Annotated in this window: 53 protein-coding genes and 1 pseudogene (1 of these 54 running past the window's edge); 26 read left to right on the top strand and 28 right to left on the bottom strand. The window is 71.9% G+C overall.

The features are described from left to right. Both GRC12_RS03290 and GRC12_RS03285 read right to left on the bottom strand, forming a co-directional pair. Nucleotides 1–441, bottom strand: partial view of a carbohydrate ABC transporter permease gene (locus tag GRC12_RS03290; protein WP_208777186.1) — the beginning only. Its footprint begins 477 nt before the window's first position; only the first 441 of its 918 coding nucleotides appear in the window; it begins with the start codon at nt 439–441; the stop codon falls past the left edge of the window. Nucleotides 442–461: 20 nt separating this feature from the next. Beyond that, on the bottom strand, nt 462–1730 hold the full coding sequence (locus GRC12_RS03285) for an ABC transporter substrate-binding protein (protein WP_208777208.1): 1269 nt from the start codon (nt 1728–1730) through the stop codon (nt 462–464). A gap of 268 nt (nt 1731–1998) precedes the next feature. On the opposite strand from GRC12_RS03285, the gene GRC12_RS03280 reads away from it, so the two are divergent. After that, entirely contained in the window at nt 1999–4020 is a 2022-nt protein-coding gene (locus GRC12_RS03280; protein WP_208777184.1) for an NPCBM/NEW2 domain-containing protein, read from the top strand. A gap of 159 nt (nt 4021–4179) precedes the next feature. Here the strand turns inward: GRC12_RS03280 and GRC12_RS03275 are convergent, their stop codons facing one another. Then, the gene (locus tag GRC12_RS03275; RefSeq protein WP_208777182.1) at nt 4180–5127 is read right to left on the bottom strand and encodes an ROK family protein; all 948 of its coding nucleotides are present in this window, start codon (nt 5125–5127) and stop codon (nt 4180–4182) included. Nucleotides 5128–5361: 234 nt separating this feature from the next. Here GRC12_RS03275 and GRC12_RS03270 point away from each other — a divergent pair, with 234 nt between their 5' ends. Beyond that, nucleotides 5362–6411 carry a LacI family DNA-binding transcriptional regulator gene (locus tag GRC12_RS03270; protein ID WP_208777179.1) on the top strand — a complete coding sequence of 350 codons (1050 nt, stop codon included), beginning with the start codon at nt 5362–5364 and terminating at the stop codon, nt 6409–6411. Between the two features lie 7 nt (nt 6412–6418). Continuing rightward, nucleotides 6419–7192 (top strand): hypothetical protein, encoded by a 774-nt coding sequence (locus tag GRC12_RS03265; RefSeq protein WP_208777177.1) that lies wholly within the window; start codon nt 6419–6421, stop codon nt 7190–7192. A gap of 113 nt (nt 7193–7305) precedes the next feature. On the opposite strand, the gene GRC12_RS03260 is transcribed toward GRC12_RS03265, so the two are convergent. Continuing rightward, nucleotides 7306–8610: a DUF6986 family protein gene (locus tag GRC12_RS03260; protein ID WP_208777175.1), complete on the bottom strand. Its 1305-nt coding sequence runs from the start codon at nt 8608–8610 to the stop codon at nt 7306–7308. Nucleotides 8611–8819: 209 nt separating this feature from the next. Here GRC12_RS03260 and GRC12_RS03255 point away from each other — a divergent pair, with 209 nt between their 5' ends. Continuing rightward, nucleotides 8820–9761: an endonuclease/exonuclease/phosphatase family protein gene (locus tag GRC12_RS03255; RefSeq protein WP_208777172.1), complete on the top strand. Its 942-nt coding sequence runs from the start codon at nt 8820–8822 to the stop codon at nt 9759–9761. 58 nt (nt 9762–9819) lie between these two features. Here GRC12_RS03255 and GRC12_RS03250 read toward each other — a convergent pair whose 3' ends face one another. The 4 genes from GRC12_RS03250 to GRC12_RS03235 all read right to left on the bottom strand — a co-directional run bounded on the left by GRC12_RS03250 (nt 9820) and on the right by GRC12_RS03235 (nt 12986). Then, nucleotides 9820–10782, bottom strand: coding sequence for an electron transfer flavoprotein subunit alpha/FixB family protein (locus tag GRC12_RS03250; protein WP_208777170.1), 963 nt, complete (start codon nt 10780–10782; stop codon nt 9820–9822). Nucleotides 10783–10846: 64 nt separating this feature from the next. Next, a complete protein-coding gene (locus tag GRC12_RS03245) occupies nt 10847–11635 on the bottom strand; it encodes an electron transfer flavoprotein subunit beta/FixA family protein (RefSeq protein ID WP_208777168.1) in 789 nt (262 codons plus the stop codon). Nucleotides 11636–11854: 219 nt separating this feature from the next. Beyond that, complete coding sequence (locus tag GRC12_RS03240) at nt 11855–12364, bottom strand: flavin reductase family protein (RefSeq protein WP_208777166.1); 510 nt, start codon at nt 12362–12364, stop codon at nt 11855–11857. 208 nt (nt 12365–12572) lie between these two features. Then, nucleotides 12573–12986, bottom strand: coding sequence for a TlpA family protein disulfide reductase (locus GRC12_RS03235; RefSeq protein ID WP_208777164.1), 414 nt, complete (start codon nt 12984–12986; stop codon nt 12573–12575). Nucleotides 12987–13061: 75 nt separating this feature from the next. On the opposite strand from GRC12_RS03235, the gene GRC12_RS03230 reads away from it, so the two are divergent. The 3 genes from GRC12_RS03230 (at nt 13062) to GRC12_RS03220 (ending at nt 15342) form a co-directional block, all read left to right on the top strand. Beyond that, nucleotides 13062–13478 carry a DUF4395 domain-containing protein gene (locus GRC12_RS03230; RefSeq protein WP_208777162.1) on the top strand — a complete coding sequence of 139 codons (417 nt, stop codon included), beginning with the start codon at nt 13062–13064 and terminating at the stop codon, nt 13476–13478. Between the two features lie 188 nt (nt 13479–13666). Next, nucleotides 13667–14395 carry a lysophospholipid acyltransferase family protein gene (locus GRC12_RS03225; protein ID WP_208777160.1) on the top strand — a complete coding sequence of 243 codons (729 nt, stop codon included), beginning with the start codon at nt 13667–13669 and terminating at the stop codon, nt 14393–14395. A gap of 215 nt (nt 14396–14610) precedes the next feature. Then, nucleotides 14611–15342 (top strand): class I SAM-dependent methyltransferase, encoded by a 732-nt coding sequence (locus GRC12_RS03220; RefSeq protein ID WP_208777158.1) that lies wholly within the window; start codon nt 14611–14613, stop codon nt 15340–15342. 55 nt (nt 15343–15397) lie between these two features. Here the strand turns inward: GRC12_RS03220 and GRC12_RS03215 are convergent. From GRC12_RS03215 to GRC12_RS03195, 5 genes and pseudogenes are all read right to left on the bottom strand, one after another. After that, nucleotides 15398–15842, bottom strand: a pseudogene (locus GRC12_RS03215) (B3/B4 domain-containing protein); the annotation flags it as partial. Beyond that, nucleotides 15839–16411: a transglutaminase domain-containing protein gene (locus GRC12_RS03210; RefSeq protein ID WP_208777154.1), complete on the bottom strand. Its 573-nt coding sequence runs from the start codon at nt 16409–16411 to the stop codon at nt 15839–15841. The gene GRC12_RS03210 and the pseudogene GRC12_RS03215, both read right to left, overlap by 4 nt. A gap of 91 nt (nt 16412–16502) precedes the next feature. After that, nucleotides 16503–17573, bottom strand: coding sequence for a threonine aldolase family protein (locus tag GRC12_RS03205; RefSeq protein WP_208777152.1), 1071 nt, complete (start codon nt 17571–17573; stop codon nt 16503–16505). Beyond that, entirely contained in the window at nt 17570–18319 is a 750-nt protein-coding gene (locus GRC12_RS03200; RefSeq protein ID WP_208777150.1) for an SDR family oxidoreductase, read from the bottom strand. Before GRC12_RS03200 ends, GRC12_RS03205 begins: the two co-directional genes overlap by 4 nt. 50 nt (nt 18320–18369) lie before the next feature. Next, the gene (locus tag GRC12_RS03195; protein WP_208777147.1) at nt 18370–19767 is read right to left on the bottom strand and encodes a DUF6421 family protein; all 1398 of its coding nucleotides are present in this window, start codon (nt 19765–19767) and stop codon (nt 18370–18372) included. Between the two features lie 384 nt (nt 19768–20151). Here GRC12_RS03195 and GRC12_RS03190 point away from each other — a divergent pair, with 384 nt between their 5' ends. Continuing rightward, nucleotides 20152–20835, top strand: coding sequence for a glycerophosphodiester phosphodiesterase (locus GRC12_RS03190; protein WP_208777145.1), 684 nt, complete (start codon nt 20152–20154; stop codon nt 20833–20835). Between the two features lie 3 nt (nt 20836–20838). Here GRC12_RS03190 and GRC12_RS03185 read toward each other — a convergent pair whose 3' ends face one another. Then, nucleotides 20839–21378: a GNAT family N-acetyltransferase gene (locus GRC12_RS03185; RefSeq protein WP_244371962.1), complete on the bottom strand. Its 540-nt coding sequence runs from the start codon at nt 21376–21378 to the stop codon at nt 20839–20841. A gap of 67 nt (nt 21379–21445) precedes the next feature. Here GRC12_RS03185 and GRC12_RS03180 point away from each other — a divergent pair, with 67 nt between their 5' ends. Beyond that, on the top strand, nt 21446–21838 hold the full coding sequence (locus GRC12_RS03180; protein ID WP_208777142.1) for a VOC family protein: 393 nt from the start codon (nt 21446–21448) through the stop codon (nt 21836–21838). Here the strand turns inward: GRC12_RS03180 and GRC12_RS03175 are convergent. Continuing rightward, the gene (locus GRC12_RS03175) at nt 21820–22773 is read right to left on the bottom strand and encodes an N-acetyltransferase (protein WP_208777138.1); all 954 of its coding nucleotides are present in this window, start codon (nt 22771–22773) and stop codon (nt 21820–21822) included. The genes GRC12_RS03180 and GRC12_RS03175 overlap by 19 nt on opposite strands. A 174-nt stretch (nt 22774–22947) precedes the next feature. Between GRC12_RS03175 and GRC12_RS03170 the strand changes: the two genes are divergently transcribed. Next, nucleotides 22948–23703 carry a VOC family protein gene (locus GRC12_RS03170; RefSeq protein WP_208777135.1) on the top strand — a complete coding sequence of 252 codons (756 nt, stop codon included), beginning with the start codon at nt 22948–22950 and terminating at the stop codon, nt 23701–23703. A 13-nt stretch (nt 23704–23716) separates the two neighbouring features. Here the strand turns inward: GRC12_RS03170 and GRC12_RS03165 are convergent, their stop codons facing one another. From GRC12_RS03165 to GRC12_RS03155, 3 genes are all read right to left on the bottom strand, one after another. Then, nucleotides 23717–26275 (bottom strand): cellulosome protein, encoded by a 2559-nt coding sequence (locus GRC12_RS03165; protein WP_208777205.1) that lies wholly within the window; start codon nt 26273–26275, stop codon nt 23717–23719. 121 nt (nt 26276–26396) lie between these two features. After that, the gene (locus GRC12_RS03160) at nt 26397–26936 is read right to left on the bottom strand and encodes a MarR family winged helix-turn-helix transcriptional regulator (RefSeq protein ID WP_208777133.1); all 540 of its coding nucleotides are present in this window, start codon (nt 26934–26936) and stop codon (nt 26397–26399) included. Next, entirely contained in the window at nt 26933–28627 is a 1695-nt protein-coding gene (locus GRC12_RS03155; RefSeq protein WP_244371961.1) for an FUSC family protein, read from the bottom strand. The genes GRC12_RS03160 and GRC12_RS03155 overlap by 4 nt, the downstream gene beginning before the upstream one ends. A gap of 164 nt (nt 28628–28791) precedes the next feature. Here GRC12_RS03155 and GRC12_RS03150 point away from each other — a divergent pair, with 164 nt between their 5' ends. The 4 genes from GRC12_RS03150 (at nt 28792) to GRC12_RS03135 (ending at nt 31283) form a co-directional block, all read left to right on the top strand. Next, nucleotides 28792–29334, top strand: coding sequence for a DUF5134 domain-containing protein (locus tag GRC12_RS03150; protein WP_208777204.1), 543 nt, complete (start codon nt 28792–28794; stop codon nt 29332–29334). Between the two features lie 66 nt (nt 29335–29400). Then, nucleotides 29401–30078 (top strand): phosphatase PAP2 family protein, encoded by a 678-nt coding sequence (locus GRC12_RS03145; protein ID WP_208777129.1) that lies wholly within the window; start codon nt 29401–29403, stop codon nt 30076–30078. Next, nucleotides 30075–30584 carry a hypothetical protein gene (locus GRC12_RS03140; protein WP_244371960.1) on the top strand — a complete coding sequence of 170 codons (510 nt, stop codon included), beginning with the start codon at nt 30075–30077 and terminating at the stop codon, nt 30582–30584. Before GRC12_RS03145 ends, GRC12_RS03140 begins: the two co-directional genes overlap by 4 nt. A 9-nt stretch (nt 30585–30593) precedes the next feature. Then, on the top strand, nt 30594–31283 hold the full coding sequence (locus GRC12_RS03135) for an HAD family hydrolase (RefSeq protein ID WP_208777122.1): 690 nt from the start codon (nt 30594–30596) through the stop codon (nt 31281–31283). 17 nt (nt 31284–31300) lie between these two features. Here GRC12_RS03135 and GRC12_RS03130 read toward each other — a convergent pair whose 3' ends face one another. Further along, nucleotides 31301–31549, bottom strand: coding sequence for a DUF2630 family protein (locus GRC12_RS03130; protein WP_133046825.1), 249 nt, complete (start codon nt 31547–31549; stop codon nt 31301–31303). Nucleotides 31550–31791: 242 nt separating this feature from the next. On the opposite strand from GRC12_RS03130, the gene GRC12_RS03125 reads away from it, so the two are divergent. After that, nucleotides 31792–32484 (top strand): TetR/AcrR family transcriptional regulator, encoded by a 693-nt coding sequence (locus GRC12_RS03125; protein WP_208777119.1) that lies wholly within the window; start codon nt 31792–31794, stop codon nt 32482–32484. On the opposite strand, the gene GRC12_RS03120 is transcribed toward GRC12_RS03125, so the two are convergent. Continuing rightward, entirely contained in the window at nt 32472–33974 is a 1503-nt protein-coding gene (locus tag GRC12_RS03120) for an LVIVD repeat-containing protein (protein ID WP_208777117.1), read from the bottom strand. The genes GRC12_RS03125 and GRC12_RS03120 overlap by 13 nt on opposite strands. Before the next feature lie 98 nt (nt 33975–34072). Here GRC12_RS03120 and GRC12_RS03115 point away from each other — a divergent pair, with 98 nt between their 5' ends. Next, nucleotides 34073–34738 carry a DUF305 domain-containing protein gene (locus GRC12_RS03115; protein ID WP_208777203.1) on the top strand — a complete coding sequence of 222 codons (666 nt, stop codon included), beginning with the start codon at nt 34073–34075 and terminating at the stop codon, nt 34736–34738. Nucleotides 34739–34765: 27 nt separating this feature from the next. Here GRC12_RS03115 and GRC12_RS03110 read toward each other — a convergent pair whose 3' ends face one another. Further along, a complete protein-coding gene (locus tag GRC12_RS03110; protein WP_208777108.1) occupies nt 34766–35278 on the bottom strand; it encodes a DUF6214 family protein in 513 nt (170 codons plus the stop codon). 136 nt (nt 35279–35414) lie between these two features. On the opposite strand from GRC12_RS03110, the gene GRC12_RS03105 reads away from it, so the two are divergent. Together GRC12_RS03105 and GRC12_RS03100 are read left to right on the top strand one after the other, a co-directional pair. Further along, nucleotides 35415–36752 carry an FAD-dependent oxidoreductase gene (locus tag GRC12_RS03105; protein ID WP_208777106.1) on the top strand — a complete coding sequence of 446 codons (1338 nt, stop codon included), beginning with the start codon at nt 35415–35417 and terminating at the stop codon, nt 36750–36752. Nucleotides 36753–36876: 124 nt separating this feature from the next. After that, nucleotides 36877–38262: a nucleobase:cation symporter-2 family protein gene (locus GRC12_RS03100; RefSeq protein ID WP_208777104.1), complete on the top strand. Its 1386-nt coding sequence runs from the start codon at nt 36877–36879 to the stop codon at nt 38260–38262. Nucleotides 38263–38361: 99 nt separating this feature from the next. Here GRC12_RS03100 and GRC12_RS03095 read toward each other — a convergent pair whose 3' ends face one another. From GRC12_RS03095 to GRC12_RS03080, 4 genes are all read right to left on the bottom strand, one after another. Then, nucleotides 38362–38538 (bottom strand): hypothetical protein, encoded by a 177-nt coding sequence (locus GRC12_RS03095; protein ID WP_208777102.1) that lies wholly within the window; start codon nt 38536–38538, stop codon nt 38362–38364. A gap of 122 nt (nt 38539–38660) precedes the next feature. After that, nucleotides 38661–42917, bottom strand: a complete 4257-nt coding sequence (locus GRC12_RS03090) for a cation-translocating P-type ATPase (RefSeq protein ID WP_208777100.1) — start codon at nt 42915–42917, stop codon at nt 38661–38663. 9 nt (nt 42918–42926) lie between these two features. Next, nucleotides 42927–43565 (bottom strand): hypothetical protein, encoded by a 639-nt coding sequence (locus GRC12_RS45295; RefSeq protein WP_244371958.1) that lies wholly within the window; start codon nt 43563–43565, stop codon nt 42927–42929. Nucleotides 43566–43899: 334 nt separating this feature from the next. Next, nucleotides 43900–44646, bottom strand: a complete 747-nt coding sequence (locus GRC12_RS03080; protein WP_208777098.1) for a PaaX family transcriptional regulator C-terminal domain-containing protein — start codon at nt 44644–44646, stop codon at nt 43900–43902. Between the two features lie 71 nt (nt 44647–44717). Here GRC12_RS03080 and GRC12_RS03075 point away from each other — a divergent pair, with 71 nt between their 5' ends. Continuing rightward, nucleotides 44718–46370, top strand: coding sequence for a DNA alkylation response protein (locus GRC12_RS03075; RefSeq protein ID WP_208777096.1), 1653 nt, complete (start codon nt 44718–44720; stop codon nt 46368–46370). A gap of 221 nt (nt 46371–46591) precedes the next feature. On the opposite strand, the gene GRC12_RS03070 is transcribed toward GRC12_RS03075, so the two are convergent. Further along, nucleotides 46592–47176, bottom strand: a complete 585-nt coding sequence (locus tag GRC12_RS03070; RefSeq protein ID WP_208777094.1) for an Rv1733c family protein — start codon at nt 47174–47176, stop codon at nt 46592–46594. A gap of 269 nt (nt 47177–47445) precedes the next feature. Here GRC12_RS03070 and GRC12_RS03065 point away from each other — a divergent pair, with 269 nt between their 5' ends. From GRC12_RS03065 to GRC12_RS03050, 4 genes are all read left to right on the top strand, one after another. Continuing rightward, nucleotides 47446–48531, top strand: a complete 1086-nt coding sequence (locus tag GRC12_RS03065) for a WD40/YVTN/BNR-like repeat-containing protein (protein ID WP_208777092.1) — start codon at nt 47446–47448, stop codon at nt 48529–48531. A 73-nt stretch (nt 48532–48604) separates the two neighbouring features. Continuing rightward, a complete protein-coding gene (locus GRC12_RS03060; protein ID WP_208777089.1) occupies nt 48605–49282 on the top strand; it encodes a uracil-DNA glycosylase in 678 nt (225 codons plus the stop codon). Next, on the top strand, nt 49279–50280 hold the full coding sequence (locus GRC12_RS03055; RefSeq protein WP_208777087.1) for an N-acetylglucosamine kinase: 1002 nt from the start codon (nt 49279–49281) through the stop codon (nt 50278–50280). The genes GRC12_RS03060 and GRC12_RS03055 overlap by 4 nt, the downstream gene beginning before the upstream one ends. Nucleotides 50281–50465: 185 nt before the next feature. Next, complete coding sequence (locus GRC12_RS03050; RefSeq protein WP_208777085.1) at nt 50466–51389, top strand: sirohydrochlorin chelatase; 924 nt, start codon at nt 50466–50468, stop codon at nt 51387–51389. An 82-nt stretch (nt 51390–51471) separates the two neighbouring features. Here the strand turns inward: GRC12_RS03050 and GRC12_RS03045 are convergent, their stop codons facing one another. Then, entirely contained in the window at nt 51472–52506 is a 1035-nt protein-coding gene (locus GRC12_RS03045; protein WP_208777083.1) for a lactonase family protein, read from the bottom strand. A gap of 102 nt (nt 52507–52608) precedes the next feature. Further along, a complete protein-coding gene (locus GRC12_RS03040; protein WP_208777081.1) occupies nt 52609–54102 on the bottom strand; it encodes an FUSC family protein in 1494 nt (497 codons plus the stop codon). Nucleotides 54103–54327: 225 nt separating this feature from the next. Here GRC12_RS03040 and GRC12_RS03035 point away from each other — a divergent pair, with 225 nt between their 5' ends. The 3 genes from GRC12_RS03035 to GRC12_RS03025 all read left to right on the top strand — a co-directional run. Then, on the top strand, nt 54328–54804 hold the full coding sequence (locus GRC12_RS03035) for an Lrp/AsnC family transcriptional regulator (protein WP_208777078.1): 477 nt from the start codon (nt 54328–54330) through the stop codon (nt 54802–54804). 61 nt (nt 54805–54865) lie between these two features. Next, a complete protein-coding gene (locus tag GRC12_RS03030) occupies nt 54866–55555 on the top strand; it encodes an HAD family hydrolase (protein ID WP_208777076.1) in 690 nt (229 codons plus the stop codon). Nucleotides 55556–55620: 65 nt separating this feature from the next. Continuing rightward, the coding region (locus tag GRC12_RS03025; RefSeq protein ID WP_280117407.1) for a biotin carboxylase N-terminal domain-containing protein at nt 55621–56015 on the top strand (395 nt) is incomplete at its 3' end.

Genomic DNA, 56015 nt, shown 5'->3' with positions numbered 1-56015 from the left:
GCCCTGGTCGGTGCCGAGGATCAGCTGGGCGATGAAGCCGACGATCGCGAGCGAGAGCACCACCGGCAGGTAGATGACGGACTGGTAGAAGCGGCTGAAGCGGACGCCCCGGTCGATCAGCACGGCCAGGAAGAGGCCGAAGGGCGTGGCGATCAGGCCGAGGAAGAGCAGCCACATGACGTTGTGGCGGACGGCCGGCCAGAAGGGCGGGTAGTTGTCCGCCAGGTTCCGGTAGTTGTCCAGGCCGACCCAGTGGATGTCGCCGATGCCGTCCCAGGCGGTGAAGGACAGGCCGATCGAGGCGAGGGTCGGGCCCCAGACGATGGCGAGGTCGAGCAGGATCGGGATGCCGAGCAGCACGCCGAGGACGACGGCGTCGCGACGGGTGAACCGCCGCAGGCGCCGCCGTCGTCCGGCGCGTCGCGGGAAGGTGAGCGCCACGGAAACCTGTCCCCCAGTGATCAGCCGACGGGCTGCGAGAAGATGGACTTCTTCTGCCGCTCGATGCTGTTGCACAGCCCGTCGACGTCCTTCGGGTTGCCGATGAAGTCCTGGATCGACTGGATCATCACGGTCGACGCGAAGTCGGGGCGGGTGTCGCGGTCCAGGAACTGCGAGATCTGCTTCGCCTGCGAGACGAGTTGTGCGGACTTCTTCTGCAGGGCGCTGTAGTGGGAGGTGTCCGCGCCGGAGTTGACGGCCACGTTGTTGGGGTCGTAGGTGAGGTAGGTGTCCTCGGCCTCCGGCTTGCCCAGCCACTTGAGCAGGTCCTTCGCGCCGGTGAGGTTCTTGGACTTCTTCGCGACGAGGAACCCGTCGATGGGGGCCTCGACGGCGTCCTGGCCCCACTGCGGGTCGATCTCGGGGAAGGCGAAGAAGTCGATGTCGTCCCGCTCGTTCTCGGGGAACTGGGTGCCGGGGTGCGGCATGCCGAAGACGGCCATGCCGGTCTTGCGCTGCTGCAGGCTCTGCCCGGCCTCCTCCCAGGTCCGGCCGAGGGCGCCCTTCTGGTAGTACGGCATGAGTTCGCGCCAGGTGTCGAAGACGTTCTTCACCTTGGTGTCGGTCCACGATTCCTCGCCCGCCATCAGGGACTTGTGGAAGTCGTAGCCGTTCAGCCGCAGATTGATGTAGTCGAAGGTGCCCATCGCGGGCCAGCCGTCCTTGTCGCAGAAAGCGACCGGATTGCCGTCCTTCTGCATCTGTTTGGCCAGGGCGATGAAGTCGTCCCACTTGGCGGGCTGTTGATACCCCTTCTGCTGGAAGAGGCTCTTCCGGTGGAACACCGCCCACGGATAGTAGTAGTACGGCACGAAGTACTGCTTGCCGTCGTGCGTGGACTGCGCCTTCAACGCGTCCGAGAATCCCGAGAACGTCTTCCAGACATCGCTGATCTCGGTCAGCAGGCCTTTCTCCGCGAAGTACTGCATGCGGTATCCGGCGAACCACATGAAGACGTCGTCGGGGGTGCCCTGCAGATAGCGGTTGATGTTCTCCTGGAAGTCGTTGTGGTCCTTGGTGTTGACCTTCACCTTCTTCCCGGACTTCTTCTCGTAGGCCTGGAAGGCGGCGGCGTACGCCTTCTTCGGTACGGCGTCCGAGGCGTTGGAGCCGACGGAGACCTCCTTCTTGTCGCCGCCGGGTCCGCTCCCGCACGCCGACAGCAGGGCGGGCAGTGTCACCGCGCCGGCACCGAGGGCCGCACCGCGTAAGAGATTTCGCCGGGACATCCGATGACCTGCCTGGTCATTGGACTGGGCCAACCGGTCGAACGATGACTGCGCCATGTCCCCCTCCTCGGGTTGCCACCCCACACAACCGAACGCGTGGTTTGGATCTCACCTCCGTGTGGCCTTGGCGTCAAGGGTTCTGACGGGATACCGAACAACCGTTACCTCATCTCTTCCAACACAGTCCGACACGACTTACCGTAAACGCGCACCGATGACGAGGACATGATGTCCTCCTACCTTTCGCGTGTTCGGAGGAAACGTAACGATGCGTCACCTTCACCCCCGCACAACCCGCCGAAGAGTGGTCGGAGCGTTCGCCGCGGGCCTCCTGTGCGCGGCCGGACTCGCGGCGCCGGCCCTCGCGGCACCCCCCGCCGGACCCGCCGCACCCACCCTGGCGGACGGTCTCGCCCTCACCCCGCCGATGGGCTTCAACAACTGGAACTCCACGCACTGCCGTGCCGACTTCAACGAGTCCATGGTCAAGGGAATCGCGGACATCTTCGTCGAGAAGGGCCTCAAGGACGCCGGCTATCAGTACGTCAACCTCGACGACTGCTGGGCGCTGCCGAACCGGGACGACAACGGCAGGCTCGTCCCGGATCCGGTCCGCTTCCCCGACGGGATCAAGGCGGTCGCGGACTATGTGCACTCCAAGGGACTCAAGCTCGGGATCTACACCAGCGCGGGCACCAAGACCTGCAACAGCGCCGGTTTCCCGGGGGCGCTCGGCCATGAGTACAGCGACGCCCAGCAGTTCGCGGACTGGGGCGTCGACTACCTCAAGTACGACAACTGCAACAACCAGGGTGTGGACGCCAAGTTGCGCTACACGACCATGCGGGACGCCCTCAAGGCGACCGGCCGGCCCATCGTCTACAGCATTTGCGAATGGGGCCAGAACAAACCGTGGGAATGGGCCGCCGACGTGGGCCATTTGTGGCGCACCACCGGTGACATCAGTGACAACTGGGGCTCGATGCTGGGGATTCTGAAGAAGAACCTGCCGCTCGCGCCGTACGCCGGCCCCGGGCACTGGAACGACCCGGACATGCTGGAGGTCGGCAACGGCGGCATGACCGACACCGAGTACCGCACGCACTTCTCGATGTGGTCGATCATGGCCGCGCCGCTGCTCATCGGCTCCGACCTGCGCAAGGCCACTCCGGCGACCTTCGACATCCTCGACAACAAGGAGGTCGTCGCCGTCGACCAGGATCCGCTGGGCAAGCAGGGCACGGTCGTCTCCTCCGAGGGCGGGCGCTGGGTCGTCGCCAAGGAGATGAAGGACGGCAGCCGCACGGTGGCCCTCTTCAACGAGTCCGACTCCGCCCAGCACATCGCCACCACCGCCGCGGCCGTCGGCCTGCCCGAGGCTCCCGCCTACACCCTGCGCGACCTGTGGCAGCACCGCAGTTACAACACCGCGGGCACCATCTCCGCGACCGTCCCGGCGCACGGCACGGTCCTGGTACGGGTCTTCGCCGACCGCGCCTGGGCGCTGCACCCGCCCGCCGTCGAAACCGGCCTGGACGGCAGCCCGTTGCTCGAGGCGGGCGAACCGGCCGCGCTGACCACGGTCGTGACGGACCTGGGCCGCACCCCCGCAACCCTCGTGTCCGCCGGCCTCACGGGACCCGACGGCTGGACCGTCCGCGCGACCTCCCCGGCCAAGGCCCTCGTCCTGCCGACCGGCCGCTCCCTGCGCACCAAGTGGTCGGTCACCGCACCACCGGGGACGCCGACGGGGTCGTACGCGCTGAACCTCAAGGCGAGTTACCGCTCGCCGACCGGTGCCCGCGTCGACAGCGCGGTCCCGCTGACGGTGTCCGTCGTCGTGCCTCCGCCCGCGGGCACCTCGTCCCTCGGCGATCTGCCGTGGCTGTCGGCCACCAACGGCTACGGGCCGGTCGAGCGCAACACCAGCAACGGCGAGAGCAAGGCGGGCGACGGGCATCCGATCACCCTCGGCGGCGTGGTGTACGCCAAGGGGCTCGGTGTCCACGCGGACGGCGACGTCGAGTTCTACACCGGCAAGACGTGCGCCACGCTCACCGCGGACGTCGGCGTGGACGACGAGAAGGGCGCCAAGGGCACCGTCGCCTTCGAGGTGTGGGCCGACGGGACCAAGGTCGCCTCGACCGGCGTCCTGACCAACGCGATGCCGGCCCAGCCGCTCACCGCGGACGTGACCGGTGCCCAGGTGGTCCGTCTGGTCGTCACCGACGGCGGCGACGGCAACGACTCCGACCACGCGGACTGGGCGGACGCACGGCTGACCTGCTGATCCCTCGTGGGGCTCCTACGGCGGAGGGGTGAGCCGCTGCTGCCGCGGGCAGGGCCGCCCACAAGGCGTTCAGGCGGGCCGCTGAGCCCGCTCGGGGAGTTCACGGCCCCCGCCTGAACGTTCCTGCCCTCCGAGGCCCTGAGAGCGCCCCCTGGGCGCTCAGACCGCGGCCGCGTCCGCCCGCTTGGCGAGCGCGGCCGCGGCCGCTCCCACCAGTCCGGCGTCGGTGCCCATCTGGGCCGGTGTGATCTCCAGCCGCTGCACGAAGGAGAGGGTCGCGTAGCTGCGGAGGGCCTTGCGCAGCGGGGTGAACAGCACGTCGCCCGCCTTGCCCACGCCCCCGCCGATCACCGCGATGTCGATCTCGACGAGGGTCGCGGTGGCCGCGATCCCGGCGGCGAGCGCCTGCGCCGCCCGCTCGAAGGAGGCCAGGGCGACCGGGTCGCCGGCCCGGGCGGCGGCGGCCACGGCGGCCGCCGACGTGTCACCGTCCGGGCCGGGCACCCAGCCGTTCTCGATCGCACGGCGGGCGATGTTCGGTCCGCTGGCGATGCGCTCCACGCAGCCGCGCGAACCGCACGGGCACGGATCCCCGTCGAGGTCCACGCTGATGTGGCCGATGTGGCCCGCGTTGCCCGTGGGGCCGGGGTGGAGTTGACCGTTCAGGACGAGTCCGCCTCCGACGCCGGTGGAGACCACCATGCACAGCGCGTTGTCGTGGCCGCGGGCCGCGCCCTGCCAGTGCTCGGCCGCCGTGATGGCCACGCCGTCGCCGATCAGCTCGACCGGCAGACCGCCGGCCGCGTCCCGCACCCGCTGGACCAGCGGATACTCGCGCCAGCCCGGGACGTTGACCGGGCTGACGGTGCCCGCGGAGGCGTCCACCGGTCCGGCGCTGCCGATGCCGAGGGCCGTGGCGTGCCCCCACAGGGGCGAGGCGGTGAGTTCGCCCAGGACGTCCGCCACGGCGCCCATCACGGTCTCGCCGTCCTGCTGCGCGGGCGTCGCGCGCTGGGCGCGCACCACGATCTGGCCGTGGCCGTCCACCAGCGCCCCGGCGATCTTGGTGCCGCCGATGTCCAGCGCGGCCACGAGGTCGGTCTGCATCTGTGTCGGATCTCCCGGTCAACCAATCGGATCCCCGTCGGCGCGGGGGAGTTCCCCCTCCGCCACGGAGAAGTGCGGGCCGGTCTGGCGGTGGGGACGCAGGCCGGAGATTGCGTTGTACAGTGTCTCTCGCATATGACAACGTTGTCCAGGCTCTATGCTCGACGCCACATCCTCATACAAACTCATGGTCCGACGCATCCCCATGGACGAGACAGGACAGGACAGCGCATCGTGCCCGAGACCGCCCGCCGTACAGACCGCCTTTCCGGGAGCCGTTACGGCAACCGTCCGACCATGAAGGACGTTGCCGCGCGCGCCGGAGTCGGGCTGAAGACCGTCTCCCGCGTGGTCAACGGCGAGCCCGGCGTCACCCCCGAGACGGAGCGCCGGGTGCAGGAGGCCATCGACGCGCTGGGCTTCCGCCGCAACGACAGCGCGCGCGTGCTGCGCAAGGGCCGTACCGCCAGCATCGGACTGGTCCTGGAGGATCTCGCCGACCCGTTCTACGGCCCCCTCAGCCGCGCGGTCGAGGAGGTGGCCCGCGCGCACGGCGCCCTGCTGATCAACGGCTCCAGCGCGGAGGACCCCGACCGTGAGCAGGAGTTGGCGCTGGCGCTGTGCGCACGGCGGGTGGACGGGCTGGTGGTGATCCCGGCCGGGGACGACCACCGCTATCTGGAGCCGGAGATCAAGGCGGGCGTCGCGATGGTGTTCGTGGACCGTCCGGCCGGGAAGATCGACGCGGACGTCGTCCTGTCGGACAACTACGGGGGCGCCCGGGACGGCGTCGCCCATCTGATCGCCCACGGCCACCGCCGGATCGGGTTCATCGGTGACATGCCCCGCATCCACACCGCCGCCGAGCGCCTGCGCGGCTACCGGGCCGCCATGGAGGACGCGGACATCGAGGTGGCGGACGCCTGGATGTCCCTGGGCGTCACGGATCCGCAGCGGGTGCGGCGGGCGGCCGAGGAGATGCTGTCCGGGCCGGACCCGGTCACGGCGATCTTCACGGGCAACAACCGGGTCACCGTCACCGCGGTACGCGTCCTCGCCGAACACAAGCGCCCGGTCGCCCTCGTCGGCTTCGACGACTTCGAGCTCGCCGATCTGCTCCAGCCGGGCGTCACGGTCGTGGCGCAGGACGCGGCGGCACTCGGCCGTACCGCCGCGGAGCGGCTCTTCCGCCAGCTGGACGGCGACCTGATCACGCCGGAGCGCATCGAGCTGCCCACCCGGCTGATCACCCGCGGATCGGGCGAACTGCCGCCGGCGGACTGAGTCAGCCATGCGGGAGCGAACACTCGAAGCGCTGGGCCTGGCGAAGGCCCCGCGCGACCATCCCCTGCTCTACCCGGGCGCGTGGCCCACGGAGTCCGGACTGCTCTCCGGCGACCATCTGCTGCCGCTGGACCGGCTCGTGCACGACGAGGACCGCGTGCCGGTCCTGGCGGTGGGTTCCAACGGCTGCCCCGGCCAACTGCGCGCCAAGATGGCCGAGTCGGGGATCACCTCGCCCGTCCCGATGGTGAAGGCGTACGTCACCGGGATCGACGTCGGCGTCTCCGCGCACGTCAGCCGCCTCGGGTATGTCTCGGCGGCCCCGTTCCTGGCACCGGACACTGTGCGGGAGTTGTTCGTGACGTGGCTGGACGCCGAGCAGCTGGCGGTGATCGACGCGAGCGAGGGCGTACCGCTGCCGTACGGCAACTTCCGGCGGGCCTGGCTGCCGTCACCGGAGGTGGCGATCGAACTGGAGGACGGCACGCGGCTGCCCGGCGTGTACGTCTACGTCAACCGGCGCGGGGTCCTGCACAACGGCACCCCGGCGCCACGGACCCATCCCGGACAGCGGGAGCTGCTGACCGAACTCCTCGTGGGATCGGCCCGCTTGAGGGACCTGTTCGGTGTGACGCCCGAGGAGTTCTGTGCACGGGCCCGTGCGGATGTGCGGCTGTGCGAGCGGGGCACCCGGGTGTTCGCCGAGGAGAAGCTGGTCACGGCCTCGGGGCTGGAGCGGTACGTGCGCGATCAGCAGACCGGGAGCCCGGGGACCGGCTGATCGTTGTCGCCGCCCCGGATGTCGTGCACGGCGGCGACCCTGTGATGCCGCACCCGGGCCGCGGCGCGCGCCTCGCGCTGCATTCAGGCGACGGTGACGGCTGTGAGGGTCTGCTACGTGCCGGAGACGGTGAGGTCGCCGCGCCTCGGCGCCGCGAAGCCCTCCAGGTCGGCCCTGGTCAGACCGGTCAGCCGGGCCACTTCGGCGATGTCGAGGGCGCCGCAGTCCAGGCCGCGCAGCAGATAGCCGCTGAGGGCCTTGGCGGTGGCGGGCTCGTCCATGACGTCGCCGTCGACCCGGCCCGCGTACCGGGCGAGCCGGGCGGCGGCCTGCTCGAAGCCCTCGCGGTAGAAGGCGAACACGGCCGCGTACCGGGTGGGGATGTGGCCGGGGTGCATGTCCCAGCCCTGGTAGTAGGCGCGGGCGAGGGCGCGGCGGGTCAGGCCGTAGTGCAGGCGCCAGGCGTCGTGGACCTTCGCCGTCGGGCCGACGGGCAGCACGTTGGTCGAGCCGTCCGAGACACGGACCCCCGTGCCGGCCGCCGCGACCTGCATCACCGCCTTGGCGTGGTCGGCGGCCGGGTGGTCGCTCGCCTGGTGGGCGGCGGAGACGCCGAGACAGGCGCTGTAGTCGAAGGTGCCGTAGTGCAGTCCGGTGGCGCGCCCCTCGGCGGCCTGGATCATCCGGGCGACGGTGGCGGTGCCGTCGGTGGCCAGGACGGCCTGGCTGGTCTCGATCTGGATCTCGAAGCCGATCCGTCCGGCCTCCAGGCCGTGGGCCTTCTCGAACTCCTCCAGCAGCCGTGCGAACGCGGTGACCTGCTCGGCGTACGTCACCTTCGGCAGCGTCAGCACCAGCCCCTGGGGCAGTCCGCCCGCGCGCATCAGGCCGGTGAGGAAGACGTCGAGGGTACGGATGCCCCGCTCCCTTACCGCGGCCTCCATGCACTTCATGCGGATGCCCATGTACGGCGCGGCGGTCCCCTTCTCGTACGCCTCGGAGATCAGCCGGGCCGCGCGAGCCGCCGTCTCGTCCTCCTCGGCGTCCGGGCGGAGTCCGTAGCCGTCCTCGAAGTCCACGCGCAGGTCTTCCACGGGCTCGCGCTCCAACTTGGCGCGCACGCGTGCGTAGACGGGCTCGGCGAGCTCGTCGGACAGACCCAGGACCGCGGCGAAGGAGGGGGCGTCCGGGGCGTGTTCGTCGAGGGCGGCCAGCGCCCGGTCGCCCCAGGAGCGGATGGTGTCGGCGGCGAAGACGTCCCCGGGGACGTACACGGTGTGGACGGGCTGGCGGGTGCCGGGGTCGCCGGGGTAGCGGCGCTCCAACTCGGCGTCGACCGGGGCGAGGGAGGCACTGATCTCCTCGCTGACAGCGCCCGCGAGGCTCGTCGCCACCGTCTCCTGCTGGCCCTGGCCCATCCGATGCCCTCCTGTTTTCCGCTCTACGGAATCAACAATCCGTAGAACGAAGGTATCCGGGCACCTCGGGATGGTCAACACCATGTCCACACCCGGCCACGCCGTCACCTCGGCATGTTCACGCCCCACTCACACCCGGGTATCACACTGCTTGACACACAACTCGCCCCGACGGGCGTTCGTTTGGCCTCGCGACCGAAGGAGCCCCCGTGCCCAACCCGCACCGAGTCCCCCGCCGACTGGGCCTCAAGGCCTTGCTGGCGGCGGCGGTCACCCTCCCCCTGTCCAGCGCGGCCGCGGTCTCCGCCCCGTCCGCCTCGGCGGAGGCGCCCCGGGTCCGCCGCGCCCCGGTGACCGGGCACCGGGTCCCCGATCTGCGCGTGATGACGTTCAACCTGCGGTTCGCCAGCACGGAAGAACCCAACAGCTGGGCCGACCGCCGCCCCGCGATGAGGCGGCTGCTCCGCGCGGCCGCCCCCGATGTCTTCGGCACCCAGGAGGGCCTCTACCGGCAACTGCGCGACATCGAGTCCGATCTCGCCCCGCACTACGCCTGGATCGGCACCGGTCGCGAACGGATCAGCGGAGACGAGTCCACGGCCCTCTTCTACGACACCCGCCGCCTCTCGCCCGTCGAGCACGGCACGTTCGCGCTGTCGGACACCCCGGACGTGCTCGGTTCGGAGACCTGGGGCGGGGACACGCCCCGCACCGCCACCTGGGTGCGGTTCCGCGATCTCAGCGCCGTCGGCCGGGAGTTCATCGTCCTCAACACCCACCTCGACAACGCGAGCCAGCACGCGCGCGAACGGGCCGCCTCCCTCATCGTCCAGCGGATCGCCCGGCTCCGCGGCGCGCTGCCGGTCGTGGTGACGGGCGACTTCAACGCCTACGCGCATGCCAACCGCGCCTACGACACGATGGTCGGCACCGGACTCGTCGACGCCTGGGACGCGGCGGCCCGGCGCGGGCCGCTGTATGGGACGTTCCATCCCAGGTACCGGCCGCCGCAGCCGAACGGCGAGCGCATCGACTGGATCTTCGTCTCCCCCACCGTCAAGGTCGAACAGGCGTCGATCGACACGTCCTCGCTCAACGGCCAGTACCCCAGCGACCATTTCCCCGTCCAGGTCTCGCTGCGCCTGAAGTGAGACGAGGCCCCCGCGACCGTTCGTGCGGTCGCGGGGGCCTCGTACAGCCGTCCGGTGATCAGCCCTTGCGGGTGTTGATCTCCTCGGTGAGCTGGGGGACGACGTCGAAGAGGTCGCCGACCACGCCGTAGTCGACCAGGTCGAAGATCGGGGCCTCGGCGTCCTTGTTGACCGCCACGATCGTCTTCGAGGTCTGCATGCCCGCCCGGTGCTGGATGGCACCGGAGATGCCGTTGGCGATGTACAGCTGCGGCGAGACGGACTTGCCGGTCTGGCCGACCTGGTTGGTGTGCGGGTACCAGCCCGCGTCCACCGCCGCCCTAGAGGCGCCCACCGCGGCCCCCAGGCTGTCGGCGAGGGCCTCGATGACCGCGAAGTTGTCGGCGCCGTTGACGCCCCGGCCGCCGGAGACCACGATCGCGGCCTCGGTCAGCTCCGGACGCCCGGTCGACTCGCGCGGGGTCCGGCCGGTGACCTTCGTCCCCCTCGCCTGCTCCGAGAAGGTGACCGCGAGGGTCTCGACCGTACCGGCGGCCGCGGCCGGCTCCACCGCGGCGGAGTTGGGCTTGACCGTGATCACCGGGGTGCCCTTCGACACCCGGGAGGTGGTGGTGAAGGACGCCGCGAACACCGACTGGGTCGCCACCGGGCCCTCGTCACCGGCCTCCAGGTCGACGGCGTCGGTGATGATGCCCGAGCCGATGCGCAAAGCCAGACGGGCGGCGATCTCCTTGCCCTCGGCGGAGGAGGGCACCAGCACGGCGGCCGGGGACACGGCGGCCACGGCGGCCTGCAGCGCGTCCACCTTCGGCACCACCAGATAGTCGGCGTACTCCGGCGCCTCGTGCGTGAGCACCTTGACGGCGCCGTGCTCGGCCAGCACATCAGCCGTGTTTTCGGCACCGGCACCAAGGGCGACGGCGACCGGCTCGCCGATACGGCGGGCCAGCGTCAGCAGCTCCAGCGTGGGCTTGCGGACGGCACCGTCCACGTGATCGACGTAGACGAGAACTTCAGCCATGGGATTGCTCTCCTGCGAATTGCGAAGGCTTAAGGGGCGGTGAGGGAGATGAGGCGCGAGGCCCTCAGATGAACTTCTGGCTCGCGAGGAACTCAGCGAGCTGCTTGCCGCCCTCGCCCTCGTCCTTGACGATCGTCCCGGCGGTGCGGGCCGGACGCGCCGCGGCACCGTCCACGACCGTGTACGCCCCGCCCAGACCGACCGCGTCCGCGTCGATCTCCAGGTCCGACAGGTCCCAGGACTCCACCGGCTTCTTCTTCGCCGCCATGATGCCCTTGAAGGACGGGTAACGCGCCTCACCCGACTGGTCGGTCACCGACACCACCGCCGGCAGCGACGCCTCCAACTGCTCGGACGCGGCATCGCCGTCACGGCGGCCCTTGACGGTCCCGTCCGCCACGCTCACCTCCGACAGCAGCGTCACCTGCGGCACCCCCAGCCGCTCCGCGACCAGCGCCGGCACAACCCCCATCGTGCCGTCGGTGGAGGCCATACCGGAGACCACCAGGTCGAAGCCGGCCTTCTCGATCGCCTTCGCCAGCACCAGCGAGGTGCCGATCGCGTCCGTGCCGTGCAGGTCGTCGTCCTCGACGTGGATCGCCTTGTCCGCGCCCATCGACAGCGCCTTGCGCAGCGCGTCCTTGGCGTCCTCCGGACCGACGGTCAGGACCGTGACCTCCACGTCGTCATCGGAGTTCTCGGCAATCTGCAGCGCCTGCTCGACCGCGTACTCGTCCAGCTCGGAGAGCAGACCGTCCACGTCGTCCCGGTCGACGGTCAGGTCATCGGCGAAGTGCCGGTCGCCAGTGGCGTCGGGCACGTACTTCACAGTGACAACGATCCTCAAGCTCACGCCGGCTCTCCTACTGCATCGTCATTTCGGTGCTGCCTCTTTCAGGCAGCATAGGCGCCTCAAGCGGCCGATCCCGATCGGGGCGACCCCGCGCTCCGAGCGAAATATTACTCGCCAGTACACCGAGTTCGTTCCCGCTAAGCAAGCGCTTTGAACTGTGACCTGTGCAACGCAGCGTAATCGGAACTCGACCGCTTCGCAGAGGGAGCCGGCGCCGGATCAGTCCCGCAGGCCGTTGAAGCGCCCCTGGTGATAGAGGAGCGGGCGGCCGGGGCCGGTGGGGTCGCCGAGGGTGACCTCGGCCAGGACGATGCGGTGATCACCCGCGGGCACGCGCGCGACGATCCGGCACACCAGCCAGGCCAGGACGTCATCGAGGACGGGGACGCCCTCGGGCCCCTCGCGCCAGGCGGTGGGCGCCCCGAAGCGGTCGGCGCCGCTCTTCGCGAAGGTGGCGGCCAGCTCCTGCTGGTGGTCGCCGAGGATGTGGACGCCGATGTGGTCGGTCGTGGCTATCGCGGGCCAGGAGGAGGCGCCCAGGCTGATGCCGAAGGAGAGCATCGGGGGTTCGGCGGAGACGGAGGCGAGGGAGGTGGCGGTGAAGCCGACCGGGCCGGCGTCGCCACGCGCGGTGATCACGGCGACTCCCGCCGCGTGCCGGCGGAAGACGGAGCGCAGCAGGTCGGGCGAGGCGAGCTGAGGGGTACCGAGGCCGGACGTGGCCGTCATGGAGTTGTCCTTCTGCGAGAGGGGGCGAGCGGGGTCGTGGCTGCTCAACAGCCCGGACAGCGCGCGCTCGCGTTGCGGACGAGGTCGACGTGGACCCGCCCGTACAGAAGGAGTTCGGTCGGCATGGGGTCAGGCTGACGATAGGTGGTGCGCCCAGTCAAGTACGTTCCGGCATATGGGAGATGCCTCACCGTCCGCATCACAGCCGTCAAACCGCCTCCCCCAGTGCCGCGATGACGTCCGCCTTGCGCGGCTGCCCGGTCGCCCGCCGCACCACCCGGCCGTCGGCGTCCAGGACGAGCACGGTCGGCGTCTTGAGGATGTCGAGTTCGCGTACGAGGTCCAGGTGGTCCTCGGCGTCGATCTCCACATGGGTCACGCCCGGCACCATGCCGGCGACCTCGCCCAGGACGCGCCGGGTCGCCCGGCAGGGGGCGCAGAAGGCGCTGGAGAACTGCACGAGGGTGGCCCGCTCACCCAGTTCCTCGCCCAACTCGGCCACGCCGAGCCGCTTTCCGTCGTCGCGCCCACGCACGCGTACTCTCCCGCTCCGCTGCCGATGCAGCACTCCATAGGCGCCCGCCACCACGAGCACCACCACGCACACCACGAGTCCGGCCATCGACTGCTCCAGCGTTCACGAGACTGCAAAGATTCCCGGCCCCAGGAATCGTGTCCCATGCGGAATGCTTGATTCATGGACATCGATGTGAGGGGCCCTCGCTTCGGGGCGGCCCTGACGACCCTGGTACTGGCCATTGTGCTGATCACCGGGAATGTCTGGCTACTGGCCTGGCAGACGCTGGCGTTCGCGCTGGGCGCCGCGGGCGGGGTGGGCCGGTCGCCGTACGGCTGGCTGTTCCGCACGGTCGTACGGCCCCGGATCGGGCCGCCGACCGAGTTCGAGTCGCCGGAGCCGCCGCGGTTCGCGCAGGCGGTGGGGCTCGTCTTCGCGGGTGTGGGGCTCGTGGGCTTCGCGCTGGGTCCGGACTGGCTGGGGCTGGCCGCGACCGGGGCGGCGCTCGCGGCGGCCTTCCTGAACGCGGCGTTCGGGTACTGCCTGGGCTGCGAGATGTACCTGCTGGTGCGTCGGGTCGGGGTGCGCGCGGAGTAAAGGCGGCGTAAAAGCACGAGGTGGATCACCGGGCGACGTGACGAGGATCTCCGCTGCTGTCCGGAACTTGGACTGGCTCCCCGGCCGTTCTTCGGGCACGATCTGCGAGATGCCGTAAACCTACGGCTGCGTAACTTTCCCGCCGGGAGCGTCCTTCCCAGGCTGAGAAGGAAGGGTCCACCCCGTCCATGGCAGAGCTTGTCTACCGTCCCGTCATCGGTCTCGCACTGACACTGTTCAAGGCGTGGGACCTGAAGATCGACTGCAAGGGATCGGAGAACATTCCGCGCTCGGGCGGTGCCGTGCTGGTGAGCAATCACATCAGCTACCTGGACTTCATCTTCGACGGCCTCGCGGCGCTTCCGCAGAAGCGTCTCGTGCGCTTCATGGCCAAGGAGTCCGTCTTCCGGCACCGGATCTCCGGGCCGCTGATGCGGGGCATGAAGCACATCCCGGTGGACCGCGAGCAGGGCGACGCGGCGTACGCGCACGCGCTGGACTCCCTCAAGTCCGGTGAGGTCGTCGGGGTGTTCCCCGAGGCCACCATCTCGCAGTCGTTCACGCTGAAGTCCTTCAAGTCCGGTGCCGCGCGCCTGGCGCAGGAGGCGGGCGTCCCGCTGGTCCCGATGGCGGTCTGGGGCACCCAGCGGCTGTGGACCAAGGGCCACCCGCGCAACTTCAGGCGCAGCCACACGCCGATCACGATCCGTGTCGGCGAGGCCATCGAGGCCTCCAAGGACAAGTACGCGGGCGCGATCACCCGGCAACTCCGCGAGCGCGTCCAGGAACTGCTGGAGGCCGCCCAGCGCGCCTACCCGGTCCGCCCGAAGGACGCGAACGACACGTGGTGGATGCCGGCCCACCTGGGCGGCACGGCACCGACCCCGGAGGAAGTACGGGCGGCGGAGGCCCACTGAGGGCCCGCCGGAAAACCCACCCACGCCTCGGCGACAACGGCCCCTTGAGTACACCTGACGCCGCCGGGGACGGAGTTTGGCCGGGGCCCGGCCCGAGGCTTCCCGCGTCTGCCCGGCAGTCGGGCACACGGCCGTACACGCCCTCCGCGGCCGCCGCCTGACCTGGGCTTTCCCCTCCTACGGACTTAGGATCCCCGCTTCGGGAAGGGGATCCGATGGACCGACACATACGCACAGTCGAGGACGTACTCCAGCTTCTGGACGGCCTGTTCGCCGCCGGAGGCGACCGATGGACGCCGGACGCCGGCTCGTGGTGGGACGACTTCTACGCGGACCGCTCACGCCGCATTCCGTTCTTCGCCGCGAAGCCCGACGAGAACCTGGTCTCCCACGTCGAGGCCGGACTGCTCACCCCCGGACGCGCCCTCGACCTGGGATGCGGCCCCGGTCGCAACGCGCTGTACCTCGCCTCCCAGGGTTTCGAGGTCGATGGCGTCGACCTGTCGTCCGAGGCCGTCGCGTGGGCCGGGGAGCGGGCCGGCGGGGCGGGTGCCGGGGTCCGCTTTCTTGTGGGAGACGCCTTCGCCCTGGCCGGGACCCGGTTGCGGGGGCCGTACGACCTGGTCTACGACTCGGGGTGCTTCCACCACCTGCCGCCGCATCGCCGGATCAGCTACCTGGCGCTGCTCGATCAACTCCTCGCCCCCGGCGGTCTGTTCGGGCTCACCTGTTTCGCCGCCGGTGCCATGGGGTCCGAACTGCCGGACGCGGCGTTCTACCAACGCGGCCGGCTCGAGGGCGGACTGGCGTACACCCCCGAGGCGTTGCGCGGGCTGTTCGGTGGGATGACGGAGGTCGAGATACGGCGGATGCGCGACGAGCCGGCCGACTCCCCGTACTTCGGCGAACCCTTCCTCTGGACCGCCCTGTTCCGCCGGGCGTACTGACCCTCAGCTAGCGGGCTCCGCGGCCCGTCCGTCGATCCGCGCGCCCGGACCGGATCTCGGTGAGGCGGGTGCGCGTTCCCTGGCGCCAGTTCCAGCGGCGGCAGGTGACACCCTCCTCGTCACGCCAGACCACCTCGCCCGCGTCGGGGGGCTCGATGACCTCCTCGCCTCGCGCGACGGTCGCGAAGTCCTCGTCGCCGGCGGCCCGGACGAGCGTCATGCCGCCCGGAGGACGGCGCCCGCTTGGCCAGCGCCTCCGCGGAGTTGCGGGTGCGCGACGGCTTGGAGCCGAACGCCGTGCAGACCTCGCGCCGGGCCGCCATGTGCGGGTCCTGCTGCGGGGCGCGGCCGTCCAGACGTGCGGCGCGACGGCGGACCGCGTCGTCGAGCAGCTCCGAACAGGCCTCGGTGCTGGGCCCGTTGACCAGACCGTGCGCCTCGATCGCGACATGGGTGAAACCGGGCGCGAGAGCACGCACCTCCTCGGCGCCTTGCCTCAGAGTGCGGTGGGGAGGGTCTTCCAGAGGGACGGCCGGTCGGGCGCGGCCCGGAGGACTTTCAGCACGGCCGGATGAGGTTCGGCGTACAACACCGGGTAGTCCAGCTCATTGGAGTCAGGGTCGGGTGTGAAGGCCAGCCGCTCGCCGTCCAGGGAGAACCGGGCATCCACCCCCGGTTTGTTGCCGCGCGGGTCCTGCCGGTGCCAGGCGCCGTTGAAGCGGACGGCGACCAGACCGTGCACCACGTCGAACTTCTGGTAGCAGAACGCGGTCGGGATGTCCTCGGCCCGCAACAGGGCAGCGAGGGCGTGCGCCTTGGCGTAGCAGATACCGGTGCCCTGCTGCAGGACGTCGGAGGCGCGCCAGGTGACCCGCGTATCGCCGGAGTCCTGCGAGTGGGGGATCGCGTCACGGACGAACTCGAAGGCGAGCCGTGCATAGGCATACGAGTCTGCCGCGTCCCGAGCGAGACGCGCGGCCGTCTTCCGGACCAGGGGGTGGTGATGGTCGATGACCTCGTCGGCGGCCAGGTAAGCGGACAGGTCGGGGGTGTTCTGGATCAGCTCCATGCCCGCAGAGCATAGGAATACGGCCACCCGAGCGTCAATGAATTTCCAGATGACCGTATATCTATGCAGCAAGGGGTCTTGCCTGCGGCCCTTATCGGGCCATCTCCTCCTTCAGCGCCGCCAGGAACGCGTCCACGTCCTCCTCGGTCGTGTCGAACGCACACATCCAGCGCACGACGCCGGCCGCCTCGTCCCAGAAGTAGAACCGGAACCGCTGCTGCAGCCGCTCGCTGACGTCGTGCGGCAGCTTGGCGAAGACGCCGTTGGCCTGCACCGGGTGGAGGATCTCCACGCCGTGCACCGCGCGCACGCCCTCGGCCAGCCGCTGGGCCATCTCGTTGGCGTGCCGGGCGTTGCGCAGCCAGAGGTCCTTGGCGAGCAGTGCCTCCAGCTGCACCGACACGAAACGCATCTTGGAGGCGAGCTGCATGGACAGCTTGCGCAGGTGCTTCATGTGGCTCACGGCGTCCTGGTTGATCACCACGACCGCCTCGCCGAACAGCGCGCCGTTCTTCGTGCCGCCGAGGGAGAGGATGTCGACGCCGACCGCGTTGGTGAACGCCCGCATGGGCACGTCGAGGGATGCGGCCGCGTTGGCTATGCGGGAGCCGTCCAGGTGCACCTTCATGCCGTGAGCGTGGGCGTGCTCGCAGATCGCGCGGATCTCGTCCGGTGTGTAGAGGGTGCCGAGCTCCGTGCTCTGCGTGATGGACACCACCTGCGGCATGGCACGGTGCTCGTCGTCCCAGCCGTACGCCTGCCGGTCGATCAGCTCGGGGGTGAGCTTGCCGTCCGGGGTGGGGACGGTGAGCAGCTTCAGACCGCCCATGCGCTCCGGCGCGCCGCCCTCGTCGACGTGGATGTGCGCGCTCTCGGCGCAGATCACCGCTCCCCAGCGGTCGGTGACCGCCTGCAGCGCGACCACGTTGGCGCCGGTGCCGTTGAAGACCGGGAACGCCTCCGCCGTGGCGCCGAAGTGGCTGCGGATGATCCGCTGCAGGTTGTCCGTGTACGCGTCCTCGCCGTACGCGACCTGGTGCCCGCCGTTGGCCACGGCCAGCGCGGCGAGCACCTCGGGATGCGCCCCCGCGTAGTTGTCGCTGGCGAAGCCGCGGACGTCCGGGTCGTGATGGCGGCGGGCGTCGGTCTTGGGGGGGTTCACGGCTTCTCGGTCAGCCACAGACGCTTTCCGTTCACTTCGGCGGCGGGCTTGCTCCAGACGTCGGCGATGGCCTCCGCCAGGTCCTTGACATCGGTGAAGCCCGCGAACTTCGCGTTGGGGCGCTCGGCGCGCATCGCCTCGTGCACCAACGCCTTGACGACCAGGATCGCAGCCGCGGAGGTCGGCCCGTCGGGGCCCCCGGCCTTGCGGAAGTAGTCCGCCATGGCGAGCGTCCACGCCTCGGCCGCGGCCTTGGCGGCCGCGTACGCGGCGTTCCCGGCGGTCGGCTTGGAGGCGCCGGCCGCGCTGATCAGGACGTACCGGCCGCGGTCGCTGCGCTGGAGGGCCTCGGAGAAGGCCAGGGAGGTGTGCTGCACGGTGCGGATGAGCAGCAGCTCCAGGAAGTCCCAGTCGTCCAGGCTCGTCTTGATGAAGGCCTCACTGCCGCGCCAGCCGCCGACGAGGTGGACCAGGCCGTCGACTCGGCCGAAGTCCTTCTCGATGTGGGTGGCCCAGTCGCGGGTGGACTCCAGGTCCAGCAGGTCGACGGGTTCCCCGGTGACGGTGGCGCCTCCCGAGGCGTACCGGGCCGCGTCGACGGCCTCGGCGAGCCGCTCGGGGTCGTTGTCCGCGGCGACGACGGTCGCCCCGGACTCGGCCAGCCGCATCAGGGTGGCCCGGCCCGCGGGCCCGCCCGCACCCGCGACCGCGATCACCGCACCGCTGAGAGCTCCGTTCCCCGCCATGTTCTTCGCCTCCTGAGCAGTGTTCCCGGGCTTGCGCGCGACGGCGCCGCTCACGCGGCGACTCGCTCGGCGCTCTCCGCGGTGATGCCCTTGGTGGAGGCGATCACGTTCTTGAGCTTCTTGGAGAGGGCCTCATAGAACATGCTCAGCGGAAACTCGTCCGGAAGCACGTCATCGACGAGTTTCCGCGGCGGCTGGCTCAGGTCGAGGGCGTCGGGACCCTTGGCCCACTTGGAGCCGGGGTGCGGGGCGAGGTAGGTGGAGACCAGCTCGTACCCGGCGAACCAGTGGACGAGCTTGGGGCGGTCGATGCCGTCGCGGTAGAGCTTCTCGATCTCGGCGCACAGCCCGTTCGTCACCTGCGGGGCGCGCTGCCAGTCGATGTGGAGCTTGTTGTCGGTCCACCGGACGACGTCGTGCTTGTGCAGGTAGGCGAAGAGCAGCTGGCCGCCGAGGCCGTCGTAGTTGCGTACGCGCTCACCGGTGACCGGGAAGCGGAACATGCGGTCGAACAGGACCGCGTACTGCACGTCACGGGCCTGCGGGACGCCGTCGGCCTCGAGCTTCACGGCCTCCTTGAAGGCGGTGAGGTCGCAGCGCAGCTCCTCCAGGCCGTACATCCAGAACGGCTGCCGCTGCTTGATCATGAACGGGTCGAAGGGCAGGTCGCCGTGGCTGTGGGTGCGGTCGTGGACCATGTCCCACAGGACGAAGGCCTCCTCGCAGCGCTTCTGGTCGTGGACCATCGCCGCGATGTCCTCGGGCAGCTCCAGGCCCAGGATGTCGACGGCGGCGTCGGTGACGCGGCGGAAGCGGGCGGCCTCGCGGTCGCAGAAGATGCCACCCCAGGAGAACCGTTCCGGCGCCTCGCGCACGGCGATGGTCTCCGGGAAGAGGACGGCGGAGTTGGTGTCGTACCCGGCCGTGAAGTCCTCGAACTTGATGCCGCAGAACAGCGGGTTGTCGTAGCGGGTGCGCTCCAGCTCGGCCAGCCAGTCGGGCCAGACCATGCGCAGCACGACCGCCTCCAGGTTGCGGTCCGGGTTGCCGTTCTGCGTGTACATCGGGAAGACGACCAGGTGCTGCAGGCCGTCCGCGCGGCCCGCGGCGGGCTGGAAGGCCAGTAGCGAGTCCAGGAAGTCCGGCACCTCGAAGCCGCCCTCGGCCCACCGGCGCAGGTCCTTGACCAGGGCCTCGTGGTAGGCGCCGTCGTGCGGCAGCAGCGGGGAGAGCTCCTCCACCGCTGCCACGACACGCCGGACGGCGGCTTCGGCGTCCGCCCGTCCGGGTGCCGTCGCGGCCTCGAAGTCGATCGACCCGTCCTTGGACTGCCATGGCCGGATCTGCTCCACGGCATCCTTGAGCACCGGCCACGCCGGGTGCTCGACCACCCTGGTCGCGGGAGGAACCTGCTCCCCCGAAGCCGCCTGCACAAGAATTTCCGTCATGTCCCATCCTCCACGGGAGAAGCTTGCGTAAGGAGACCGTATACATATGGCCTTTCTCTCAGCAAGGGGAGCCTCGGGAAATTATCCTGCGCACCTGTATCGTCACAGAAATTTTTCCCGCCGGATGCCGTGGATGCGGTGGAGCGGGGTATACATGCGCCTCCGGCGGATACCGGCCACCGGTCAATACCCGCGCAACTCGCCCACGCCCGGGTGACCGGCCCCGCCCGTACCGGCCAGGTCCGCCCCGTACGTCACCCCAATCCCCCGTGTACGAGCGGGTTCATCGGCAGGCCGGGCCGTTAGGCTGCGGCTCTGCCCACGTGAACCGTCCGCTCCGGTCCGCGCGGGTCCGAGCCGCCGTCGACGGAAGCGAGTTGAACCTTGAACTTCCTTACCATCGGTCACCGCGGAGTCATGGGTGTCGAACCCGAGAACACCCTCCGTTCCTTCGTCGCCGCCCAGCAGGCGGGCCTCGACGTCATCGAACTCGATCTCCACCTGAGCAAGGACGGCGCCCTCGTCGTCATGCACGACAGCGACGTGGACCGCACGACCGACGGCACCGGCGCGATCGCCGACAAGACCCTCGAGGAGCTGCGCGCCCTGGACGCGGGCCGCGGCGAACGGGTCCCCGTCTTCGAGGAGGTCCTGGACGCCGTGCAGGCTCCCCTGCAGGCCGAGATCAAGGACGTGCAGGCGGCCAGGGCACTGGCCGAGGTGATGCTGGACCGGGACCTGGTCCCCCGCGTCGAGGTGTCCTCCTTCCACGACGAGGCCGTCGCCGAGATCGCCCGGCTGGTGCCGGGCGTACGGACCGCGCTGGTCGGCAGCCGGTTCGGCACCGACATCGTCGAGCGTGCGGTGGAGGTGGGCGCGGCAACGGTCTGCCTCAACATCCGCCGGCTCACGCTGGAGATCGTCGAGCAGGCCCGCAAGGCGGACCTGAGGGTCATCGGCTGGGTGGTCAACACCCAGGACCACCTGCGGCTCGTTCGGGCGCTGCAGCTGGACGGCGCGACCACCGACTACCCGGAGATCAAGCGCACGGCCCGCTTCACCGCGTGAGCGTCACACCAGTTCCTTGACCAGCAGCTCGAACTGCAGGTCGTCGCGCTGCGGAATGCCGAAGCGCTCGTCGCCGTACGGGAAGGGCGTCATCCGTCCCGTACGGCGGTAGCCGCGCCGCTCGTACCAGGCGATGAGGTCCTCGCGTACGGAGATCACGGTCATGTGCATCTCGCGCACGCCCCAGCTCTCCCGGGCCGCGCGCTCCGCCTCGGCGATGATCACCTTGCCGAGGCCGCCGCCCTGGAGTGCCGGGCTGACCGCGAACATCCCGAAGTAGGCGTGGTCGCCGCGGTGTTCGAGCTGGCAGCAGGCGATGACCCTGCCGTCCCGCTCGACCGTCAGCAGTCGGCTGTCCGGCGACCTGACGACCGCGAGCACGCCCTCCGGGTCGGTGCGCTGCCCCTCCAGGATGTCCGCCTCCGTCGTCCAGCCGACGCGGCTGGAGTCACCGCGGTAGGCCGACTCGATCAGCTCGACCAGGGCGTCCACGTCGGCGTCCGTGGCATCGCGGAAGGTCAGTCCGGCGGTGGCGGTGTCCATGGGGCGGCTCTCCTGTCTGCGGCGCGACGCGGGCAAGGACGAGGGTAACGCCCTAGCCTGGGGGCGCATGGTGCACGTTCTCAGCAGCCGGGTCCTTCTCCGGCCCGCCGATCCCGAGCGCTCCCGCCGCTTCTACGGCGAGCAGCTGGGCCTCCCCGTCTACCGCGAGTTCGGCACGGGACCGGATCGCGGCACGGTCTACTTCCTCGGCGGCGGCTTCCTGGAAGTCTCGGGCCGCTCGGATGCGGCGCGCTCCCCCGCGGTACGGCTGTGGCTCCAGGTCGAGGACGCGGGCGCGGCCCACGAGGAACTGCGCGCCAAGGGCGTCGAGATCGACCGGCCCCCGGTGAAGGAGCCGTGGGGCCTGGTCGAACTGTGGATCAGGGACCCGGACGGGACGCGGATCGTGCTGGTGGAGGTGCCACCGGACCATCCCATCCGCTACCGCCCGGGGCTCTGAACCGGACCCGGGCCGCGGGAGCCCGGTCGGTGCTCCCACTGGCGGTCGGTGCGGGTCAGTTCGCGGAAGCCGGCGTCCAGGAGCACGGCGATCGACGCTTCGTCCTCGGACGGCTCGTAGGCGAGGAGACGGTCGACGTCGCAGAGGCGGAGCCAGGCGGCGGCTTGGGCGAGGAGCTGGAGCTCCAGGGCCGCGCCCCTCGCCGCCGGGGCGATGTGGAGGTTGCCGATGTCGGCGAGGCCCGGGGCTCGGGTGTGCCGTTCCGGGCGGGCCAGGGACGTGTCGACCTCGATGAAGCCGAGGGCGCCTCCGGTGTCGTCGTACGCCGTGAAACGGGTGCCGCACTCCCCCAGCGTGCGCTCGAAGCGGAGGTCGGCCCGCGGTTCCGGCGCCGGCAGGTCGGCGACCCGCGCGATGAAGATCACCTCGGTGTTCCCGGTGTTGCGGAAGCCGGAGCGTTCGTACAGGGCGCGGATGTGCGGCCAGGTGCGGGGCAGGCCGTAGACGACGGGAGCGGGCAGTGCGCCGCCCGCGTAGCGGACGCGGACCTTCCAGCGGGCGAGCTGGGCCAGGCAGGCGGCCATCAGCTGGTCGGCGGCCGCTTCGGAGTCCGGCCAGAAGGACGCCGGCGGCCGGTACACGAACCAGTCGATCTCACCGGCGTCCCGGTACGTCTCGCCGACCTCGGCGTCGGCGCGGTAGCGCAGCAGATGCGCGGCGGCGACCACGTACCGGCGCTGCTCGGCGACGAGTGTCGTGCGTTCGGCGACCCAGGGGTCGGTGATGAACTCGTCGGGCTGCCGTTCCAGGTCGCTGAGGACGGTGTTCACCGAGACGGAGACGCCGGGGACGACGGCGGCGACATGCGCGTTGATCAGTTCGGTGAGCTGGTCTCGGTCGTCGCGGCGGAAGGGGCGCACCAGGGGCGCGGACATGCGGGACCTCCGGGCAGGGGTGGTGGACTGGAGGCCGCCATGCGGTGCGGTACGGGGCTGAGCGTACGGCGGCGGTGGCGCCGGGCGCGAGGGGTTTGTCCGGATGGCCGGGGACCGGGCCCGGCACTAGCGTGCTGGAGAGGACCGGACGTGGATCCACTGCGGAGGAACGCCATGAAGCTCGACAAGCCGGTGACCGGTGGCCCCTGCTGGACCGAGCTGGGGACCAGCGATCTGGAGGGCGCGAAGCGGTTCTACGCGGAGTTGTTCGGCTGGCGTGCCGAGACGGATCCGCGGCAGGAGGCGGGCGGCTACTCGGTAGCGCATCTCGGGGACGTGGCGGTGGCCGCGCTGTCCCCGCTGTACCAGGAGTCGCAGCCCGTCGCCTGGAACGTGTCCTTCGCGGTGCGCGACGCGGACGAGTCGGCCGGCAAGGTCACGGCGGCGGGCGGGACGGTGCTGCTCGGGCCGATGGACGTGTTCGACGTGGGCCGGTTCACGGTGGCGATCGATCCGACGGGCGCGGTCTTCCAGATGTGGCAGGCGCGGTCCTTCCCGGGCGCCGGGCTGTTCAACGCGCCCGGCTCGCTGGGCTGGGTCGAGTTGCTGACCCGGGCCCCGGAGCGGGCGGTGAACTTCTACACGACGGTCTTCGGCTGGAGCGTCAACGCCTCGGAGCACTACACCCAGTGGGGCGTCGACGGCGCCGACTTCGGCGGCATGATGGCGATGGACGACACGTTCCCGCACGAGGTGCCGCCGCACTGGCTGCCGTACTTCGCGGTGGCCGACGTGGACGGCGCCGCGGCCACGGCGACCGCGGCCGGCGGCAGCGTTCTGATGGAGCCGAGGTCCCTGGGGGACGTCCGGCGGATCGGAGTGCTGCGGGATCCGCAGGGGGCGATGTTCGGGGTGTACGCGGAGGCCTGAGCCGCCGGCACGCTCAGGCCAGCGGTGTCACGGTGATCCGGTCGACGACCGGGGCGTGGGCGGAGCGCTGACCGTGGGCGTTCTTGGTACGGCCGTCGAAGTCGGGCAGTTCGTCGGCGGTGAAGGTGACGGTGTTGGGCCCCCGGTCCAGGGTCACGGGCACGGAGAGGTTCCAGAAGTTGCCGAAGTGGAAGGTGGTCGGGAACAGGACGCGCCGCGGGGCGGCTCCGTTGACCGAGATGTCGGCGTGACGGCAGACCGGGTCCGGGTTGTAGTGGGTGGCCGGTGCCTGCTCGCCGTTGGAGTAGCGGATCGTGAGGGCGTGGCGGCCGGGGCGGTCGGCGGTGACGGTGAGCGTGAGGGCGTTCGCGGCGCCCGCTCCGATGCCGTCGACCGCCTTCCCGCCCGTCGCGTACGGGTACGCGGCCACCTTCGCGGTGCCGGTCAGGGTGCCTTCCGCAGCGGGGACCCGCGTGCTGGGCAGCAGGCCGCGCGACGGCTCCACCAGCAGCCGGTCCACGACCAGGCGCTCCGAGGTACCGGTCACCGTGACCTTGTTGATGCCGCCGGCCAGGAAGAGGGCGACGGGGCCGTGCGCCACGGGACCGACGTCCTCGCCGTTCACCGCGAGCAGGCCCTCTCCGGGGCCGAGCAGACCGACCGTCACCGTCGCCTCGCCGTCGTCCTCGGCGTGCACCCAGAAGGTCACGGTGCCGCTGTGCGGGAGGACGGCGGCACCGGGGCCCGAGGCGCCCGGCTCGTCGTAACTCACCCGCGCCCCGCCACCGAGTGCCGCGAACTCTGCTTCGTACACGTCCAGTTGGCGGTCTTCGCGCAGGGTGAGATCCAGCTTGTCGACGACCGCGTCGCCCTTGGTCACGCCGAGGTCGGGGTCCTGGGCGGCGAGGGTGATGCGGTGGGGGCCGGCCGTCAGCTCGATCCGGGTGTCGGTGTGGCCCCAGACGGCCCACTTGTAGCCGAGCGGCAGCCGGAGTTCGCGGGCCTGCTCACCGTCGACGCGCAGGAAGACGTTGGTGGGACCCTGTTCCCTCACCAGGTCGGCCAGGTTGTGTGAGTTGGCGAACACGCGGAGGTCGTACGTCCCGTCCTGAGGGACCTCGACGTCGAAGGCGAGGACGAGGTCGGAGCCGGTGCGCAGGCCGCCGACGTGATAGCCGCCGGAGGTGGCGAACTTGTCGACGTCGGACGGGGAGCCCTCGGGACCGTTGACCGAGTGGCCGCCGCCCGTGTGGGCCGCGTCCTCGGCCTCGTAGGTGCGCCGCCAACCCGCCGACGGGGGAAGGAGGGTGGCTCCGTGGCCGCCGGGTGCGAGGGTCAGCTGGTAGGCGGACATCTCGTCCAGGTCGGTCAGGGGCAGCCGCACCCGGCCGTCCACGACGGGCAGTTCGACGTCCCGCAGCCGCAACGGCTGTGCGCTGGAGCCGACTTGGCCGGTCCAGGGGATCTCCTGCAACCGCAGATGGACGCGGCTGCCGAAGACCTCGGCGTCGACGCCCTCGAAGACCAGTTCCGCGGCGCCGCTCGCACCGCCGAACAGCAGCCGCGCCTGCCGCTTGTCGCGGTCGAGCGCGGCGACGCCCTGCAGCGTGTACTGCGCGTTGGGATGTGGCGCCCTGACCTGGACGGTGTTCCCGGTCAGCTGTCCGTAGGCGTTGAACAGCCACCACTGCCCGTTGCCCTTGTTCGCCTCCACCGCGGAGTCGTTGAGGTTTCCGGCGATGTTCCAGTACGCCATGTCGGCGTCGACCTTGCACTCCTCCAGCGCGGCGATCCACTGGATCATCTGCCCGGGAACGGACAGGTGGTAGTTGTGCGCGTACTCGTTGAGGTTGAGGGGCAGCGGGCCGATGCCCAACTCCCGCTCCATCTGCCGGTACTTGGCCACGTTCGTGCGGACCTCGTCCGGCGAGGACAGCTCGTGCCAGGTGATCACGTCGGGCAGTACGTCGTGGTCGCGCGCGAACTCGAGGAAGCCCCGCACCTCCGGGTAGAGGATGCAGGTGTTGGGACCGGCGATCCGTGCCTCGGGGTCGATGCCCTTGACGAGGTGGTACGCCCGCTGCCAGGCGTCGAAGTAGGGGCCCGGCTCGGTGTGCCAGGAGACCTGGTCGTAGCTCCACTCGCCGGTGCCGAACATGTTGCCCTCGGGCTCGTTGAACGGCACCCACACCAGATGGGACCTGAGCGCGCCCAGGCTCATGGCCTGTTCGACCTGGCGGCGGAGGATCTCCAGATGGGTGGCGAGCTTCTCCTCGCCGGTGTCACCCGGCCATTCGTAGGGGAATCCGCGGTGGAAGTCGGTGACATAGACGTACACGTCCTTGCCTCCGGCCGCGACGAAGGAGGGAAGGATCTCCAGGGCGTCGGCGCCGGGATGCTGGATGCCGTCCTGGGCCTTGGTGGCGACCGTGCGGACGTACATGCCCTCGACGACCGCGCGGCTGGGCACCCCGTCGCCGTACAGGCCGTAGAGCGTGCCGCTCGCGCCGCCGTGGAAGGGCCCCGTCTCCGTGCCCAGATCGACCGTGAGGGTCTCGGCTGCCACGGCAATCCTCTTTCGTTCGACATCTCGTACGTCAGTCGATGATTCGAACCGACCGGATCGAACGTAGGGAGTGCACGGCGATCACGTCAACGGGTGTCCCGCCACCGAAAGTTCCGAAAGCCGCCGCTCAGGCGCGCAGCGCGCCGAGGCTTCCCTCCAGCCTGGCCAGCAACTCCCCGAGAAGGTCGGCGAGTTCGCCCTGTCCCTGTGGTGCGAGCACGGACAGCACGGCGGTCTCGTAGGCGAGTTGCTCCGGCAGGAGCCCGTCGACCAGGGCGCGCCCGGCATCCGTGAGGCGGACGTGGGCGACGCGGCGGTCACGGGTGTCACCGCGGCGCTCGACCAGGCCGCGCTCGGTGAGCTGCTTGAGGCGCTTGGTGACGGCGGCGCCGGACGAGAAGGTCTCCCGGGCCAGTTCGCCGGGGGTCAGCTCATGGCCGGTGCGGCGCAGGGCGCCCAGCAGGTCGAATTCGGGGCGGCTGAGGCCCGCGCGGCGCAGGGGGGCGTCCTCGGCCTGCTGGAGGAGGGCGGCACAGCGGTTGATCCGGCCGATCACCTCCATCGGGCCGGTGTCCAGGTCCGGGTGGACGGCCCGCCACTGCCGGACCACCGTGGAGACAGTGTCGCCCCTGGCCGCGCCCGACTGCCGTCCGTTCGGTGCCGTCATGGCCGTATGCCCTCCGCGCTCGTCGTCCCGTTCAGCCCCGGGTGCCGTACCGTCGCGGCGAGCGTACGGTGTCCGGTCCGCTCGGCGCGCACGACCCGCTCCTGGGGCAGGGCGCGCTGCCACCACTCACCGGCGGCGGCGTCGGCCGTGGCACGCAGCTCGGCCAGCGCGGCGGCGAGAGCGCGGCGGGCGGCCTCCAGGTCGGCGGGTGCGGGCGCGGGCTCGGCGAGCAGCCGGGCGGCATGCTCCCGGGCGCGCTCGGCGGCGGTCAGCGCGTGTTCGACGCGGTCGCCCGCGCGCCGGTTGGTGACGGCGACGCCGGCGAGGAAGCCGACCAGCGCGCCGACGACCGTGTCCACGACCCGCTCGGTGATCAGCCGCCCGGGCTGCTGGGTGTGGGCGAACTCGGTGATGAGCAGCGCCATCGGGGTCACACAGACGGTGCCGAGCCAGTAGTTGCGGCTCATCAGGGCCTCGGCACCGAAGTTGAAGGCCAGGCAGAACAGGACCAGGAAGACCTGACCGGCGTGGGCGAGCGGAGCCACGGCCGCGAAGAGGAGCACGCCGAGGAGGTTTCCGACGACGCGCTGGATGCCCCGGCTCCAGGTGAGGGCGAGGTTGGCCTGGTAGAGGGAGGCGGCGGTGACCAGCGCCCAGTAGGGGCGGCCGACGCCGAGGGCGAGGGAGACGTAACCGGCGAGGGCGCAGCCGAGGGCGGTACGGAGGGCGATGGGGGCCAACGCGCCGAGCCTCGCCCACAACGGGCGGGCGGGGACGGCCAGTTCGGCTTCCACGCCGAGGAGTTCGTCGGCGGCCTGCTGGTCGTCGAGTTCGGGGACGGGTCCGGTGCCGCACAGGTCGCGGGCCCACGCCCGCAGTCGCCGCGGGTCGGTGTCGTCGGGGGCGGCGAGGGCGACCTCCGCGCGGACGACAAGGCGTTCCAGAGCTCGCCGGGTGGGGGTGTCGCCGGTGGCGAGGAGGGTCTGCCAGGCGGCCTGGACGGCGGCGGCCGCGACGGCACGGGCGCGGGGGTCGGCCTCACCCGCGGCGTGCGCGGCGGTCGCATGGGCGGCAGTGGCGTGGACCGCGGCCGCATGGGCGGCGGCCGCGTTCAGGGCCTGGGCGGTGGCCCGGCGTTCCGGACCGTGCGGGCGCGGCAGTCCGGGCGCCATTCCGACGAGCCAGGCCCAGACGCCCGCCGCGAGGGCCAGGGCGAGATGGCCGGGGACCCGGGCGAGGGTCTGCGGGGCGAAGAGGGCGGCTGAGCTGATGAAGGTCAGTACGACATGGCCGGGCGGGCCGATCCGGGTCGCGTCGCACAGCGCCTTCTGCACGGCGGCCAGCAGCGCGCCGACGGTGACGAGCACGACGGCACTCGTGGTGAGGGAAGCGGTGACCAGGGCGACGGCCAGGCCGCCGACCATGCCGAGGACGACCCAGGCCAGGGCGCGGGCCCGGGCGGCGTAGGGGCGGTTGTGGGCGTAGAGGGCGCACAGGGACCCGGCCATGGTGTACATCGCCAGGTCGAGGCGGCCGAGGGCCAGGAGCGTGAGGTTGGGCGGAGCGACCGATGCGATCACGCTGAGGGCCGGCTTGAACCAGATGTCCGAAGGCCGGCCGAGACGCAGGACGCCAGCCAAGGGGAGGCGGCGGCGGGGGCGTGGGGTGGAGAAGGCGGTCGCGGATGGCATGTGACATAACATTAGCAGGTGTTTTACCCGTGAACGCATTTCAGCGCCGCCGCTCACCGACCGTGCTCCCTCGAATGCCCCCCGTGTACATCCTTGCGCTCGCGTGCGCGCCGGACGGTCCGGGCATCGACGGACTGTCGACACCGTCGAGCAGGGAGGTGCGCGTGCACGGACCGGCTTCGCCCGGCTGGCTGCTGGTCGCGCTGTGTGCGGCGACCGGGGCCTACTGTCTGCTGCGGATGCGCAGCACCGTCGAGGAGCAGCGCCGGGCCGCGGGCGGCGAGGCGCTGATGGGGTTCGGCATGGCCGCGATGGCGGTACCGGCGGCGGTGTTCAGCCCGCCGCCGTGGGCCTGGCCCGTCTACGCGGCCGTGTTCGGCGCCGCGGCGCTGCGCGCGCTCTGGGCGGCGCGGACGAGCGCGCACCATCTGCACCATCTGGTGGGCGCGTCGGCCATGGTCTACATGGCACTGGTCATGGCGGCCTCGCCCGCGCACCACTCCGGCCATGGAGGACCGTCCGGAGTGCCGCTGGTGACCGGTGTGCTGCTGCTCTACTTCATGGGATACGTCCTGCTCTCCGGCGTCCGACTCGTCCCGGCCGCCGCGGGGGGCGGCTCGGTGGGATGGGGTGACCGGCCGGAGGTCGCACGGGCGTGCCGGCTGTCGATGGGGATCGCGATGGTGGCGATGCTGATCACCATGTGAGCGGCGGGGCGGAGCCCGCACCACCGCAGCGGGTTTCAGGCACGATCCGGCGGCGAGGTTCGTCTTATGCACCATCCGCCCGCCGATGCCCCACCCCGCGCGCCAACCCAACGCGTGACCCCGCGCGCCGCACTCCTGCTCACCCTGGCCCTGTCCTCGGCCCTCCTGCTCGTCTCGGTGGCGCGGAGATGGCGCCCCCTGACCGACGCCGACGCCGGCATCGCCCGCACCACGCACCGCTGGGCCGTCGACGAACCCGGCCTCACCCACGCCTTCCGCGTCCTCACGGACTGGGTCTGGGACCCGTGGACGATGCGCCTGGTCACCGCGGTCGTCGTGGTGTGGCTGGTCCGGCGCCGCTCGGCGCGCTGGACGGCGCTGTGGCTGGCGGTCACGGTCGCGGTGGGTTCCCTGGTGCAGCAGTCCCTCAAGGCCGCGATCGACCGCCCGCGCCCGGTGTGGCCGGACCCCGTCGACTCGGCCCACTACGCGGCCTTCCCCTCGGGCCACGCGATGACGGCCACGGTCGTCTGCGGCCTCCTCCTGTGGCTCCTGCACCGCCACGGCACGGGCCGCACCCTGTGGCGTACCGCCCTGACGGTTGCCGTCGTCTCGGTGGCCGGCGTCGGCCTGACCCGCGTCTGGCTGGGCGTCCACTGGCCTTCGGACGTACTGGGAGGCTGGCTGCTGGGCGCACTGCTGGTGGCACTGGCCGCCCTGGCACACCGGCGATGGGCTCCATGAGCACGCGGGGCTACGGCTACATCGGGCCGGAAGAACTGCGGCCGCAGGCGGGAGGGGGCGCCGCGGGACGCGCGATCCGCACGTCCGCCGACCTCGACGTCTGGATGGCCGAGCGCGGCGCGCAGGAGGCCGCGGAACCCTTCACCTACGTCATCGGACTGGACGGTCTGCTGCGGCTGGCACCACGGCGCAGCGAGCATGTGGCCTGCGCCGGAGGCGGACGGGTCCTCGCCGCGGGTGAGCTGGGACTGACCCGGGGACCGGGCGGCTGGGCGGTCCAGGACGTCAGCAACCAGTCCACGGGCTACTGCCCGGACCTCGACTCCTGGCACTCCGTCCGCGCCGCCCTGGACGCCCTGGGCATCGAGCATCCCGGCGGGTTCACGCACGAGGTGGTGTTCCGGCGGTGTCCGGCGTGTGCGGAGGTCGGCATCGTCCGGGAAGGCGACTTCGTGTGTGTCTTCTGCGGTGCGGAGCTTCCCGCTCGCTGGAACATCGCCCCGTAAGATCCACTCATGCTTGCTGTTCTGTTCGACTTCTCCGGCACCCTCTTCCGTATCGAGTCCACCGAATCCTGGCTGCGGGCCACATTGGACGAGGTCGGAGTCGCCCTGCCGGAGGCGGAGTTGGCTCAGGCGGCGAAGGGGCTGGAGGTGGTGGGGGCGTTGCCGGGCGGGGCGGCTCCGCAGCGGCTGCCCGCTGAACTCGCCGAGCTGTGGCGGGTCCGGGACGAGAGCGCCGAGTCGCACCGGGCCGCGTACAGCGGGCTCGCCCGCCAAGTTCCGCTGCCCGACCCGGCGTTGTACGACGCGCTGTACGACCGGCACATGACGCCGGCGGCCTGGACGCCGTATCCCGATGCCGCCGAGGTGCTGTACGCGCTGTGCGAGCGCGGGCTGGGGATCGGCGTGGTCAGCAACATCGGGTGGGATCTGCGGCCGATCTTCGACGCGTACAACCTCGACCGGTTCGTGGACGCGTACGTGCTGTCCTACGAGCACGGCATCCAGAAACCCGACACCCGGCTGTTCGCGGTCGCCTGCGAGGCGCTGGAGGTCGAACCGCACGAGGCGCTGATGGTCGGCGACAACCGGGAGGCCGACGGCGGGGCCGCCGGCCTGGGCTGCCAGGTGCACTTCGTCGATCATCTGCCGGCGCACGAGCGCCCCGACGCACTGCGCCGGGTACTCGACCTGGTGGACTGACCGCCGCCCGTGCTCCCCTACTCGATGTAGCCCTCCACCTGCGAGGACGGCCGCACCTGCGCGTCGTCCGGGTTCTCCCCGAACTCCGCCTTGGCGCGCCGCTGTCGCAGCAGGTCCCAGCACCGGTCGAGCTCGACCTCGAGCTGGGCGAGCCGCTGGTGTTCCGTCGAGCTGTCGATCTCGCCGGCCGCGAGGGACTCACGGAGCTTGCGCTCGTCCTCGACCATTTCCGTGATCCTCGCCAGGATCCGCTGGTCCTGTTCCATCTCCGCACGCTCCTCTGGTCGACACTCGTGACCACTCTAGGGACGGTGCGGCGGCCGTGCGACGGATGCGCGAAAGGCCCAGTAAGTCGCCTGAGGTAACCATCGGGCCAAGAGACCGTCCGCCTGAGACGATCCCCCGCGTCGCCCCAGACGGACGGCAGCACTGACCAGGCCCGCGAAAGCGGCGGACCGGTCATGCTGAGTATAGTTGGCTGGCAGCCAGTCAACGCAGGAGTTACAGCATGTCCCCGCGCAGCGCCTCGGTCAATGAAGAGTTGCGGAGACGTTCCCGGGAGCGGCTCCTGCAGGCGGCTGTCGAGATGGTGGCCGAGCGCGGCTACGAGGCGACGACGCTCTCGGACATCGCTGACCGGGCCGGTTCCGCGCGCGGCCTGGTGTCGTACTACTTCCCGGGCAAGCGGCAGTTGGTGCAGTCCGCGGTGCACCGGCTGATGCACCGGACGCTGGAGGAGGGGCTGGAGCGGGAGCCGCGCACCGAGGACGGACGGGAGCGGATGGCGCGGGCCATCGACGCGATCCTGGGACTGGCCCAGGAGCGGCCGGTGCTGATGCGTCAGCACATGGCCGGGCTCCTGCAGGCGGAGGGCTTCGTGCAGTGCCCGGAGCAGCAGCGGCTGGCCGAACTGCTGCGTGACACCGTCGCCCGGCACGGCTCCGAGGACGCGGACTATCCGATGCTCCGCTCCCAACTGATGGGCGCCGTCTACGCGATGGTCCTGCCGAATGTGCCGATGCCGATCACCACCCTGCGGGCCGAGCTGTTCAAGCGCTATCGGCTCGACTGGGAGATGGGCGTCCCGCCGGACACTGGGGAAGCGTCCGGCGGGACCCACCAGACGGATCTGTCCCGCTACTTCGCGACCGGGGACGGGCCGGACGAGGAGCCCGGCCCGTCGCCCGCTCAGTCGAAGTAGTCCGGCTGCGACTGGACGTTGAGCTCACTCAGGCGTACCCGCTGGGCCGGGTCCGTGCGCCGGTCGGTGAGCTTCAGGACGTCGAGGCCCTTGGCGATGTCGTTCACGTAGATGTGGCCGTTGTAGTAGTACGCCGACCAGGCGCCGCCCACGGTGAGCGCGTCGGTGGTCAGCGGGCCGCGCTCGAAGTAGGCGATCTCCTTCGGCTTCGTCGAGTCCGTGAACTCCCAGACCGAGACACCGCCCTGGTACCAGGCCTGCACCATGATGTCCCGCCCCTTGACCGGGATCAGCGAGCCGTTGTGGGCGACGCAGTTCTCGGTGTCGGCCTGGTGGCGGGGGATCTTGTAGTAGCCGCGGAAGACCAACTTGCGCTTGTCGCCCTTGCCGACGATGTCGTAGATGCCGTCGGCGCCGCGGTTCGGGCCGACGGCCGCGTTGCAGGTGGCCGCTCCGCCGCCGCCCAACTCGTCGGTGAACACCACCTTGTTGGCCTTCTGGTTGAAGGTCGCGGAGTGCCAGAAGGCGAAGTTGACGTTGTCCTGGACCTGGTCGATGACCTTGGGGTGCTCGGGGTCCTTGATGGAGAACAGGATCCCGTCGCCCATGCAGGCGCCAGCCGCCAGGTCCTTCGAGGGCAGGACGGTGATGTCGTGGCAGCCGGTGGTCTTGGAGACGCCCGGATTGGTGGGCGCGCCCGGGTTGCCGCCGCCGTCGGGGCCGTCGCCCGGGAAGAGGACCGGGAAGCTGACGACCGCGGCCTTCTCGGGGTGGTCGCGCGGGACCTTGATGACCGAGATGCCGTCGTGCGGCGGCTGACAGTCGGGATAGGCCGTGCTGGGCGAGTACGAGGAGACGTAGACGTAGACGTCACGGCGCTGCGGCACCAGCGTGTGGGTGTGGGAGCCGCAGGCGGTCTCGACGGCGGCGACGTATCTGGGGTTGCGCTTGTCGCTGATGTCGAAGACCTTCATGCCCTCCCAGGAGGACTTCTCGGTCGCGGGCTGGGTGGTGCTGTTGCAACTGCTGTCGCTGCGCGAGGAGTCGGTGGACAGGAAGAGCAGGTCGCCGGAGACGGAGATGTCGTTCTGCGAGCCCGGGCACAGGACTTGCGCGACGGTCTTCGGCGCCTTCGGGTTGCCGATGTCGAAGATGCGGAAGCCGTCGTAGTTGCCGGCGAACGCGTATCTGCCCTGGAAGGCGAGGTCGGAGTTGGTGCCGGGCAGGGCGTCCTTGGGGATGTTGGCCAGGGGCTGGATGTTGGCGGAGTGGACGCTCTCGTCCTGGCCGGGTATCTCACCGCTCGCGATGGCCTCGGCGGCCTGTTCCCGTGCGGTCTTGGACACGGCCTTGCCGGTGGCCGGCGTGTCCCCCGGGTCGGGGGTCGCGGCGGCCGGGCCCGCGGTCAGCAAAGCGGCCAGGAGTCCGGCCGCGGTGGCGGCGACTCCCAGACGTCTGCGCCGCGTTCGGGACGCGTTGGACAGGATCAACTGTTTTCTCCCTTGTTCCATCCGTGTCGGAACGGTTCACGCATCCCCGAAGTATCGTCTTTGCCATGGGCAGATCAACAGAGGGCAACGAACTCGCAATGAAGGATTTCGACAGACCGGGCAGGAGGGCCGGCGCCAGGGCATCTCTGGCGCTCCTGAGTCTTCTGACCCTGCTCGCTCTGACGGCCTGTGAGTCGGGGTCCCAGGCCAAGTCACCCCCGGCCGACGGGCCTTCGGTGATCGTGCCGGGCGGTCCGGGTGAGCGGAACCGGACCATGTCCGCCGCGGACGCCGCCGCGCAGCGCGCCGAGGACGACTCACCCAACTCCGCGGACGTCTCGTACGCCCGCATGATGATCGCGCACCATCGCCAGGCACTGGAGATGACCGAACTGGCCCCGGACCGCGCGGAGTCGACATCGGTGAAGCGGCTGGCGGAACGCATCGCAGCAGCGCAGGGCCCCGAAATCGCCTCCATGCGGGGCTGGTTGACGACGCACGGGAAGGCGGAGAAGTCCGCCGGACACGCCCACGAGGCCATGCCCGGCATGGCGACAAAGGCCCAGCTGAGTCAACTGCGCGCGGCCCGGGGCAAGGCCTTCGACCAGCTCTTCCTCACCCTGATGATCACCCATCACGAGGGCGCGATCACCATGGCCACGGACGTGAAGGCCCAGGGCAACAACCTCCTCGTCGAGGAGATGGCGGACGACGTGGTGGCCCAGCAGACGACGGAGATCACCCGCATGCGCACGCTGCTGTGACGCCGGAGGACACCTCAGCCGTCGGACTCAGCGGCGGGCGTGGCCCGGTGTCAGGTAGCCCGCGTCGCGGGCCTGGGAGATCAGCCGGAGCGTCTTTCGGCGGCTGTGGCCGGTTGCGTGCATCACCGCGAGCACGGGGTCGTAGCCGTCTTCCTGGGCCGCGCGGTACTCCTCGGCGACGAGGCGGCGGCCTTCGAGGCCGCGGGGCCAGGCGGGGCGGGCCCGGCGGCCGGGTCCGGGGTCACCGGCCGGTTCCGGTGCGAGGCCGCACGCTTCGAAGATCGGCTCCTCGATCCAGTCCGCGAGGACCGCGAGGTCGTCCAGGGAGAGGGCCGGCAGGGCCCGTACGTCCTCCAGGGAGACGCATCCCTCGCTCACCACGGCGAGCGCGTCGACGCGGGCACCGTCGGGAAAGGCCAGCCGCACGGTGAACCAGGACGTGTTGCCCCTGTCTTCCCGCACTTCCCACGCGGGCCACACGGAGACGACGCCGTCCGTCGGACAACGATCAGAAAGATTAAGAAAGGATGCTTCTAGCACACACGCAACGTAACCGCATGATCACTTTGCATACGAACGGGACACGCACGGGTGTGGCGCGCCTGCACCCTGTCAGCCGAGCACGCGCGGTGCGATGCTGGGGCGTCAGCGATCTCCCGCCGTGAGGAGTTCCGCCGTGCTGCGTGTCGCCGTCGTCGGCTCCGGGCCGAGCGGGGTCTACACCGCCCAGAGCCTGACCCAGCTGGACCCCGAGGTCCTCGTGGACGTCCTGGACCGGCTCCCCTGTCCCTACGGCCTGGTGCGTTACGGGGTCGCACCGGACCACGAGAAGATCAAGTCGCTGCAGAACACCCTGCGTACGGTCCTGGAGCACGAGCGGGTGCGATTCCTCGGCGGCGTGCAGGTGGGCCCCGGCGGCGTGCCGACCGCGCGGCTACGGGAGCTGTACCACGCGGTGGTGTACTGCGTGGGCGCCGCGACCGACCGGCACCTGGGAATTCCGGGCGAGGACCTGCCCGGCAGCTGGTCGGCGACGCAGTTCGTGTCCTGGTACAGCGCCCATCCGGACGCCACCGACGACGGGTTCCTGCGGGGCGCGCGGTCGGCGGTCGTCATCGGCGTGGGCAATGTCGCGGTGGACGTCGCGCGCATGCTGGCCCGGGGCGCTGACGAGTTGAGCCCGACCGACATGCCGCAGGCCGCGCTCGGCGCGCTGGCTGCGAGCCGGGTGACCGACATCCACGTGGTGGGCCGGCGCGGCCCCTCCCAGGCCCGCTTCACCACCAAGGAGCTGCGCGAGCTGAGCGGGCTGCCCGGCGCCGAAGTCGTCGTCGATCCGGACGAGTTGGCGCTGGACCCGGCGTGCGCCGACCCGTCCGCGCTGCCCGCGGCCCAGCGGCGCAACGTGGAGGTCCTGCGCGGCTGGTCCCAGGTACCGCCCCAGGACGCCCCGCGCCGCATCCGGCTGCGCTTCTTCCTGCGCCCCGTCGAACTGCTCGCGCATGACGGCCGCGTGGGCGCCGTCCGCTTCGAGCGCACGGCTCCCGACGGGCACGGCACAGTGACGGGCACCGGCGCGTTCGAGGACGTCGAGGCGCAGTTGGTGCTGCGCTCGGTGGGCTATCGCGGAGTGCCGCTGGAGGGGCTGCCGTTCGACCCGGCCGACGGCACGGTGCCGCATCTCGCGGGACGTGTGCTGCGCGAGGGCGTCGTCGTGCCGGGCGAGTACGTGGCCGGCTGGATCAAGCGGGGCCCGACCGGGGTCATCGGCACCAACCGGCCGGACGCCAAGGAGACGGTGACCTCCCTGCTCGAGGACGCCGACGTGCTCGTACGCCAGGACGTGCCCGACGACCCGGTGGCCGCGCTGTCCGTGGCGGGCGTCGAGCCGGTGACCTGGGCCGGCTGGCAGGCCATCGAGCGGGCGGAGGCGGCGCTCGGGGCCTCTCTGGGGCGGGGCGTGGTCAAGCTGGCCGACTGGGACTCGCTGCTGGCGGCGGCGCGCACGTCGTAGCGGAGTCGGACGCGGACGGGTGGGCAGTACACAGAGCGGCAACACCCCGGCAATCAACAAACTGTTCAATCCGCTTACGGTCTCGTCCTGTTCGGATGTCCCCTCCGCCGCCCTGGAGTTCCCCATGACCACACCCGCGCCCGTCCATCCCGTCGACGAGGTCCCGCCCGTACGGCAGTTGGCCGCCTTCGGACTGCAGCACGTGCTCGCGATGTACGCGGGCGCGGTGGCGGTGCCGCTGATCGTGGGTGGGGCGATGAAGCTGTCGCCCGCGGATCTGGCGTACCTGATCACCGCGGACCTCCTGGTGTGCGGGATCGCGACGCTCATCCAGTGCGTGGGCTTCTGGCGGTTCGGGGTGCGCCTGCCGATCATGCAGGGCTGTACGTTCGCCGCGGTATCGCCGATGGTGCTGATCGGGACGACGGGTGGCGGACTGCCCGCGATCTACGGGTCGGTGATCGTGGCGGGGCTCGCGATCGTTCTGCTGGCGCCGGTGTTCGGGAGGCTGCTGCGCTTCTTCCCGCCGCTGGTGACCGGCACGGTGATCCTGATCATCGGCGTCTCGCTGCTGCCGGTCGCGGGCAACTGGGCGGCGGGCGGCGCCGGTTCGAAGGACTTCGGGGAGCCGAAGAACCTCGGCCTGGCCCTGTTCGTGCTGCTGGTGGTGCTGGGTGTGCAGCGGTTCGCGCCGGCGTTCCTCGCCCGGATCGCGGTGCTGATCGGTATCGCGGTGGGCCTGGCGGTGGCCGTCCCCTTCGGGTTCACGGACTTCGGCGGGGTCGGCGACGCGGACTGGCTGGGCATCAGCACGCCGTTCCACTTCGGTGCGCCGACGTTCCACCTCTCGGCGATCGTCTCGATGCTGGTGGTGGCGCTGGTGACGATGACCGAGACCACCGGTGACCTGATCGCGGTCGGGGAGATGACCGGGCGCGGGGTCGAGCCGCGTTCCCTCGCGGACGGTCTGCGGGCCGACGGTCTGTCGACCGTGCTGGGCGGCGTCTTCAACACCTTCCCCTACACGGCCTACGCGCAGAACGTCGGCCTCGTCGGCATGACCCGGGTGCGCAGCCGCTGGGTGGTGGCCGCGGCGGGCGGCATCCTCGTGCTGCTCGGTCTGCTGCCCAAGTTGGGCGCGGTGGTCGCGGCGATACCGGCGCCGGTGCTCGGCGGCGCCGGTCTGGTGATGTTCGGGACGGTGGCCGCGAGCGGTCTGCGCACGCTGGCCCAGGTGGACTTCAAGGACAACCACAACCTCACCGTGGTGGCGGTCTCGGTCGCGGTGGGCATGCTGCCAGTCGGGGTGCCGACGGTGTACGAGAAGTTCCCGGACTGGTTCCAGACGGTGATGGACAGCGGGATCAGCGCGGGCTGCCTGACGGCGATCGCCCTGAACCTGCTGTTCAACCACCTTCCCGCGAAGGCGACTTCCGTCCCCGAGCCGGACGGCCTGCCGAGTGGCGGCGGCGAACAGGGCGTCGAGGAGTCCCGGGAAGAGGTGGTCTAGCCAGTTCGTCGCAGCCCGGCCCGGCGGGGGCGCGGCACGTGGCCCCTGAGCTCGGTGCCGACGTGCGCGTGCCCATCCAGTGCCGCCGGTTCGTGCAGGTCAGGACGCCACGGCACCCTGGGGGTGACCGGGCGGCGGGTAGGCGTGCCCGCTGAGGGCCTCCCGCGCCTGGTGCTGCGCCCGCTCGGCCACCTCCCGGGTCTCCGTCACGACGTCTCCGCGCTCCCTCACCAGACTGTCGTACACCGGCAGACGGTCGTACTCACTCGAATTCATGCGTGCCCCAGACGTGCGGCGGTTCATGGCCGACGAGCAATAAACCAGAGCCGGTCAAACGTCTTCGGGGGGACGCGCGGGAGTTCTGCACTCATGGTGCGAACATCTTGTGACCACGGTCGTCACCCCTGCTCCTCCCGACGGCCGAGGACGCGCTGGCCCAGCAGCGCGAGCGCGATCGCCGTCATGACGCCCACCCAGGCGACCGGGCCGAGCGGGGTGCAGCCGAACAGGTTGCTGACGCCCGGGGTCTGGATCAGGGCCACCAGAACGACGGCCGAGCCCAGGGAGGTGAATCGCACCAGGGGGCTGTCCCGCCGGTCCAGCAGGGTCTGCGCCAGCTGCGTGCCGACCACACCGCACAGCGCCATGGTGCTGGAGCGGCGCGCCGTGCCCGGGGTGAAGCGGCCGAACAGCCAGGCGACGAGCGCGCCCAGGGTGGTCCCGACGGCCCGGTGCCGGATCTGCCGGATCAGCGGCGCGCCCAGAACGTCGGAGGTGTCCTCCGGCGAGTCCGCGGTCGCCCGTATCGCCTCCTCGTCCGGCGTGACCGCCACCGCCATCGCCGGGAACAGGTCGGTGAACAGGTTGACCAGCAGCATCTGCCGGGTCGACAGGGGTGCCCGGCCGCCCAGCAGGGTGCCGAGGATGCCGAAGCCCACCTCGCCCGCGTTGCCGCCGATCAGGATGGCGATGGCGTCGGCGACGCTGTGCCACAGGGCCCGCCCCTCGTGGACGGCGTCGATCAGCACCCTCAAGTCGTCCTCGGTCAGCACCAGGTCGGCGGCGTTGCGGGCGGCGGCCGAGCCACGGGCGCTGATGCCCACGCCGATGTCGGCGGCGCGGATCGCGGCGGCGTCGTTGGCACCGTCGCCGACCATCGCCACGACCCGGCCGGCGTCCCGGAACGCCTCGATGACCTGGAGTTTCTGCTCGGGCGCGACCCGGGCGACGACTCCCACGTCCCGCAGCATCGCCGCCCTGGCCGACCGGTCGGCCGCCGTCAGCTCGTCGCCGGTGACAACGGCCGTGTCCGCCGGCCAGCCCAGGTCCTCGGCGATGCTGCGGGCGGTCTGCGGATGGTCCCCGGTGAGCATGACCGGCCGTACGCCCGCCTCGCTCAGGCCGTGGATCAGCGCGGGCGAGGTCTCCCGGGGCGCGTCGGCGAGCGCCAGCAGACCGGTGAACTCCAGGTCCCCGAGCGGCGCGTCGAGTACGTCGGCGTCCTGAGCGCCGTCGTCGAGGCGCCGTTCGGCCACGGCCAGCACCCGCAGTCCGTCGGCGGCGAGGGAATGCGCCGTGTCCCAGGCGTGGGAGGGCAGTTCGGAGCAGGCGGGCAGGACCGTCTCCGGGGCGCCCTTGACCACGAACGTGCGCGGCCCGTCGCCGACCCGGCCGACCGCGGCGGCGTAACCGCGGGCGGCCTCGAACGACAGCGCTTCGAGCTGGGTCCACTCGGGGTCGGGCCCGGCGGCGTCGAGCACGGCCTCGTCGGTGGCGTGCACCGGGCGGTCCGAACCGCCGTTCAGCCGCGGACAGGCGCGGGCGGCGGCGCGCAGCGTGTGGGCGTCGGTCGCGTCGGCGGCGGAGAGGACCTCGCCGTCGGTCAAGGCGATACGGGCCAGCCGCAGCCGGTTCTCGGTGAGCGTGCCGGTCTTGTCGAAGCAGATGGTGTCCATCCGGCCCAGCGCCTCCAGCGTGCGCGGGGTGCGCACGAGGACACCGCGCCGGCTCAGCCGCCGGGCCGCAGCCAGCTGTGCCACGGTCGCCACCAGCGGCAGCCCCTCGGGCACGGCGGCCACCGCGACGGCCACTCCCCCGCTGACCGCCTCGCGGATGGGCGTACCGCGCAGCAGCGACAGCGTGGTGACCGCGGCCCCGCCGGCCAGCGTCAACGGCAGGGCGCGGCGGGTGAGTTCCTGCAGCCTGCCCTGCACGCCCGGCGCCGGAGGGGTGCGGGCGGCGAGGTGGACGGCGCGGGCGGCCTCGGTGCGCTCGCCGGTGTCCACCACGACGGCGCGGGCGTTGCCGGCCGCGACGGTGGTGCCCTCGAAGACCATGCAAGTGCGTTCGGCGACCGCCGCCTGCGGGGTGGGGTCGGTCTGCTTCTCCACCGGCAGGGACTCGCCGGTGAGCGCGGACTCGTCGACCTCCAGACCGTCCTGCCACAGCAGCCGGGCGTCGGCGGGCACCACGTCGTCGGTCTTGAGCTCGATGATGTCGCCGGGACGGAGCCTGGCCGCGTCGACGGTCCGGGGTTCGTCCTCGGCGTCGTCCTCCGGTGGCGCGACCCGTGCCTTCTGTTTCTGGCCGGCCAGCAGCCTGGACAGGGCCTGATCGGCGCGCAGCCGTTGGACGCCGCCGACGAGGGCGTTCAGATCGAGCGCGCCGACGACCAGGAGGGCGTCCACGGCGGACCCGAGGATCGCCTCGGCCGCCGAGCCGACGGCCAGGACCGGGGTGAGCGGATCGTCCAGTTCCTCGCGCACCGCATGGAAGAGCTGCCCGGACCAGCGCAGGGGCGCCAGCAGGGGGTGGCCGGTGCCGGGCTCTTCGGCCGGTTCAGGCTCCGGCTCGGCTTCCTCGTGCGGTGTGCCCTCCAGCCTGCTCCGTACGTCCTCGGCGTCCAGTTCGTGCCAGGCGACGCGGGGACGCGGATGCGGGGCGGGGGTCGCGGCCACCCGCAGGGCCGAGCGTGCCCCCGAGAACAGGGCCACCGCGGCGCCCACGTCGACCGGGGTGTGCCGCAGGCCGGGCCAGGGCGTGCGGCTGGGTTTGCGGGTCTCACCGACGGCCACCAGCAGCCCGGACAGCGCGGCACCGGAGCGGGCCAGGATCTGGGCGCGGCGGCCCACCCCCCGGGCGGCGGGGATGGCGGTGAGCAGTCGCCACACGTCAGTCAGGCCATGCAGGGCCAGTACGTCCGCCCCCCAGACGACGGCACTGTCGTGGTCGGCGAGGGCGACGGCGATGTCACCGCCGAGGAGCCCGGCCAGCACGTCCGAGTCGTCCGCCGACCGCGGGCGTGCGACCGTGACGACGGTGTCGCCCTCCTCGCGCAGCTCGGCCACCACCTCGCTCAGCGGCCGGTCGCGGGAGACCACCCGGTCGGCGAGGCCCGTGATGTCGGACAGGGCGGGGTCGTCCACCAGCACGACGCTCAGGCCGGCGCGCCGGGCCGCGTCCAGCACCGGCTCGGCCCACGCGTCCGGTTCGCCGTCCGGGTCGCGCAGCGCGCTCGGGTGCAGGACGACCGTGCCGGCCATCTCCAGCTCGCGCAGCCGTTCGGTGTTGCGCACCAGCACGCCCTCGCGGGACAGGGTGGTGCTCAGGACGGCGTGGAAGGCGGCGGGCCCGTAGCGCGCGGCCTTGGGGGAACCCGCGAGGACCGCTTCGGCGGCCTCCGTCCCGTTGTGTTTGACCAGCATGGTCGCCACCGCGCCGAGCAGACTTCCGGCCGAGGCGTTGGTGGCGTACTCCTGCGCCGGGGAGGTGCGCAGGGGCGGGCGGGGAGAGTGGCCGGCGGCGACGCCCGGACGCCCGGGTGCAACCACGTCGTCGTGCACCGTCTCGAAGGCGGCCGTGCGCGCCACGGTCTCCGCCAGTTGGAGGCTGCGCAGAGCGCCGTCGAGCACCAGGGCGGTCGGGGTCCTGCCGGCGCCGTGCGCGGCCGCGTTCAGGACCGCCAGCAGCAGGTCCATCCGGGTGCGCCCGAGCCGGTCGCGCAGCCAGCCGCGCACGGAGGGGTTCTCGCGCAGCAGCGTGACCAGGGCGGTCACCTGGCGCGGCGAGGGCGGCAGGTTCAGCAGGTATCCGGCCACGCCGACCGCGATGCCGGCGACGTCGGCGCCGAGCGCCTCCGCAGCGGCCCGGACCCCGGCGGGATCCGCCGGATGCCCGAAGTCCTCGACGTCCTCGTCGGTCTGGGTGAGTCCGTGCCGGGCGGCGAGGTCGACCGCCTCGTCCACGACCCGGTCGCCGGCCTCCTCCTCCACGGCGGCCACCACCAGCCGCTCCAGCCCTCCGTCCCAGTAGGCGTAGGCCACGTCCGGGTGCTCGGCGAGCGCCTCGACGACCCGCCGGATCCGGTGCTCCCGTCCGCCGTCGGCGAGGTCGGGGTCCGGGTCCGCCGGTCGCAGGGCCAGGTGGGCGCGAGCGCCGGACCGCCAGGGGCGTGGACCGCGCGGCAGCGAGGCGCGGACGGCGCGTGCGACGTACTTCGCGCCGTCCGCGCCTCGTACACCTGCGCGGGCCGTGCCGGCCGCCGCCCCGGCGGCCGCACCCATCGCGGGCGCGGCCCCGCGTACCAGCAACCGGGGCCCGACCGCCGCCCATCCCACCAGAGCGACGGCCGGACGTGACAGCACTCCCAGAACCATCGCGCGCCCTCAGTCGGTCGTGCGGTCGGGGTGTTCCTGCGTGTCGCTCCGCCCCGTCAGGGACTCGGCCGGACCGGGGGCGCCGGGATCCGGTGCCGTCGGTCCGGGAACATCGGCGCCCGGGGCCGGCGCGGCGGGGGCCGCCTCCGCACCAGGGTGCGGAGAGACGGGCCCGGGGGCGTCGGTGACCGGGGCGGTTCCCATGGGTGCCGAGTCGGCGCCCGGAGGTGTGGGTGTCGGTCCCAGCGGTGCCGTCACCTCGGTGACGGGCGGCGGTACGGCCCCGCCGGCCGTCGGTTCCGTGCCGACGGGAGTGCTCATCGCCTCCTCCACCGCGGGTGCGCCGTCCTCGGCGCTCACCGCGTCCCCGCTGGTGGGATGCTTCGGCCGTGGCTGCGTCAGCCAGGCCACCGCAGCACCGGTGACGGCGACGGGCCACTCCACGACGCCCGCGACGCCCAGCACCCCCGCGCCCGCGTACACCGCCATCCGCCGCCCGCGCGGCGACACCGCTCCGACCTTGTCCAGGGCCCCCTCGGTCGCCCTGCTCACCATTCCCGCGCCGGGCACCTTCCGCAGCACGGACGCCGCGTTACGCAGCGGCTCCGGGAGGGTGGCCGACGACGACTGTCGCTCCTGCCGAGCCATGACTGTCCTCGATCCGTCTGAGGTCGCTTGCCGAAACACGTCGGGTTCCCACTCACAGCCTGGTCATCCGGTCCGAGCAAGCGCAATTCGACCGCGGCGACCCAAGTCGGGCACTTCGGTCGCAGCGGCGACACGGGCGGTCGTCAACCCGTCGTTCCGGCCGTCCCGTTGAGCGGGATGGAGCCGCGCTGTCGCCCGTGGTGCCGGTGATGGTGGGGGAGCCGGTCAGACCGGTGTTCCAGGCGTTGGTCGTCGCGGTCACCCTGCAGGCGCCCGGCGGGGGCTGCGGCGCCGTACGAAGCGCACTCGCGCGGCGTTTCGTACGGCCGCCGTGTCAGCGGGTGACGGCTCCGGTGATCTCCCGCTGGTACCGCGCGTAGGCGGTGCGCAGGGGCGCGCCCGGCCAGTCGGCGGGGAGCAGTTCGGGGGGCAGTACGGGGTCGGCGAGCAGATGGCGTACGACCGCCGCGAAGGCCGTGAAGCGGTCGGCCGGGAGGTCCGCCCCGGCGAGGTGGGCGAGCAGGGCACGGGCCGTGGCGGCCCAGGCGTCCAAGGGCCACAGGGCGGCGGCCAGTTCGCGCGCGGGACGGTCGGGCCGCGCGGTGTAGGACTGGGCCACCGGTGCCAGCTCCTCCTGCGGCACGCGGCGGATCAGGTTGGCGGGGCGCAGCCAAACGCCCTCGCGGAGTTCGGCCAGTCGCAGGGCGGTGAGACGGGCGCGCAGGTCGGCTCGTTCGGCGGGGCCGCGGCCCGTCGCCGTGATCACCACCATCTCCCAGTCGCCGTCCCACGCGCGCGTGCGGGCGTCCACGGCCTCGTCCTGGCGGCGCTGGCGGGCCAGGAGCCGGTCGCTGAGCCGGTAGACGGAGTCCGTGCGCCGCAGGTCACCGGCGTTCACCATGCGGCTGAGCGCGGCACGCAGCGTGGAGCCGCCGACGCCGAACGGCTCCACCACGCGGATGAGGTCCTTCACCGGAAGCTCCGGCGGATGCGTGCCCAGCAGCAGGCTCAGCACGACCGAGCGCGCGGACAGCGGCCGCAGGTCGACCTCGCCGGACGGCTCTGACACGTTCATGCGCATGGGCACGTACTGTACGTGCGCCTCCTTGTTGCAACATTGCTACGGTCGAAGAAAAGGTGCAACATGGCGGAATGGCCTCGACACCCACGCCCGCGCACGCGACCCATGACGTCACCAACCAGCCGCCTCCATTGACGCCCTACGACGCCGCCCAGGACACCGCCCTGCTCGAGGGGCTGCGGCGGGAGGGCGCCGGGTGGGCCGAGGAGGAGATCCGCCGGCTCGGCCTGCGGGCCGGCAGCGCCGAGGCGCAGGAGTGGGCCGAACTGGCCAACATGCACGAACCGGTGCTGCGCACGCACGACCGGTACGGCAACCGGATCGACGAGGTCGAGTTCCACCCGAGCTGGCACCACCTGATGCGGGCCGCCGTGGCCGAGGGGCTGGCGGGCGCGCCCTGGGCGGACGACCGCCCCGGCGCCCATGTCGTGCGCACGGCGGGCGGACTGGTGTGGGGGCACACCGAGGCCGGGCACGGCTGTCCGACGTCGATGACGTACGCGGCCGTCCCCGCCCTGCGCGCCCAGCCGGAACTGGCCAAGATCTACGAACCCCTCCTGACCGGCAGGGAGTACGACCCGGAGCTGCGGGTCCCGACGGAGAAGCCCGGTCTGCTCGCCGGCATGGGGATGACCGAGAAACAGGGCGGCTCGGACGTCCGTACGAACACCACCGTGGCGGCCTTGACCGCCGAGCCCGGCGTGTACACCCTGCGCGGGCACAAGTGGTTCACCTCGGCCCCGATGTGCGACGTGTTCCTGGTGCTGGCGCAGGCTCCGGAGGGGCTCTCCTGCTTCCTGGTGCCGCGGATCCTGCCGGACGGCAGCCGCAACACCTTCCGCATCCAGCGCCTGAAGGACAAGCTGGGCAACCGCTCCAACGCGTCCTCCGAGCCGGAGTTCGACGGGACCGTGGCCTGGCTGGTCGGGCCCGAGGGCCGGGGCGTGAAGACGATCATCGAGATGGTCAACTGCACCCGCCTGGACTGCGTGATGATGTCGGCCACGCTGATGCGCAAGACGCTGGTCGAGGCGGGCCACCATGTGCGCCACCGCAGCGCGTTCGGGGCGCGGCTGATCGACCAGCCGCTGATGCGCAACGTCCTGGCCGACCTGGCGCTGGAGTCCGAGGCCGCCACGACGCTCACCCTGCGGCTGGCCGGGGCCGCCGACCGGGCGGTCCGCGGCGACGCGGGCGAGGCGGCCTTCCGGCGGATCGCGACGGCCGTCGGCAAGTACTGGGTCACCAAGCGGGGCCCGGCCTTCACCGCGGAGGCCCTGGAGTGCCTGGGCGGCAACGGCTACGTCGAGGAGTCCGGCATGCCCCGCCACTACCGCGAGGCACCCCTGCTGTCGATCTGGGAGGGCTCCGGGAACGTCAACGCCCTGGACGTGCTGCGGGCACTCAGGCGCGAACCCGCCACCGCACACGCCCTGTTCGACGAACTCGCCCTGGCGCGCGGCGCGGACGGCCGGCTGGACGCGGCCGTGGTCCGGCTGGAGGGACTGCTGGCCGCCGGGTCCGAGGCCGGTGCGCGCCGGCTGGTGGAGCTGATGGCCCTGGCCCTGCAGGCATCCCTGCTGGTCCGGCACGCCCCGCCCGCCGTCGCCGACGCCTTCTGCGCGACCCGGCTGGGCGGCGACTGGGGCCACTCCTTCGGCACCCTGCCCGACGGTGCCGGCGTGGCCGCGATCCTGGAGCGCGCACTGCCCGCCGACGGCTGAACCCGACGAACCGTGGGAGCGGACGGCGGCCGCGTGCGCGGCGGCGCATCAGCGGGAACCCGGAGCCGGCGGTCCCCGTCCTGCACACCTACTGTCACCACCGCTGCCACACCGCACTCGGAGGCCGGCCACCCATCACCCGCGTGAACAAAACCGGGGGTCAATACACCTGGCGGCACTCGCCGCAGAGCACCGGTTTCAGCGTGCCCCTCGTCGCCCCGTCACCGGGTCTTGCGCCCCCACAGCGGGCCGAAGCGGGACCACTCGGTGTCCCATTGGGCCATGCGGCGGCGTTCCAGGCGGCCGCACAGGACTCGGCCGCCCACGAAGGGGACCGCTGCCGCGCTGATGCCGACCAGGACGCCGATCAGGGAGGCCCGCAGATGGGCCTGGGAGGCGGTGGCCGGCTTGGTGACCAGGTGGCCCTGGCGGTCCGACCAGATCGGGACCGTGGAGCCGGCCGGGCTGCCGGGACGGACCCGGACCTGGCCGGTGTGGCCGGAGCCGTCCGGCGCGGTCCAGCGGACCGTGCCCCAGACCTGGTCGCCGCTGGCCGTCCCCGTGCCGGTGGCCGCTTTCCCGGGTGCCTTCTCGGTGAGCCGCGCCTCGACCTGGCGCCACTCCACCCGCTCACGGGCCAGCCCGTGCTCGACGGACTGGGTCGCCGCCAGACCGGCCAGTACCCCGGCGACCACGGTCACCAGCCAGGCACCCAGCACGACCCAGGCCTCCACCGTGTCGGCGCGACGCTTGAGCGGGTTGCGCCGCCAGCGCCACAGCCACACCTTCGGACCACGGAACGCCATCGAAGGCATCCTCCTCATGAGCACAACGATCCCCGACCTCCCTCCCATACGGGCGAAGGTCCCCTGATGCTCAGGGCGACTCCCCCTGTCTCGACGGTCGCACGAGTACCCCGCTCACGCAGGCGTGTTCGTGAAAGAGGCCACAAGATCCCGGAGTCCGTCCTGCCACCGCCGTCTGACCTGCGGCGACGCGGTTTGGGAGGTGACTGTCAGTGGTGGGGTGCAGACTGGCCGGTGTCTGGGACAGAGACGTCGCGGAGGTGATCGGCATGACCGAGGTACTGCTCGCCGTGGGCACACGAAAAGGCCTGTTCATCGGGCGCAGGCGCGGGGACGAGTGGGAGTTCGACGAGAGTCCGTACTTCAACGCGCAAGCTGTCTACTCGGTGGCCATCGACACCCGGGGAGACCGCCCGCGCCTGCTGGCCGGGGGCGACAGCTCGCACTGGGGGCCCTCCGTCTTCCACTCCGACGACCTGGGCCGCACCTGGACCGAACCGTCGCAGCCGGCCGTGAAGTTCCCCAAGGACACGGGCGCCTCGCTGGAGCGGGTGTGGCAGTTGCATCCGGCCGCCGCGGAGGACGACGTGGTGTACGCGGGCACCGAGCCGGCCGCGCTGTACCGCTCGGAGGACCGCGGGGAGACCTTCGAGCTGGTCCGTCCGCTGTGGGAGCACCCCACCCGGTCGAAGTGGGTGCCCGGCGGCGGCGGTGAGGGCCTGCACACCGTCCTCACCGACCGGCGCGACCCGCGGTCGGTGACGGTCGCGGTCTCCACCGCCGGGGTGTTCAGGACCACGGACGGCGGAGCGAGCTGGACGCCCGCCAACTCAGGGGTCTCCGCGGTGTTCCTGCCGGATCCGAACCCGGAGTTCGGACAGTGCGTGCACAAGGTCGCCCGCGACGCGGCCAACCCGGACCGGCTGTATCTGCAGAACCACTGGGGCGTGTACCGGAGCGACGACGCGGGCGGCCACTGGACCGACATCGGCGAGGGACTGCCGTCCACCTTCGGCTTCGCGGCGGCCACCCATCCGCGGCGCGGTGACACGGCGTACCTGTTCCCGATCAACGCCGACGCGGACCGCGTGCCGGCCGGTCGCCGGTGCCGGGTCTTCCGCACGCAGGACGCGGGCAAGTCCTGGGAGCCGCTGTCGGCGGGTCTGCCCCAGGAGGACCACTACGGCACGGTGCTGCGGGACGCGATGTGCACGGACGACGCCGACCCGGCGGGCGTGTACTTCGGCAACCGCAACGGCGAGGTGTTCGCCTCGGCCGACGACGGCGACAGCTGGCGGCAGTTGGCCTCGCACCTGCCGGACGTCCTGTGTGTGCGGGCCGCGGTGGTCGGATGAGCCGTCAGGGGGGAACGGGGGGCCTTGGCCACCGGTTGATCTCCGCTGCCCGTACGGCAGTAGGGTGACGCGCGTGGCACCACGACCGTTGCATGAAATCGTCGAAGCGGGCTGGGCGCAGGCCCTGGAACCCGTCGCCGGGCGGATCGCCGACATGGGGGACTTCCTCAGGGCGGAGATCGCCGCGGGACGCACCTATCTCCCGGCCGGCCCGAACGTCCTCAGAGCCTTTCAGCAGCCCTTCGACGACGTACGGGTCCTGATCGTCGGTCAGGACCCGTATCCGACGCCCGGACATGCGGTGGGGCTGTCGTTCTCGGTGGCTCCCGATGTGCGTCCGCTGCCGGGCAGCCTCATCAACATCTTCCGGGAGCTGAACACCGACCTGGGCCTGTCCCAGCCCTCAACCGGTGATCTGACGCCGTGGACTCAGCAGGGGGTGCTGCTGCTCAACAGGGCGTTGACGACGGCTCCCCGCAAGCCGGGCGCGCATCGCGGCAAGGGCTGGGAGGAGGTCACCGAGCAGGCGATACGCGCCCTCGCCGGGCGTGGCAAGCCGCTGGTGTCGATCCTGTGGGGGCGCGACGCGCGCAACCTGCGGCCGCTGCTCGGCGACCTCCCGTCGGTGGAGTCCGCCCACCCCTCCCCCATGTCCGCCGACCGCGGCTTCTTCGGCTCCCGTCCCTTCAGCCGCGCCAACGACCTGTTGGTCGGCATGGGCGGCCAACCGGTGGACTGGCGTCTGCCGTGACCGGCGGGCGCGCCGGCGAGCGGGGTTCGGCCGGTGTTCTCGCGGTCGACTCGGGCGGCTCGGGGCTGCGGGTCGTCGTGGGGACGATCCAAGGGGCCGTTCTCGGGCGGCGTGAGTCGGCGGGGCCGGTGCGGACCGGGGCGCGGGGGATCGACGCCGGGCACTTCATGGAGCGACTGGTGCCTCTGGTGCGGGCGTTGCTCGCCGACAGTGGAGTCTCGGAGGTGCGGGCGGCCGCTGTCGGGGCCGCCGGGCTCGCCAGCCTCGGTGACGACCTGCGTGCCGGGCTTCCGGCGGGGCTGCGCGCGGAGTTCGGTGTTCCGGCCGTCGCTCTCGCCGCCGACGCGGTCACCGCGTACACCGGTGCGCTCGGGGCGCGGCCCGGCGCCGTGATCGCCGGCGGCACGGGACTCATCGCGGTCGGTACGGATCTCCGGCGCTGGCGGCGCGCGGACGGCTGGGGGCATCTGCTGGGCGACTGCGGCAGCGGTGCCTGGATCGGCCGGGCCGGGCTGGAGGCCGCCCTGCGCGCCCACGACGGACGGCCCGGCGGATCGGCGGAACTGCTGGCGCGCGCCGAGGAGTTGTTCGGCGCGGCGTCCGGAATCCCCGGGCGCCTCTATCCCCGTACGGACCGGCCCGCGGTGCTCGCCTCCTTCGCGCCCCAGGTCGGGGCCTGCGCCGGGAGCGACGCCGTGGCCGCGGACATCCTGCGCGCGGCGGCCCGGCACATGGCCGGGTCCGCGGCGGCCGTGTGCCCGGCCGAGGGTGACCCGCACGTCGCCGTCACCGGGGGTCTGTTCAACCTGGGCGACCCCCTCCTCGTGCCGCTGGAGGAGGAGTTGACGAGGGCGCTGCCGAACGCCCGGCGGGTGGCGGCGGCCGGTGACCCGTTGAGCGGCGCCCTGCGCATCGCGGCCGACCTGGCCGCGGGCACATTCACCCTGCCGGTTGACGCGGCGATGTTGTCCGTGGTGACCACAAAGGGTTGTCCGTAGTGACCACAAAGGGTTGTCCGTGGTGACCACTAAGGGCAACTGATCCCAAGGCTCCGCAATGCGCCCGGTTCGCACGGCGATCACCGACGATTCCGGCGTAACTCATCAGACAAAACAGGACGGATACCGCTCACCTGCACCCTCCCCGAACGGGAGAGCCCAAGAAGCCAGTAACATGCGTCGCCATGAGCTCCCCCACTGGACCCGCGTCCGGCCTGCCAGTACGAATGCCGCGACCTCGCCAGCCCGGGCGGCACCGCCGACCCGAGCCGCTGGCGGCTCCCGAGGGCGCGCCCGCGCTCGTCCTCGCGGTGCCGGGCACTCCCGGCGCCGCGACGCGCGGCCTCGCCGAGGAGGTCGTGAGCATCGCCCGCTCCGAGCTCCCCGGTCTGGACGCGCGCATCGCGTACCTGGACGGGGACGACACGGAGTTCCCCACGCTCCAGGGTGTGCTGGCGCACGCCGCCGAGGAGCGCACGGCCCGCTATGAGCAGGCCAAGGCCGCCGGCCTGGACATCAAGGAGCCCGACGGCCCGGTGGCGGTCGTGGTGCCGCTGCTGGCCGGCCCCGACAGCGCGCTGCTGCGCCGGATCCGCCAGGCCGTGATGGAGAGCCGTGTCGCGGCCGACCTGACGGATGTGCTGGGCCCGCACCCGCTGCTGGCCGAGGCGCTGCACGTGCGGCTGTCGGAGGCGGGGCTGGCCCGCGCCGACCGCGCCCGGCTGTTCACCGTGGCGACCGCGGCGGACGGCATCATCCTGGCCTCTGTGGGCGGTGACGAGGCCGTGCAGGCGGCCGGGATCACCGGCATGCTGCTCGCCGCGCGCCTCGCCGTGCCGGTGATGGCGGCGGCCCTGGACCAGGACGGTTCGATCGCCTCCGTGGCCGAGCAACTGCGCTCCTCGGGCTCGCAGCAGCTGGCGCTGGCGCCGTACCTGATAGGGCCGGAGATCGACCCCGGTCTGATCGAGGAGGCGGCCAAGGAGGCGGGCTGCGCGGCCGCCGAGGCGCTGGGCCCCTACCCGGCCATCGGGAAGCTCGCGCTGGCCAAGTACACGACCGCCCTGGGCATCGCCCCGCAGCAGCCGCAGGGGGCGCCGGTCCGCTGACCCGTACGGCACGAGGTGACACTGCCGAAGGGCCCGCTCCGCAGTCCGGAGCCGGGCCCTTCGGCGTTCGTGTCCGCGAGGCTCAGTCGAGGACGACGCAGGACGCGGCCGGAACCTCGATCGAGCCCTCGTAGCGCGGCAGACCGGTGTGCGGGTCGACGGCGAACCAGGTCACGTCGCCGGAGCGCTCGTTCGCCGCGTAGAGGAAGCCCTCCGACTCGGTGAGGGCGCGGGGCCACTGGCCGCCGCAGGGGACCGTGCCGATCAGCCGCAGCTCCTCGCCCTCGACGGCGAACGTGGACAGGACGTCCTCGCCGCGGGTGGCGATCCACACGAAGCGGCCGTCGTGCGAGGCGACGATCCCCGAGGGGTAGGCGTCGCCGGCCGGGGCGGCGGGCAGTACCTGGGTCTCGGTCAGCGGTTTGAGGGTGCCGTCCTCGGCGTCCCAGTGGCAGGCGGTGACGGTGGGGGTGAGCTCGTTGACGACGTACGCGCGCGTGCCGTCCGGGTGGAAGGCCAGGTGGCGGGGCCCGGAGCCGGGGCGCAGGGCGATCTCGCGGTGCACGGTCAGTTCGCCGTCCGTCAGGGCGCACACGCGCACCGAGTCCGTGCCGAGGTCGACGCTGACGGCCCAGCGGCCGCTGGGGTCGGGCTGCACCTGGTGGGCGTGCGGGCCCTGCTGGCGGCGGGTGTGGGGACCGGACCCGGTGTGCTGGAGCACGGCGGACGGGGCGTCGGCGAGGGTGCCGTCGGGGCGCAGCGGTACGGCGGTGACGCTGCCGGAGCCGTAGTTGGCGGTCAGGACGTGCCCGGCGTGGAGGCTGAGGTGGGTGGGGCCCTGCCCGTCGACCGGCACCGGCGCCCCGGCCCGCTCGAGCCGGTCCTCGGCCACCCGGTAGGCGGCCACCGCGCCCTCACTGGTCTCGCTCACGGCGTACAGGAGGCCCCCGCCGGGCGCCAGGGTCAGATACGACGGGTCGGGTACGCCGTCCACGCTGCTCAGGGCGGTCAGCGCGCCGCCGCTCGCGGCCACGGCCGCCGTCACGATCCCCGGCCCTCCCGCCGCCGTGAACGACCCGATGAAGGCTCTCCGCCGCCGCACGCCGCCATCCGTCACCGCTGTCCCCTCTCGGTTCTGTGCCGCTGGGGGTGACGGTAGCAGTCGATCACGTGCGGTCTAGACCAGAGGGGGGACGGTTCCTGTCGTGCCGGTGCATGGTCAGGCGCCGGCCAGAGGGGATCCGGACGGTGTGCGCAGGGGCGCGGCGAGTTCCGCGAGGGCGCGTTCCACTCCGTGCAGATGGGCCAGGGCGCCCGCGGCGGGAGGCTCGGGCGCGAGGGCGACCTGGCCGGTTCCGTCGCCGGTGAGGGCCTCGACCGCGGCCTCGACACGCCAGCAGGCCGCGGCGAGGCGGGCGTCGTGCGAGGCCTCCGGGTCTGCGGCGACCGAGGCCAGGCCGCGGATCTCGCGGGCGCAGTCGTCGAGGAGGGCCAGTACCCGGCGGGCGCGTCGCTTGCGGCCGAGCAAGGGGTTGAGCGGGTGCACGAGGGGGGCGACGGACAGTCGTACACGACCCAGCAGCTGCTCCAGCTCGGCCACCCTGGAGGCGGGGTCGGCGTCCGGGGAGCCCGCGAGGCGGGCCGCGGCCTCCGCCGTGCAGGCGTGCACACAGCGCAGGGCCCGTTGGATCCAGGCGTCGGTGGTGCGGTGCGTGGTGACCGGGAGGACGAACAGGACGGCGAGGGCGGCGCCCAGCGCGCCGACGCCGGTCTCGGTCAGGCGCAGGGCCAGCAGGCTCGGGGTGAGCACGCCCAGGAGGCCGTAGAGGAGCTCGGCGAGGAGGGTCACGCAGAGCATCATCCAGGTGTACGAGACGGCCGCCGAGTAGAAGATCCCGAAGACGCAGGCGGCCAGGAGGACGGCCGTGGGCAGGGCGGCCCCGTCCACCGGCACGGCGATCAGGACGCCGAGGCCGATGCCGATCACCGTGCCGAGGACCCGGCGGAAGCCTCGGACCAGTGTCTCGCCGCGCGAGGCGGTGTTGACGAAGATCCACCAGGTGGCGCCGACGGCCCAGTACCAGCGCTGCCCGGACACCAGCTGGCCCACGACCAGGGCGAAGCCCGCGCCGACGGTCGCCTGGACGGCCTGGCGCGTGGTCACGCGGGCGAGGCCGGTACCAGCCGGCGGGGCGGGCGCGGGCGGCGCCGGGGGCAGCCGGTCCTCGTAGCACCAAAGGCCGAACCGCACCGCCGCCGCGCTCAGCAGGGACAGGACGACGGCGGCGGACAGCTCGGGCAGCCGCGCGGCGGTGGCGTGCAGGAACTGGGCCACGAAGAAGGTCATGAACGCGAAGACGCCGAGGCTGTGTCCGCGCGGGCCCCAGCGGCGCGCGTACACGCCGGCGCCGACGACCGCGAGGAAGGTGAGGTCGCGGGCCACCGGATGGTCGTGCAGCTCCGCCGCGGCGGCGAGCACCGGCAGGCCGACGGCGGGCAGCAGCGCGGTGGTGACGGCCTGTCCGCGGACCGTGGCGTCGGCGACGGTGAACAGGGCGAGCAGCGCGGCCAGCCCGCCGGTGACGGCGCCGACGAGGGACAGCCCGGCCAGCGCGCACACGACGACGGCGAGCCCGATGCCGACGACCGCCCGGCCGGCGAACCGCAGCCGGACGCGCCCCGGATCCGGAGCCACGAACACCCGCTTCAGCACTGCTTCCCGCCCCCTTGAACCACGGCGAACCACGGCGAACCAACGGCGAACCACGGCATGGAAAAGGCGCCGCGGGGTCCGCAGCGCCATCGACGCGCCCATTGCAGCATCCGCACCGCTCCTGGCTCAAGTGGCGCGGGATATGCTGAGCCATTGGTACAGTGAAGGCGGTTCGGGGGCGGCCACGGGCGAGCCAACGGACCAGGCACGAGGAGAGTCCGCCCCATGGCCGTCGACGAACTCGACACCCGCATCCTGCGACTGCTGCTGGAGCAGCCCCGCACGAGCGTGCGCGAGTACGCCCGCATCCTGGGCGTCGCGCGCGGCACGCTGCAGGCCCGCCTCGACCGGCTGGAACGGGACGGCGTGATCACCGGGACCGGCCCGGTGCTCTCCCCCGCCGCCCTCGGCCACCCCGTCCTCGCGTTCGTCCACATCGAGGTCACCCAGGGCCACCTGGACGACGTGGGGGACGCGCTGGCCGCCGTCCCGGAGATCGTCGAGGCCTTCTCCATCACCGGCGGCGGCGATCTGCTGACCCGGGTGGTGGCGCGGGACAACGCCCATCTCGAGGACGTGATCCAGAAGCTGATCAGCATGCCCGGTGTCGTACGCACCCGCACCGAGGTCGCCCTGCGCGAGCGCGTTCCGCAGCGGCTGCTGCCGCTGGTCGAGTCGATCGGCCGGTCGGCCCGGACATGACCTGTGCCATCCCGGACATGGCCTCTGCCATGCTGGACATGACCTTTGCCATGCTGGGCGCATGAGCAAGCTCGGCACTCTCTCGGTCATCTTCGATCTCGACGGAACACTCGTGGACAGCGAGCCGAACTACTACGAAGCGAGCCGCCGGACCCTCGCCGAGCACGGTGTCCCCGGCTTCACCTGGACCGAGCACGAGCGGTACGTCGGCGTGAGCACGCAGGAGACGGCACGGCTGTGGAAGCGGGAGTACGGCCTGACGGCCCCCGCCGACGAACTGCTCGCCGCGACGAACCGCCGTTATCTAAAGCTGGCCGGCGCCGCCACGCGCGTGTACCCGGAGATGCGCGAGTTCGTGGAACTGCTCGCGACCGAGGACGTGCCGATGGCCGTGGCCTCGGGTTCGTCACCGGAGGCCATCGAGGCGATCCTCGCGGGCACGGGCCTGGACGCGTATCTGCGTACGGTCGTCTCGGCCGACGAGGTGCCCCACGGAAAGCCCGCGCCGGACGTCTTCCTGGAGGCAGCCCGGCGCCTCGGGGCCTCCCCGGCGGACTGCGTGGTGGTGGAGGACGCGGCGCCCGGCGCCGCCGCCGCGCACGCGGCCGGGATGCGTTGCATCGCCGTCCCGTACCTCACCGCGCAGGCCGACGCACCGCAGTTCGCCACCGCGGACCTGCTCCTGCGCGGCGGGCAGCCGGAGTTCACGGCGCGGGCCGCGTACGACTGGCTGGTGCGATCGGCGCGTTGACGGCGGCTACGGCGTCGATGAGCATGATCGGGCCGGTCGATGACGTCCGCTGCCTGGAGGGTTCCATGGGTTCTGCCGCCGTGCTCGTCGCCAACCGCGGGGAGGTCGCCGTCCGGGTGCTGAGGGCAGCGGCGGAGGCCGGGCTGCGTGCGGTCGCCGTGTACGAGGAGCGCGACGACGGCCATGCCCGGCTCGCCGACGAGTCCGTAGCGGTGAGCGGTTACCTGGACGGCGACGCCCTGCTCGCCGCCGCCCGGAGCACCGGCTGCGACTACCTCCACCCCGGTTACGGCTTCCTGAGCGAGGACGCGGAGTTCGCGCGCCGCTGCGCGGAGGCGGGGATCGTGTTCGTGGGCCCCTCGCCGGAGGTGCTGGCGGTGTTCGGGGACAAGACGCGGGTCCGGGAGCTGGCCGTCGGGGTGGGGGTTCCCGTGCTGGAGGGGGCCGACGGGCCGAACGG

Source organism: Streptomyces griseorubiginosus, assembly GCF_017614965.1.
Classification (GTDB): domain Bacteria; phylum Actinomycetota; class Actinomycetes; order Streptomycetales; family Streptomycetaceae; genus Streptomyces; species Streptomyces griseorubiginosus_B.
This window is presented reverse-complemented; position numbering and strand designations above follow the sequence as displayed.

Bases quoted from the DNA above. Each gene is read 5' to 3' on its own strand.
- GRC12_RS03285 (WP_208777208.1), bottom strand. From the start codon at position 1,730: ATGTCCCGGCGAAATCTCTTACGCGGTGCGGCCCTCGGTGCCGGCGCG.
- GRC12_RS03280 (WP_208777184.1), top strand. From the start codon at position 1,999: ATGCGTCACCTTCACCCCCGCACAACCCGCCGAAGAGTGGTCGGAGCG.
- GRC12_RS03275 (WP_208777182.1), bottom strand. From the start codon at position 5,127: ATGCAGACCGACCTCGTGGCCGCGCTGGACATCGGCGGCACCAAGATC.
- GRC12_RS03265 (WP_208777177.1), top strand. From the start codon at position 6,419: ATGCGGGAGCGAACACTCGAAGCGCTGGGCCTGGCGAAGGCCCCGCGC.
- GRC12_RS03260 (WP_208777175.1), bottom strand. From the start codon at position 8,610: ATGGGCCAGGGCCAGCAGGAGACGGTGGCGACGAGCCTCGCGGGCGCT.
- GRC12_RS03250 (WP_208777170.1), bottom strand. From the start codon at position 10,782: ATGGCTGAAGTTCTCGTCTACGTCGATCACGTGGACGGTGCCGTCCGC.
- GRC12_RS03240 (WP_208777166.1), bottom strand. From the start codon at position 12,364: ATGACGGCCACGTCCGGCCTCGGTACCCCTCAGCTCGCCTCGCCCGAC.
- GRC12_RS03235 (WP_208777164.1), bottom strand. From the start codon at position 12,986: ATGGCCGGACTCGTGGTGTGCGTGGTGGTGCTCGTGGTGGCGGGCGCC.
- GRC12_RS03230 (WP_208777162.1), top strand. From the start codon at position 13,062: ATGGACATCGATGTGAGGGGCCCTCGCTTCGGGGCGGCCCTGACGACC.
- GRC12_RS03225 (WP_208777160.1), top strand. From the start codon at position 13,667: ATGGCAGAGCTTGTCTACCGTCCCGTCATCGGTCTCGCACTGACACTG.
- GRC12_RS03220 (WP_208777158.1), top strand. From the start codon at position 14,611: ATGGACCGACACATACGCACAGTCGAGGACGTACTCCAGCTTCTGGAC.
- GRC12_RS03210 (WP_208777154.1), bottom strand. From the start codon at position 16,411: ATGGAGCTGATCCAGAACACCCCCGACCTGTCCGCTTACCTGGCCGCC.
- GRC12_RS03200 (WP_208777150.1), bottom strand. From the start codon at position 18,319: ATGGCGGGGAACGGAGCTCTCAGCGGTGCGGTGATCGCGGTCGCGGGT.
- GRC12_RS03195 (WP_208777147.1), bottom strand. From the start codon at position 19,767: ATGACGGAAATTCTTGTGCAGGCGGCTTCGGGGGAGCAGGTTCCTCCC.
- GRC12_RS03185 (WP_244371962.1), bottom strand. From the start codon at position 21,378: ATGGACACCGCCACCGCCGGACTGACCTTCCGCGATGCCACGGACGCC.
- GRC12_RS03180 (WP_208777142.1), top strand. From the start codon at position 21,446: ATGGTGCACGTTCTCAGCAGCCGGGTCCTTCTCCGGCCCGCCGATCCC.
- GRC12_RS03175 (WP_208777138.1), bottom strand. From the start codon at position 22,773: ATGTCCGCGCCCCTGGTGCGCCCCTTCCGCCGCGACGACCGAGACCAG.
- GRC12_RS03170 (WP_208777135.1), top strand. From the start codon at position 22,948: ATGAAGCTCGACAAGCCGGTGACCGGTGGCCCCTGCTGGACCGAGCTG.
- GRC12_RS03160 (WP_208777133.1), bottom strand. From the start codon at position 26,936: ATGACGGCACCGAACGGACGGCAGTCGGGCGCGGCCAGGGGCGACACT.
- GRC12_RS03155 (WP_244371961.1), bottom strand. From the start codon at position 28,627: ATGCCATCCGCGACCGCCTTCTCCACCCCACGCCCCCGCCGCCGCCTC.
- GRC12_RS03145 (WP_208777129.1), top strand. From the start codon at position 29,401: ATGCACCATCCGCCCGCCGATGCCCCACCCCGCGCGCCAACCCAACGC.
- GRC12_RS03140 (WP_244371960.1), top strand. From the start codon at position 30,075: ATGAGCACGCGGGGCTACGGCTACATCGGGCCGGAAGAACTGCGGCCG.
- GRC12_RS03135 (WP_208777122.1), top strand. From the start codon at position 30,594: ATGCTTGCTGTTCTGTTCGACTTCTCCGGCACCCTCTTCCGTATCGAG.
- GRC12_RS03130 (WP_133046825.1), bottom strand. From the start codon at position 31,549: ATGGAACAGGACCAGCGGATCCTGGCGAGGATCACGGAAATGGTCGAG.
- GRC12_RS03125 (WP_208777119.1), top strand. From the start codon at position 31,792: ATGTCCCCGCGCAGCGCCTCGGTCAATGAAGAGTTGCGGAGACGTTCC.
- GRC12_RS03115 (WP_208777203.1), top strand. From the start codon at position 34,073: ATGAAGGATTTCGACAGACCGGGCAGGAGGGCCGGCGCCAGGGCATCT.
- GRC12_RS03100 (WP_208777104.1), top strand. From the start codon at position 36,877: ATGACCACACCCGCGCCCGTCCATCCCGTCGACGAGGTCCCGCCCGTA.
- GRC12_RS03095 (WP_208777102.1), bottom strand. From the start codon at position 38,538: ATGAATTCGAGTGAGTACGACCGTCTGCCGGTGTACGACAGTCTGGTG.
- GRC12_RS03090 (WP_208777100.1), bottom strand. From the start codon at position 42,917: ATGGTTCTGGGAGTGCTGTCACGTCCGGCCGTCGCTCTGGTGGGATGG.
- GRC12_RS45295 (WP_244371958.1), bottom strand. From the start codon at position 43,565: ATGGCTCGGCAGGAGCGACAGTCGTCGTCGGCCACCCTCCCGGAGCCG.
- GRC12_RS03080 (WP_208777098.1), bottom strand. From the start codon at position 44,646: ATGCGCATGAACGTGTCAGAGCCGTCCGGCGAGGTCGACCTGCGGCCG.
- GRC12_RS03075 (WP_208777096.1), top strand. From the start codon at position 44,718: ATGGCCTCGACACCCACGCCCGCGCACGCGACCCATGACGTCACCAAC.
- GRC12_RS03070 (WP_208777094.1), bottom strand. From the start codon at position 47,176: ATGGCGTTCCGTGGTCCGAAGGTGTGGCTGTGGCGCTGGCGGCGCAAC.
- GRC12_RS03065 (WP_208777092.1), top strand. From the start codon at position 47,446: ATGACCGAGGTACTGCTCGCCGTGGGCACACGAAAAGGCCTGTTCATC.
- GRC12_RS03050 (WP_208777085.1), top strand. From the start codon at position 50,466: ATGAGCTCCCCCACTGGACCCGCGTCCGGCCTGCCAGTACGAATGCCG.
- GRC12_RS03035 (WP_208777078.1), top strand. From the start codon at position 54,328: ATGGCCGTCGACGAACTCGACACCCGCATCCTGCGACTGCTGCTGGAG.
- GRC12_RS03030 (WP_208777076.1), top strand. From the start codon at position 54,866: ATGAGCAAGCTCGGCACTCTCTCGGTCATCTTCGATCTCGACGGAACA.